This window comes from Microbispora hainanensis (assembly GCF_036186745.1).
Taxonomy (GTDB): Bacteria; Actinomycetota; Actinomycetes; order Streptosporangiales; family Streptosporangiaceae; genus Microbispora.
In genome coordinates this window covers 5,398,432-5,454,387 of record NZ_CP108086.1, presented here as the reverse complement: position 1 = coordinate 5,454,387, position 55,956 = coordinate 5,398,432, and the positions used below count along the sequence as shown (strand labels likewise).

The 55,956-nt window shown below is 71.6% G+C and carries 54 protein-coding genes and 1 tRNA gene (2 of these 55 cut by a window edge); 24 read left to right on the top strand and 31 right to left on the bottom strand.

Translation table 11 applies throughout. The features are described from left to right. The 5 genes from OHB01_RS25490 to OHB01_RS25470 form a co-directional block, all read right to left on the bottom strand. Positions 1–1,619, bottom strand: partial view of a DEAD/DEAH box helicase gene (locus OHB01_RS25490; RefSeq protein WP_328854063.1) — the 5' portion only. It extends 643 nt beyond the left edge of the window; only the first 1,619 of its 2,262 coding nucleotides appear in the window; its start codon is at positions 1,617–1,619; the stop codon falls past the left edge of the window. Then, positions 1,588–2,940: an ATP-binding protein gene (locus tag OHB01_RS25485; protein WP_142651616.1), complete on the bottom strand. Its 1,353-nt coding sequence runs from the start codon at positions 2,938–2,940 to the stop codon at positions 1,588–1,590. The genes OHB01_RS25490 and OHB01_RS25485 overlap by 32 nt, the downstream gene beginning before the upstream one ends. Further along, entirely contained in the window at positions 2,937–5,009 is a 2,073-nt protein-coding gene (locus OHB01_RS25480) for a TerB N-terminal domain-containing protein (RefSeq protein ID WP_168066519.1), read from the bottom strand. The genes OHB01_RS25485 and OHB01_RS25480 overlap by 4 nt, the downstream gene beginning before the upstream one ends. 495 nt (positions 5,010–5,504) lie before the next feature. Beyond that, entirely contained in the window at positions 5,505–6,293 is a 789-nt protein-coding gene (locus OHB01_RS25475; RefSeq protein ID WP_142651618.1) for a DUF6461 domain-containing protein, read from the bottom strand. Positions 6,294–6,705: 412 nt separating this feature from the next. Further along, a tRNA-Pro gene (locus OHB01_RS25470) sits at positions 6,706–6,779 on the bottom strand. Between the two features lie 92 nt (positions 6,780–6,871). Here OHB01_RS25470 and OHB01_RS25465 point away from each other — a divergent pair. Further along, positions 6,872–7,306 (top strand): hypothetical protein, encoded by a 435-nt coding sequence (locus OHB01_RS25465; RefSeq protein ID WP_142651619.1) that lies wholly within the window; start codon positions 6,872–6,874, stop codon positions 7,304–7,306. Positions 7,307–7,316: 10 nt separating this feature from the next. Here OHB01_RS25465 and OHB01_RS25460 read toward each other — a convergent pair whose 3' ends face one another. Next, the gene (locus tag OHB01_RS25460) at positions 7,317–7,652 is read right to left on the bottom strand and encodes a DUF6458 family protein (protein ID WP_142651620.1); all 336 of its coding nucleotides are present in this window, start codon (positions 7,650–7,652) and stop codon (positions 7,317–7,319) included. A gap of 119 nt (positions 7,653–7,771) precedes the next feature. Here OHB01_RS25460 and OHB01_RS25455 point away from each other — a divergent pair, with 119 nt between their 5' ends. From OHB01_RS25455 to OHB01_RS25435, 5 genes are all read left to right on the top strand, one after another. Then, positions 7,772–8,413: a hypothetical protein gene (locus OHB01_RS25455; protein WP_240972105.1), complete on the top strand. Its 642-nt coding sequence runs from the start codon at positions 7,772–7,774 to the stop codon at positions 8,411–8,413. Continuing rightward, positions 8,410–9,315: a hypothetical protein gene (locus OHB01_RS25450; protein ID WP_142651621.1), complete on the top strand. Its 906-nt coding sequence runs from the start codon at positions 8,410–8,412 to the stop codon at positions 9,313–9,315. Before OHB01_RS25455 ends, OHB01_RS25450 begins: the two co-directional genes overlap by 4 nt. A gap of 7 nt (positions 9,316–9,322) precedes the next feature. Then, entirely contained in the window at positions 9,323–9,517 is a 195-nt protein-coding gene (locus tag OHB01_RS25445; protein WP_142651622.1) for a hypothetical protein, read from the top strand. A gap of 392 nt (positions 9,518–9,909) precedes the next feature. Further along, positions 9,910–11,643 carry an ABC transporter ATP-binding protein gene (locus tag OHB01_RS25440; RefSeq protein ID WP_142651623.1) on the top strand — a complete coding sequence of 578 codons (1,734 nt, stop codon included), beginning with the start codon at positions 9,910–9,912 and terminating at the stop codon, positions 11,641–11,643. Next, the gene (locus OHB01_RS25435; RefSeq protein WP_142651624.1) at positions 11,640–13,625 is read left to right on the top strand and encodes an ABC transporter ATP-binding protein; all 1,986 of its coding nucleotides are present in this window, start codon (positions 11,640–11,642) and stop codon (positions 13,623–13,625) included. Before OHB01_RS25440 ends, OHB01_RS25435 begins: the two co-directional genes overlap by 4 nt. A 193-nt stretch (positions 13,626–13,818) precedes the next feature. On the opposite strand, the gene OHB01_RS25430 is transcribed toward OHB01_RS25435, so the two are convergent. The 3 genes from OHB01_RS25430 to OHB01_RS25420 form a co-directional block, all read right to left on the bottom strand. Beyond that, positions 13,819–15,117, bottom strand: a complete 1,299-nt coding sequence (locus OHB01_RS25430) for an NAD(P)/FAD-dependent oxidoreductase (RefSeq protein WP_142651625.1) — start codon at positions 15,115–15,117, stop codon at positions 13,819–13,821. 15 nt (positions 15,118–15,132) lie between these two features. Then, positions 15,133–15,549 carry an ATP-binding protein gene (locus OHB01_RS25425; RefSeq protein ID WP_168066521.1) on the bottom strand — a complete coding sequence of 139 codons (417 nt, stop codon included), beginning with the start codon at positions 15,547–15,549 and terminating at the stop codon, positions 15,133–15,135. A 159-nt stretch (positions 15,550–15,708) separates the two neighbouring features. Further along, positions 15,709–16,488 carry a SigB/SigF/SigG family RNA polymerase sigma factor gene (locus tag OHB01_RS25420; RefSeq protein ID WP_142651627.1) on the bottom strand — a complete coding sequence of 260 codons (780 nt, stop codon included), beginning with the start codon at positions 16,486–16,488 and terminating at the stop codon, positions 15,709–15,711. Between the two features lie 184 nt (positions 16,489–16,672). Between OHB01_RS25420 and OHB01_RS25415 the strand changes: the two genes are divergently transcribed. Further along, a complete protein-coding gene (locus OHB01_RS25415) occupies positions 16,673–17,029 on the top strand; it encodes an STAS domain-containing protein (RefSeq protein WP_260617518.1) in 357 nt (118 codons plus the stop codon). Between the two features lie 46 nt (positions 17,030–17,075). On the opposite strand, the gene OHB01_RS25410 is transcribed toward OHB01_RS25415, so the two are convergent. Next, the gene (locus OHB01_RS25410) at positions 17,076–17,786 is read right to left on the bottom strand and encodes a GAF and ANTAR domain-containing protein (protein ID WP_142651629.1); all 711 of its coding nucleotides are present in this window, start codon (positions 17,784–17,786) and stop codon (positions 17,076–17,078) included. 97 nt (positions 17,787–17,883) lie between these two features. Between OHB01_RS25410 and OHB01_RS25405 the strand changes: the two genes are divergently transcribed. The 5 genes from OHB01_RS25405 (at position 17,884) to OHB01_RS25385 (ending at position 24,127) form a co-directional block, all read left to right on the top strand. Then, the gene (locus OHB01_RS25405; RefSeq protein ID WP_240972106.1) at positions 17,884–19,689 is read left to right on the top strand and encodes a SpoIIE family protein phosphatase; all 1,806 of its coding nucleotides are present in this window, start codon (positions 17,884–17,886) and stop codon (positions 19,687–19,689) included. Positions 19,690–19,993: 304 nt separating this feature from the next. Next, positions 19,994–21,046 (top strand): glycosyltransferase, encoded by a 1,053-nt coding sequence (locus tag OHB01_RS25400; protein ID WP_142651630.1) that lies wholly within the window; start codon positions 19,994–19,996, stop codon positions 21,044–21,046. 92 nt (positions 21,047–21,138) lie between these two features. Further along, positions 21,139–22,494: a glycoside hydrolase family 16 protein gene (locus OHB01_RS25395; RefSeq protein WP_142651631.1), complete on the top strand. Its 1,356-nt coding sequence runs from the start codon at positions 21,139–21,141 to the stop codon at positions 22,492–22,494. A 43-nt stretch (positions 22,495–22,537) separates the two neighbouring features. Continuing rightward, entirely contained in the window at positions 22,538–23,602 is a 1,065-nt protein-coding gene (locus OHB01_RS25390; RefSeq protein ID WP_260617519.1) for an RNA polymerase subunit sigma-70, read from the top strand. Positions 23,603–23,689: 87 nt separating this feature from the next. Then, positions 23,690–24,127: a hypothetical protein gene (locus OHB01_RS25385; RefSeq protein ID WP_142651632.1), complete on the top strand. Its 438-nt coding sequence runs from the start codon at positions 23,690–23,692 to the stop codon at positions 24,125–24,127. A gap of 3 nt (positions 24,128–24,130) precedes the next feature. Here the strand turns inward: OHB01_RS25385 and OHB01_RS25380 are convergent, their stop codons facing one another. After that, complete coding sequence (locus tag OHB01_RS25380; RefSeq protein WP_240972107.1) at positions 24,131–25,180, bottom strand: PucR family transcriptional regulator; 1,050 nt, start codon at positions 25,178–25,180, stop codon at positions 24,131–24,133. A gap of 83 nt (positions 25,181–25,263) precedes the next feature. Here OHB01_RS25380 and OHB01_RS25375 point away from each other — a divergent pair, with 83 nt between their 5' ends. Together OHB01_RS25375 and pruA are read left to right on the top strand one after the other, a co-directional pair. Further along, positions 25,264–26,175: a proline dehydrogenase family protein gene (locus tag OHB01_RS25375; protein ID WP_142651634.1), complete on the top strand. Its 912-nt coding sequence runs from the start codon at positions 25,264–25,266 to the stop codon at positions 26,173–26,175. After that, complete coding sequence (pruA, locus tag OHB01_RS25370) at positions 26,175–27,848, top strand: L-glutamate gamma-semialdehyde dehydrogenase (protein WP_142651652.1); 1,674 nt, start codon at positions 26,175–26,177, stop codon at positions 27,846–27,848. The genes OHB01_RS25375 and pruA overlap by 1 nt, the downstream gene beginning before the upstream one ends. 86 nt (positions 27,849–27,934) lie before the next feature. Here pruA and OHB01_RS25365 read toward each other — a convergent pair whose 3' ends face one another. The 3 genes from OHB01_RS25365 to OHB01_RS25355 are packed head-to-tail and all read right to left on the bottom strand — an operon-like array spanning position 27,935 to position 29,069. Continuing rightward, positions 27,935–28,267 carry a putative quinol monooxygenase gene (locus OHB01_RS25365; RefSeq protein WP_142651635.1) on the bottom strand — a complete coding sequence of 111 codons (333 nt, stop codon included), beginning with the start codon at positions 28,265–28,267 and terminating at the stop codon, positions 27,935–27,937. Then, complete coding sequence (locus OHB01_RS25360; protein WP_205831102.1) at positions 28,264–28,626, bottom strand: hypothetical protein; 363 nt, start codon at positions 28,624–28,626, stop codon at positions 28,264–28,266. Before OHB01_RS25360 ends, OHB01_RS25365 begins: the two co-directional genes overlap by 4 nt. Further along, positions 28,578–29,069 (bottom strand): serine hydrolase, encoded by a 492-nt coding sequence (locus tag OHB01_RS25355; RefSeq protein ID WP_205831103.1) that lies wholly within the window; start codon positions 29,067–29,069, stop codon positions 28,578–28,580. The genes OHB01_RS25360 and OHB01_RS25355 overlap by 49 nt, the downstream gene beginning before the upstream one ends. 126 nt (positions 29,070–29,195) lie before the next feature. On the opposite strand from OHB01_RS25355, the gene OHB01_RS25350 reads away from it, so the two are divergent. Further along, a complete protein-coding gene (locus OHB01_RS25350; protein WP_142651636.1) occupies positions 29,196–29,804 on the top strand; it encodes a copper chaperone PCu(A)C in 609 nt (202 codons plus the stop codon). A gap of 134 nt (positions 29,805–29,938) precedes the next feature. On the opposite strand, the gene OHB01_RS25345 is transcribed toward OHB01_RS25350, so the two are convergent. The 3 genes from OHB01_RS25345 to OHB01_RS25335 form a co-directional block, all read right to left on the bottom strand. Continuing rightward, complete coding sequence (locus OHB01_RS25345; protein WP_142651637.1) at positions 29,939–30,604, bottom strand: esterase/lipase family protein; 666 nt, start codon at positions 30,602–30,604, stop codon at positions 29,939–29,941. A gap of 193 nt (positions 30,605–30,797) precedes the next feature. Next, entirely contained in the window at positions 30,798–31,097 is a 300-nt protein-coding gene (locus OHB01_RS25340) for a PP2C family protein-serine/threonine phosphatase (RefSeq protein ID WP_142651638.1), read from the bottom strand. After that, positions 31,037–31,699 carry an alpha/beta hydrolase gene (locus OHB01_RS25335; RefSeq protein WP_328854062.1) on the bottom strand — a complete coding sequence of 221 codons (663 nt, stop codon included), beginning with the start codon at positions 31,697–31,699 and terminating at the stop codon, positions 31,037–31,039. Before OHB01_RS25335 ends, OHB01_RS25340 begins: the two co-directional genes overlap by 61 nt. Positions 31,700–32,004: 305 nt before the next feature. Here OHB01_RS25335 and OHB01_RS25330 point away from each other — a divergent pair, with 305 nt between their 5' ends. Genes OHB01_RS25330 through OHB01_RS25320 form a run of 3 tightly spaced genes read left to right on the top strand, consistent with a single transcriptional unit; the run spans position 32,005 to position 34,266 of the window. Beyond that, entirely contained in the window at positions 32,005–33,330 is a 1,326-nt protein-coding gene (locus OHB01_RS25330) for an ISL3 family transposase (RefSeq protein WP_328709300.1), read from the top strand. Positions 33,331–33,379: 49 nt separating this feature from the next. Then, positions 33,380–33,790, top strand: coding sequence for a hypothetical protein (locus OHB01_RS25325; RefSeq protein WP_328854061.1), 411 nt, complete (start codon positions 33,380–33,382; stop codon positions 33,788–33,790). 20 nt (positions 33,791–33,810) lie between these two features. Beyond that, complete coding sequence (locus OHB01_RS25320) at positions 33,811–34,266, top strand: DUF6789 family protein (protein WP_142651641.1); 456 nt, start codon at positions 33,811–33,813, stop codon at positions 34,264–34,266. Positions 34,267–34,310: 44 nt separating this feature from the next. Here the strand turns inward: OHB01_RS25320 and OHB01_RS25315 are convergent, their stop codons facing one another. Together OHB01_RS25315 and OHB01_RS25310 are read right to left on the bottom strand one after the other, a co-directional pair. Further along, positions 34,311–35,153, bottom strand: a complete 843-nt coding sequence (locus tag OHB01_RS25315) for an MBL fold metallo-hydrolase (protein ID WP_328854060.1) — start codon at positions 35,151–35,153, stop codon at positions 34,311–34,313. Between the two features lie 134 nt (positions 35,154–35,287). Next, positions 35,288–35,713: a PPOX class F420-dependent oxidoreductase gene (locus OHB01_RS25310; protein ID WP_142651643.1), complete on the bottom strand. Its 426-nt coding sequence runs from the start codon at positions 35,711–35,713 to the stop codon at positions 35,288–35,290. Positions 35,714–36,017: 304 nt separating this feature from the next. Here OHB01_RS25310 and OHB01_RS25305 point away from each other — a divergent pair, with 304 nt between their 5' ends. Then, positions 36,018–38,246 (top strand): M4 family metallopeptidase, encoded by a 2,229-nt coding sequence (locus OHB01_RS25305; RefSeq protein WP_147942117.1) that lies wholly within the window; start codon positions 36,018–36,020, stop codon positions 38,244–38,246. A 96-nt stretch (positions 38,247–38,342) separates the two neighbouring features. Here the strand turns inward: OHB01_RS25305 and OHB01_RS25300 are convergent, their stop codons facing one another. The 10 genes from OHB01_RS25300 to OHB01_RS25255 all read right to left on the bottom strand — a co-directional run bounded on the left by OHB01_RS25300 (position 38,343) and on the right by OHB01_RS25255 (position 50,133). After that, on the bottom strand, positions 38,343–41,372 hold the full coding sequence (locus OHB01_RS25300; RefSeq protein WP_328854059.1) for a helix-turn-helix transcriptional regulator: 3,030 nt from the start codon (positions 41,370–41,372) through the stop codon (positions 38,343–38,345). Between the two features lie 129 nt (positions 41,373–41,501). Beyond that, entirely contained in the window at positions 41,502–42,239 is a 738-nt protein-coding gene (locus OHB01_RS25295; RefSeq protein ID WP_328854058.1) for a lysophospholipid acyltransferase family protein, read from the bottom strand. 177 nt (positions 42,240–42,416) lie between these two features. Next, on the bottom strand, positions 42,417–44,171 hold the full coding sequence (locus tag OHB01_RS25290; protein WP_142651647.1) for a thiamine pyrophosphate-binding protein: 1,755 nt from the start codon (positions 44,169–44,171) through the stop codon (positions 42,417–42,419). Further along, the gene (locus OHB01_RS25285) at positions 44,168–44,953 is read right to left on the bottom strand and encodes a cyclase family protein (protein WP_328854057.1); all 786 of its coding nucleotides are present in this window, start codon (positions 44,951–44,953) and stop codon (positions 44,168–44,170) included. Before OHB01_RS25285 ends, OHB01_RS25290 begins: the two co-directional genes overlap by 4 nt. 234 nt (positions 44,954–45,187) lie before the next feature. Beyond that, the gene (locus OHB01_RS25280) at positions 45,188–45,727 is read right to left on the bottom strand and encodes a DUF1062 domain-containing protein (protein WP_260617520.1); all 540 of its coding nucleotides are present in this window, start codon (positions 45,725–45,727) and stop codon (positions 45,188–45,190) included. Between the two features lie 572 nt (positions 45,728–46,299). Continuing rightward, positions 46,300–46,467 (bottom strand): DoxX family protein, encoded by a 168-nt coding sequence (locus OHB01_RS25275; protein WP_328854056.1) that lies wholly within the window; start codon positions 46,465–46,467, stop codon positions 46,300–46,302. Positions 46,468–46,507: 40 nt separating this feature from the next. After that, the gene (locus OHB01_RS25270; RefSeq protein WP_328854055.1) at positions 46,508–47,764 is read right to left on the bottom strand and encodes an IS110 family transposase; all 1,257 of its coding nucleotides are present in this window, start codon (positions 47,762–47,764) and stop codon (positions 46,508–46,510) included. Positions 47,765–47,795: 31 nt separating this feature from the next. Next, on the bottom strand, positions 47,796–48,131 hold the full coding sequence (locus OHB01_RS25265) for a DoxX family protein (protein WP_328854054.1): 336 nt from the start codon (positions 48,129–48,131) through the stop codon (positions 47,796–47,798). 376 nt (positions 48,132–48,507) lie between these two features. Further along, the gene (locus OHB01_RS25260; RefSeq protein ID WP_328709719.1) at positions 48,508–49,434 is read right to left on the bottom strand and encodes an RNA polymerase sigma-70 factor; all 927 of its coding nucleotides are present in this window, start codon (positions 49,432–49,434) and stop codon (positions 48,508–48,510) included. Between the two features lie 6 nt (positions 49,435–49,440). Then, complete coding sequence (locus tag OHB01_RS25255) at positions 49,441–50,133, bottom strand: NAD-dependent epimerase/dehydratase family protein (RefSeq protein WP_328854053.1); 693 nt, start codon at positions 50,131–50,133, stop codon at positions 49,441–49,443. Between the two features lie 217 nt (positions 50,134–50,350). Here OHB01_RS25255 and OHB01_RS25250 point away from each other — a divergent pair, with 217 nt between their 5' ends. The 3 genes from OHB01_RS25250 to dhaL are packed head-to-tail and all read left to right on the top strand — an operon-like array spanning position 50,351 to position 52,765. Beyond that, complete coding sequence (locus OHB01_RS25250; protein ID WP_142645189.1) at positions 50,351–51,121, top strand: MIP/aquaporin family protein; 771 nt, start codon at positions 50,351–50,353, stop codon at positions 51,119–51,121. Next, positions 51,118–52,110 carry a dihydroxyacetone kinase subunit DhaK gene (gene dhaK / locus OHB01_RS25245; RefSeq protein WP_142645188.1) on the top strand — a complete coding sequence of 331 codons (993 nt, stop codon included), beginning with the start codon at positions 51,118–51,120 and terminating at the stop codon, positions 52,108–52,110. Before OHB01_RS25250 ends, dhaK begins: the two co-directional genes overlap by 4 nt. Positions 52,111–52,138: 28 nt before the next feature. Beyond that, positions 52,139–52,765: a dihydroxyacetone kinase subunit DhaL gene (dhaL, locus tag OHB01_RS25240; protein WP_142645187.1), complete on the top strand. Its 627-nt coding sequence runs from the start codon at positions 52,139–52,141 to the stop codon at positions 52,763–52,765. A gap of 149 nt (positions 52,766–52,914) precedes the next feature. On the opposite strand, the gene OHB01_RS25235 is transcribed toward dhaL, so the two are convergent. After that, entirely contained in the window at positions 52,915–53,679 is a 765-nt protein-coding gene (locus tag OHB01_RS25235; RefSeq protein WP_142645186.1) for an IclR family transcriptional regulator, read from the bottom strand. Positions 53,680–53,715: 36 nt separating this feature from the next. Here OHB01_RS25235 and dhaM point away from each other — a divergent pair, with 36 nt between their 5' ends. Both dhaM and OHB01_RS25225 read left to right on the top strand, forming a co-directional pair. Beyond that, positions 53,716–54,090, top strand: a complete 375-nt coding sequence (gene dhaM, locus OHB01_RS25230; protein ID WP_142645185.1) for a dihydroxyacetone kinase phosphoryl donor subunit DhaM — start codon at positions 53,716–53,718, stop codon at positions 54,088–54,090. 169 nt (positions 54,091–54,259) lie between these two features. Further along, complete coding sequence (locus OHB01_RS25225; RefSeq protein ID WP_205829688.1) at positions 54,260–54,523, top strand: HPr family phosphocarrier protein; 264 nt, start codon at positions 54,260–54,262, stop codon at positions 54,521–54,523. 55 nt (positions 54,524–54,578) lie between these two features. Here the strand turns inward: OHB01_RS25225 and OHB01_RS25220 are convergent, their stop codons facing one another. Next, a protein-coding gene (locus OHB01_RS25220) for an ATP-binding protein (RefSeq protein WP_328854052.1) crosses the window boundary here: on the bottom strand, positions 54,579–55,956 show its 3' portion. It continues 1,079 nt past the right edge of the window; the window shows 1,378 of its 2,457 coding nt (coding positions 1,080–2,457); its start codon lies beyond the right edge, outside the window — the gene reads right to left on this strand; the stop codon is at positions 54,579–54,581.

Below are 55,956 nucleotides of genomic sequence, written 5' to 3'. Positions count from 1 at the left end.
TCGATGGGCAGGCTTCCGAGAGCCCGTCCCCCATGCACGATGCGGTATTCGGTGGGAGCCGCGAAGGCGGCGTAGAAGGTGTAATGGTTGACCAGCTTCTCCCCCGCGTCACCGTGCAGAAGGAGGCCATCGGTCTCCTGCCGGATGATCGTCGCTTCGCCGAGGTCGCGCAGCAGGGCGGCGAAGGTCGCGGCGTCGACCAGCCGAAAAGGGCCCTGGCCGCAGAGCGTTCGGTAGGCGTCGTTCGGGGTGATGCCGCCGTGTTGGGCGATCAGCGAGAGAGTCTGCTGCACCAGGGTGGACAGATGCAGCGCCGTTCCGTGTGGGGGTTCGTACCAGCGCTGTAGCAGAAGCTCGATCGTCGCGATGGTCTGCACGAGCTGAGCGCGAAGTTCCTCGGCTGGGTGCAGCGTTGGTGACAGCTCACGCTCGCGGATGTAGACCCGCAGGATCGCCGGCCCTCCGCGTCGCCCGGAACGTCCGAGGCGCTGACGCAGGGCGGCGACCCCGGGGGGCGCTCCGACCTGCGCGACCGACGAGACCGATCCGATGTCGATCCCCATTTCCAAGGTGGAGGTGCAGACGGCGGTGACCGGCCGGGCACGGTCCTTGAGGCGGGACTCGGCATGCTCGCGGATGTCCTTGGAGAGGTTTCCGTGGTGCGGGACGAACTCGTTCGGCACGCCCGCCTGGTCGCATCGACGGCTGAGCAGGTCGGTGTACTCCTCCACAGCGCCCCGGGAATTCGCGAAGATCAGGTTGTGGGAGCCGCGCAGGGTCGTGAACAGGTGATCGGCGATGGCGGACCGCTCCCCTGAGTCCTCCTCGCCCGTCTGTTGCTCCGCGTCCTCATCGGCGGTTCTGTCCAGGGCAGAGAGGTTGGGCTGCGTTTCGACGTAGCCGCGCACCTGCAACTGAAGCTCTTGACCGTCGGCGTCCGACACGATCACGGTGACCTTGTCCCCGCTGCCGGGCCGGAGGAAATCCGCCGCCGCGCGCATGTCGCCGAGTGTGGCCGATAGTCCGATCCGTGGGACGCGGCGGCGGGCGGCCAGGTCGAGCCGGTGCATGAGGGACTGCAGTTGTGCTCCGCGCTCGGTGCCCATGAACGAGTGCATCTCGTCGATGACGACGTAGCGCAGGGCACCGGCCAGGTCGCGCATCTTCCACCCGCGCAGGACGAACATCGCCTCCAGCGATTCGGGGGTGATCAGGAGGATGCCCCGGGGCCGGTCGAGGAGCTTGCTCTTGACGCCGGCGCCGACGTCGCCGTGCCAGCGGGCCACCGGGATGTCCAGGTGTTCGCACAGCTCGTCGAGCCTGCCGTACTGGTCGTTGATCAACGCCTTAAGCGGGCTGATGTATATCGCAGCGAACCCGCCGGTTTGCGGCGGATCCGCGGTCAGCGCCGAGCAGACGGGAAGGAACGCGGCCTCGGTCTTCCCCGAGGCGGTTGCCGCGGCGATGAGCACGTCTGTCTCACCCGCGAGAACGGGAGCGGCGGCCGCCTCCTGGGCCGGGCGCAGCTCGGGCCAGTCCTGCTGCCAGATCCACCGTTGCACCTTGGGGTGGAGCAGCTGGAAGGCGTCAGAGCCGGAAGGAGGCGAGGTCGTCGTCACCGAAAGCTCCGGGCTGGGTCACCGATGCCTGCGTGGCGAGACCCTCGTCTTCTTCGAGCGGGGCCAGATCGGGGTTGCTCTCCTGGTCCAGCTCGACCGAGGGGAGAATCCGCCGCCAGTCCGCTCCGGGATTCTGCTCCAGTACGGCCAGCAGGTCGCAGAAGGCTTTGATCGTCGTTCGTGGCGTGCGGAAGTAGGCGTCACCGACCCGGCTGGAGCAGTGGTGCATGAACGCGGGCAGCGCGTCGTCGGCGACGAGATAGCGGGACGGGTCGCCGAAGGCGTAGACGTGCCGGATCTTCGTGAGTAGGACGTAGAGGTCCTCCGGGGTCAAGGCGGTAAGACGGAGCACTGGCCCGGAGTAGTCCACCAGCCCGTCCCTGGCGAAGGAGTTCTCCGCCAGCCGCGACTGCAGTGCGGCGTAGCTGTAGAGCCCGCGACGGGAATCGGTGAGGAACTCGGGGGTGCCGCCGAACAAGAAGCCCAGGTGCGCGGCCGTGCCCTGCAGTGTGTCGTTGAAGATACGCAGGATCTGCTCGTAGTTGGCGTTGCGGGCCTGGGTGGAGGCCAGCTTGTAGAGGTTGACCATCTCATCCAGGCACACCAGCATGCCGTCGTATCCGGCCAGGCGGACGAACCGGCTCATCAGCTTGAGGTGGTCGTGGAAGGTCGCGTCGTCGATGATCGTCCGGACGCCGAGCGCGGACCTGGCTTCGGTCTTGGTGGAGTATTCGGCCCGCAGCCAGCGCACCGCGGCGGCCTTCAGTTGCTCGTCACCGCTGTCGTGCCCGCGCCAGTAGGCGCCGACGACCTCGGCGAAGTCGTATCCTCCGGTCATCTCGGCCAGGTGGGCAAGGCGCGTACGGATGACCTGCCCGGGGTCGGCGCCGACCTGCTGGGCCTCGGCAAGTGCCGTGGAGACGAACCTCTCGACGACTGCGGAAAGTGCCCCGCCGTCGGGCTTGGCTCTGGTGGCCATGTTGCGCATCAGTTCGGCGTAGAGGCTGCGTGCCTGGCCGCCGGTGGAGTGCAGGCGGCGGTCGGGGTTGAGATCGGCGTGAACGGTGACCAGTTTCTTCTCCAGAGCGATGGATCGCACCAGGTGCAGGAAGAAGGTCTTGCCCGCGCCGAAGTCACCGATGACGAAACGCACGGCTGACCCACCACCGGCGATTCGATCGATGTCGGTCACCAGGGCCTGGACCTCGGGGGCCCGGCCCACCTGCACATGCCGCTGGCCGGCCCGAGGGACTACGCCCGCCCGCAGCGACTGGAGGAGGGCGTCACGCTCGCGGGGGCGGATCGGGATCGTCGTGGTCACGTCAGCATCTCTCCCAGCAGGTATCGATTGACCCAGATCGGGTCGTCTCCCTCGAGTAACGGCTCACCGCCCACCTCGTAGGCGGCTTCGTTGATGCGATCGAGTGCGCCATCGGGGAGCAGGTTCCATTTCGCCGCGAGGTCCTCGAACTCCCCCCGAGACAACTGCTCCACCTGCGGGAGGCCGCGTACGAGGCCGGAGTGCGGGCCGTCCAGCCCGGCGACCGGATCAGCGGCCGGAGGCGGCGAGGGCGCGTGTGTCGGCTCCTCTTCAGTGAAGATCGAGCCCAGCAACGCCCCCACCCTGGCCGTCTCCTCAAGCTTGGCGGCGATGGCACCGTGGTCGAGGTGCACGGCGGCCGGGGCCGTTCGAACGTCGACAGGGCGGGGAATCGCAAAGCCCGGCTCCGGCTCAGCATGGCGAACGACCACTGGACCGGCCGCTGGAGCGGGGTGAGCGGCGGCAGGCAGCACGGCCTTCACCATGGCGGGATCGAGTCCGAGCAGCCGATAGATACGGCTGAGGGTCTTGACCTCTTCAGGAGAAATATGACCGTCGGCTGCGGCCACCCCGGTGAGGAACTCCGCCACGTAGGCCCGCTGTCTCTCGTCGATCTCGGCCAGGCGCCGGGTCAGGCCGGTGAGCTTCACCTCGGTGGCGATGAGCCAGCGCAGGTGCGCGTGCAGGCGCCGGCGTTCGTCCTGTGTCAGGTGCAGGGCCCGTTCGAGGTGATCGCTGAGATGACCCTGCTCCGCCTCCGAGGTCTCCCCGTCGGCGGCGCTCACGGCCGCCGCCAGATGGAGCAGGATCGTCGCGGCGCGGTAGGCGTCCGAGGATGCCGCGGTGGGACCGCCCGGAGCGGCGAAAAGCACCATGGGACCGCTCGACAGGACCGGACCGCCCAGCCGCGGATCGGGTTCGACTCCGATCCCCACGCTGCCCAGCAGTTGCGCCAAAGCGACGACGTCTTTCTTCGCCGGCTTGGCCTCAGACGCGTCCAGCAGCGCGGCGAACTCCTCCGTCGGCACGAGAGCGGTCTCCTGCGCGCCAAGACGGTTCCGCGCCCACGTCACGGCGCGGCTCGCGCCTCCCGACTCGAGGTCCAGCAACTCTGCCGGAAGCAGTGCTTGCGCCTGCACACTCGCCTGCCGGTCCGGGAAGCGTCCGACGAAACGGCTGTAGGCGTCCAAGTCGGTGGTGCACTCGTCAGCCAACGCCACGAGCTTGCGTGTCGGCGCGGCCAGCGTCAGCACGTCGGGGATGCCGTGGAGTGTCAGCCGGGGGTACCCGCCGAAGCCGGCACTGGCGGGCCGGTAATCAAGGGAGACTTCCTTGCGTCCAGGCCGGACCACCAGCCCGGCACGATGACGCGCGGCGTACCGCGCGCGGAACAGCGCATCGAACTGAGCGGCGCAACGCGTCGCCGGAGTACGCGGGTAGTAGTCGGGGTGGGAGCGGATCCAGGCCAACGCCCACTCGGCGGGGACTGGTCGTCCCTCCGCCGCGAACTCCCCCAATCCCACCGTCAGCCGAAGCGGCGTCACCTCGCGAGAAGGCTCAGGGGGATGCCCAGCGCTGGGCTGCGTGTCCTGGCCCGCCAGGATCAGCAGGTCGAGGACTTGGTCGAACTCACCGGCATAGCTCCGGAAGGAGGAGTTCTCACCGTAGATCCGGAGAAGCCGGCGAACCTCGGCCTGGATGATCGACAACTCGCGCCCCACAGTGGAACGATCCAGGCGTAGATCGTGCAGAGCCCGTCGTTCCAGGCCATAGAAGTAGAGGAACACATAGCCAATGGGCACATGCGGGTAGCGCCGTCCGTCGGCGAGCCAGGACAGATAGGCGGCACGCGAATCCGGCGGAATCGACGCATAGGACGGCCAGTAGCGCAGGCCCTGTCCCGTCCAATCCGGACGGCGCAGGTCGACGGGCAGTCGCGGGTCGATCAACGCCGGTTCGACCGTCTGCCCCGATACCGACGGTAAACCGGCGCCCACATACAGCAGGCCGCCGACGATGTTGAGCCCCGCGACGCCGACCCCGACGCCTGGCGGCAGCCAAGGTCCCACGGGAGGCGGCGGAGGCGGGGGCGACTGCGGCTGCTGCGGATATCCCGTTCCTGCAGGGACTACCGCGCGGCGGGGAGCTGCAGCCTGCCTACCGTCGTGCCCGGACGGATGATGCCCCTCGGCCGCTCGACGCCGGCCCGGCTCACCCCGAAAACGGTCCAAGAATCCCACGCGCTCACCTCTTCCGATCACACGCACGATCAGCAGACCGAGAAGCCGTGTGGATGCGATCAAGAAGCACGAGTGAACACTAGCCCCGAACGCCTTTGCCCTACCGTTCGAGCAATCACCTCGTTATCAACTTGAACCACAATTACGGGCAGGAATAAAACCACGATAAGGGACAATTCGACGCCTTCCGTAACCGTCCCATGACCCCAGTGGAAGAACCTCCGACTATCGTCCGGCTGCAAGTCGGCCCGGAGAACTCGCAGTTGACCATCCGGCCTCTACGCCGGTTTGGATCAGCCGGACACCGAGGCGGCAGAGCCGGCTTCAACGGAAGAATGCAGCACCGAGAACGGGACGCTCGATGTGCGCGGGTGTGACCACGACGCCGGAGATTCGGCCGGCAAGCGCGAGGACGGCCTGGATGGCGTTGTCGATCCAGTCGTCGGTGGCCGGGTCGATGCCGAGCTGGCGAAGATGCCGGTTGAGCCGGTCGGGTGCGGTGCCCCAGCGGGTTCCGGGTTGGCTCGGATCGAAACCGGTGACGAGCTCACCGTCGAGGGCGTAGGCGAAGTCGTGCCTGGCGGCGTAATCGTGTCGCATCACGGCGACAGCCTCCTCGCCATCGCGGGACAGCTTACCGATGACCTCGCGTTGCACGCCGAGCCAGCCGCACTCCTCGATCACGATGGTCCAATCTCCCGCCCGCCGTACCGTGACGATCTCTGTGCGGCTGGAGTCGGGGTACTCATCCACGTCGATCAGGCGGATGTGTTCCGGGGCGGCGCCCAACCGCCGCAGCACCTCGTACTCCTCCACTCCCCTGACGAGGGTGATCGTGTAGATCGGTCCCAGCGGGCCCTCGTCCTGCCACGCATAGTCCTCCGGCGAGGCACCGGGCATGCGGGCGGCGGCATGCACCGCCTCGGTCTTCTCAGCCCGCTCATACACGTCAGGGTTGGCAGCGAAGAATGCCTCGACGAGCCCGTGACCGACCCGGCCGCAATCGCTGATCGGGTGTCCATTGGCCCGCGCCCACTCCCGGATCGCCAAGTCGATGTCACGCCCGTACGCCACCTGGGTGACACGGAGCGGAGTGAAGTCGGCGTCGGACATGATCGGAACCTACCGATGCTCGCTACAGGTGACAACGCACTGCTCCCAGCCCCGGCTCGCAGCTCTCCACGTCCCCAGCGTCGGTGTGGCGAACGACGGTCACCAAGTCGTAGCCAGGAAGGTCGCCAGGGCAGCTACGGGCGTCTGCGATGGCTTCCCGCTGCGGATGCGTTGTCGATCAAGTTCCTACCGCTCAGAAGCAGGGTCCTTTACGGTGTAGATCTCCCAGTCCGTTTGAACACGAGGCGCTCCCCCGGCCAGAGGACCGGCGAATGCGGTGACACGCTGGACAGACATCTGTCACCGGGCGGCACGGTCCGGGAGGGCGACTCTTGATGACACCTGGGTGACACAACAGAAAAGCCACAATCCCCGATCTTGGGAACTGTGGCTCTGACCTGCTAGAACAGTGTCGGGACGGCGGGATTTGAACCCACGACCCCTTGACCCCCAGTCAAGTGCGCTGCCAAACTGCGCTACGTCCCGTTGCCCTGGTCTCCCTGGGCACACCCAAACCTTAGCGCAGATTCCGCCCTCGTGCGTACACGAACCGCGCCGGTGGGCCTAGGCTGGCGATCATGGGGCGGAAGGCGCGCATCGACCAGGAAGAACTCGTCCGGCTGGCGGCCGAAGGGTGGACCAACGCCCGTCTGGCCGAGCACTTCGGTGTCACGGAGTCGGGCGTCCTCCAGGCGAAGCGGGCCGCCGGCCTGTCCAAGCCGATGACGGACCACAGCCGTGCCCTGCCGTGGAAGCTCCGGCGCGAGCACAGCCAGAGCGGCCCCGCCACCAATCTGCGGAACCTCTCCGCCGCGGCCCAGGGGCGCCGAGTCCCGAAGGAAAGGCTCAACACCGCCTTGCGGTGGGCGAACCGGCTGGTCGACAACAGGCTCGACATCGCCTATGACCCGGAGATGGGCTTCCACGAGGTGCCCGCCGGGGACGACTCGCACATCGCCCGGGTCCTCGCCGAGGCCCGCGAAGCCACGGACGCGGCGGGCACCACGTCCTGACCCGTACGGCTCACGCGCCGTCGCGGGGCAGGTGCGTGGTTTCCTCGCGTACGTGCACATGGCGCTCGCCCGGGTGGACGGCGGTGTGCGGCTGGGTCTCCTGGACGTGGACGTGCGGCTCGGCCGCCGGGTCCACGGTGTACATCGTGTCCGGCTCGATGGTCTCCACCGTCTCCTCCGTCCGCGGACGGCGGGTGTAACGGCCGGTCAGCACCATGCCGACGACCCCCACGGTCATGAGAATCCAGCCGATCATTTGCAGGTCGATTCCAGGAACGTCCCATTTGACGGCGAACGCGAGAACCGCGCCGACCGCGATGAAGGCGAGACTGGCCCCGAAGCCCATGGCTACCTCCTCTGCTGGTAGAACGCCCCTTTACCCCCAGAATTCGCGATTACGCGAGGCGTGAAGGCCGCATTCCAGGGCAGTGCGGGTGAACAACGCAATCACCCCTGGAGGCAGAAATGACCGCCGTAGCATGGGTGGCCGTCGTGATCGTCGCCGTGCTGGTGATCCTTGCAGTCGGTTACTTGGTGTCGGCCCGCAACCGCCGGCGCCACCTGCAGGACCGTTTCGGGCCCGAGTACGAACGGGCGGTGCGGGAGAGCGACAGCCGTAAAGAGGCCGAGCAGGAACTGCTCGCCCGCGAGGAGCGCCACGCCACGCTGGACATCCGCCCGCTCGACCCGCAGACCCGGGAACAGTACGCGAGGAAGTGGGCCGAGGTGCAGGAGCGGTTCGTGGACGCTCCCGGCTTCGCCGTGACCGAGGCGGACGCGCTGGTCACCGCGGTGATGGCCGAGCGCGGCTATCCCACGGACGAGTTCGAGCAGCGTCTGAGCGACCTGTCGGTGGCCCACGCCACCACGCTCGACCACTACCGCAAGGCCCACGACGTCAGCAGCCGCGCCGCCCGGCAGGAGGCCACCACCGAGGAGCTCCGCCAGGCGATGGTCCACTATCGCGCGCTGTTCCAGGAGCTTCTCGGCGACGGCGCCGACGCTCCCCGGCACGACCACACCGACGACGCCACGTACGCCACCGACGGCTACGACGGCACTTCGACGAACGGCCACCACGCGGACGTACGGAAGGCGCAGCGATGACCATGCGGACGAACAGGCACGACGAGCGCGACGACATCACCGAGCGACCGACTCCCGAGACGCCCGAACCCCTTGAGGAGGAGGCGCGCAGGGAGCAGGCCGTCGCGGACGCCGGACGCGACGAGCACGAGGGCCCCGGCCCGGTCTACTCCCCCGGCGCCGCGTACGCCCCCGACCACACGGACGGCACAGCGCAGACGAAGGGCACGGCGGACACGGACGGCACTGCGGAGACGGACGGCACAGCGCACTCGAACGGCACCGTGCACACGGACGGCGCGGCGGACACGGACGGCGCCGCGTACGCGGATGGCACTGCGCACGCGGACGGCACGGTTCCCGACGCCGGCGACCGCGCGTACTCCGATGCCCCGGAGACCCGCGATGACGCGGACGACGAGCCGTACGGCCAGGCGGGCGACGACGTCCTCACGTCGCCCAAGACCGGCGGCGGGCACACGGCGGAGGACGACCCCCTCGTCGCGGGCGACCACGCCGGATCCCTCGCCGAGGCATCCGGCGACGTCGCGACCGGCGCGTACGGCACCCACGACGCCGCCACGGACCTCGACCCCGGCACGGACGGCAACGCCATCACCGGCACGACCACCGGCGCCATGGTGGACGGTCCGGTGGCCTACCCCACCACCACCGCCGCCGCCCCCGGAGACGACGAGGCGTTCGACAGCCGGTGGCGGGAGATCAAGACGGGCTTCGTCGACGATCCCCGTCACTCGGTCGAGCAGGCGGACGCGCTGGTGGAGGAGGCCCTGTCGGCCCTCACCAGCCGCCGTCAGGAGCTGCTCGACCAGTGGAAGGACGACGAGCGGGGCGACACCGAGGCGCTGCGCCTGGCCCTGCACGAGTACCACACGTTACTTGCCCATCTGAACCGGAAGTGAGGTAACAATGCTCGCCATCGCCGCGGCGGTCGTCTTCGGGATCGCCTTTCTCCTCGATCTACTCAACGCGAGCATCGGCATCGGCCTGACCGCGCTGCTCGCCCTCGGCCTGTGCCTGCTGGCCCTGCACCAGGCCGGCGTCGGCACCGCCGGGGTGAACTCCTGGCGTGGCGGCTGGCGCGGTGGACGCGTCCGCCGCTGACCCCGCGACGTCTCCCCGCACCACGCCGAAAGCACCACGCCGACAGCACAACGCCGACAGCACAACGCCGACAGCACAACGCCGAAAACGCGCTGAGGGTCTCGCGGGTGCCCACCCGCGAGACCTCATCGCTGTGTGTCACGAGAAACCCGCGAGAAGTACGCCCCATTGACCCCTGAGCCCGGCACGTGGGAAAAGGCCGACCCGCACGATCGGCCGCGTGCCCGACGCCCCCTGACGCCCCCTGACGCCCCCTGGACGTCCTCGATTCCGTCCACGACCAGCGAACGCCGTTCGCTCGTGCCGAAAACCACGAGTGAGTGAGTTAGCTGCTCATATAGCGTGTTCGGCATGATTTTCCCCTCCCCGCGACGCTTCCCTGGACCACCGCCGTGCTGAGCCGTCTGCTCCGCACGTTCCTGCGGCCCTACTCCCCCGCGCTCGCGGCGGTGGTGCTGTTCCAGCTCGTCGGCACCATCGCCTCCCTCTACCTGCCGAGCCTGAACGCCGACATCATCGACCAGGGGGTGGCCACGGGCGACACCGGCTACATCCTGGCCACCGGCGGCTGGATGCTGACCGTGTCCCTCGTGCAGATCGCCTGCTCGATCGCGGCGGTCTACTACGGCGCCCGGGTCGCGGCGGGGTTCGGCCGGGATGTCCGGTCGGCGGTCTTCCACCGCGTGAGCGGCTTCTCCCAGCGGGAGGTCGCCCAGTTCGGGGCTCCCTCGTTGATCACCCGCAACACCAACGACGTGCAGCAGATCCAGATGCTCGTGGTGATGACCTGCACGATGCTGGTCGCCGCGCCCATCATGGGGGTCGGCGGCATCATCATGGCCCTGCGTCAGGACGTCGGGCTGTCGTGGCTCATGCTGGTCTGCGTCCCGGTGCTGCTGGTCTCGATCGGGCTGATCGTCTTCCGCATGGTCCCGCAGTTCCGCGCCATGCAGACCCGCATCGACGTGGTGAACCAGGTGCTGCGCGAGCAGCTTTCCGGCATCCGGGTGGTGCGGGCGTTCGTGCGGGAGCGTGAGGAGACCCGCCGGTTCGCCACGGCCAACGACGAGCTGACCGGCACGGCGCTGCGCGTCGGGCGGCTGACCGCGCTCATCTTCCCCACCGTGATGCTGATCCTGAACGCCTCCAGCGTCGCCGTGCTGTGGTTCGGCGCCGCCCGGGTGGACAGCGGCGAGATGCAGGTGGGCGCCCTCACCGCGTTCCTCATGTATCTGATGCAGATCCTTATGTCGATGATGATGGCCACCTTCATCTCGATCATGATCCCGCGCGCCGCGGTCTGCGCGGAGCGCATCACGGAGGTGCTGGACACCGAGTCGTCCGTGCGCCCGTCCGATAACCCCGTACGCCACGTGGACCGCCGGGGCGAGCTGGAGCTGCGCGACGTCGAGTTCCGCTACCCGGGTGCGGAGGCGCCGGTGTTGTCCGGCATTTCCTTCCGCGTGACCGCGGGACAGACCACGGCCATCATCGGCAGCACCGGTTCGGGGAAGACGACGCTGGTCTCGCTGGTGCCCCGGCTGTTCGACGCGACGTCCGGCGCCGTGCTGATCGACGGCGTCGACGTACGCGACCTCGATCCCCAGATGCTCTGGACGCGCATCGGCCTGGTGCCGCAGAAGCCGTACCTGTTCTCCGGAACCATCGCGAGCAACCTGCGGTACGGCAACCCGGACGCGACCGACGAGGAGCTGTGGGAGGCGCTGGAGGTGGCCCAGGCCCGCGACTTCGTCGAGGCGATGCCCGAGGGCCTGCAGGCCCCGATCTCCCAGGGCGGCACGAACGTGTCGGGGGGGCAGCGCCAGCGCCTGTCCATCGCCCGCGCGCTGGTCGCCAAGCCGGAGATCTACCTGTTCGACGACTCGTTCTCGGCGCTCGACCTGGCCACCGACGCCCGGCTGCGCGCCGCGCTGCGCCCCCACACGGCCGGCGCCGCCGTGGTGATCGTCGCCCAGCGGGTCTCCACCATCGCCGACGCCGACCAGATCGTCGTGCTGGACGACGGTGTCGTCGCCGGCATCGGCACCCATGACGAACTGCTCGGCACCTGCCCGACGTACGTCGAGATCGTCGAGTCCCAACTGACCGCGGGGAGTGCGGTATGAGCAACCGGCCCACGGCACCCGTACGACCCCGGCCCGGGGGTGGCGGCTTCGGGCCCTTCGGCGGCGGGCAGATGCCGGCGGAGAAGTCGATGAACTTCGGCCCCTCCGTGCGGCGGCTGCTGCGCCGGTTGAGCCCCGAACGGCCGAGGCTCGTGGCCGTGATCGCCCTCGCCGTGATCAGCGTGGTGTTCTCCGTCATCGGGCCGAAGCTGCTCGGCCGCGCGACCGACGTGATCTTCAGCGGTGTGATCGGCGGACGGCTGCCCGCCGGGACGACCAAGGAGCAGGCCGTGGAGGGCCTGCGCGCCTCGGGTCACGGCGACTTCGCCGACATGCTGGCGGGGATGGACGTCGTTCCCGGTCAGGGCATCGACTTCGGCGCGCTGGGCACGGTCCTGGCGTGGGTGCTGGTGCTGTACGTCGCGGCGTCGCTGTTCATGTGGCTGCAGGGCCGGCTGCTCAACGACGTGACGCAGCGCACGGTGTTCCGCCTCAGGGCCGACGTCGAGGACAAACTGCACCGGCTGCCGCTGAAGTTCTTCGACGGCCAGCCGCGCGGCGAGCTGCTCAGCCGGGTCACCAACGACATCGACAACGTGTCGCAGACCCTGCAGCAGACGCTGAGCCAGCTGCTGAGCTCGCTGCTCACCGTGATCGGCGTGGTGGTCATGATGTTCGTGATCTCGCCGCTGCTCGCGGTGATCGCGCTGGTGACGATCCCGGTCACGATGATCGTCACGGGGCGGATCGCCAAGCGGTCGCAGAAGCAGTTCGTCGCCCAGTGGGCCCACACGGGCACGCTGAACGCCCACATCGAGGAGGCGTTCACCGGTCACGAGCTGGTGAAGGTCTTCGGGCGGGGCCCGGAGGTGGAGCAGGTGTTCCGGGAGCGCAACGAGGCCCTCTACAAGGCGAGCTTCGGCGCCCAGTTCATCTCCGGGATCATCATGCCGGCGATGATGTTCATCGGGAACCTCAACTACGTCGCCATCGCGGTCGTCGGCGCCGTACGGGTGGCGAACGGCTCGATGAGCCTGGGCGACGTGCAGGCGTTCATCCAGTACTCCCGGCAGTTCACCCAGCCGCTGACCCAGGTCGCCTCGATGGCCAACCTGCTGCAGTCGGGGGTGGCCTCCGCCGAGCGGGTCTTCGAGCTGCTGGACGCCGAGGAGCAGGAGCCCGACCCGGCCGAGCCGGCGCTGCCCGCGACCCGGCGGGGGCGCGTGGAGTTCGAGCACGTGTCCTTCAGGTACGACCCCGAGCAGCCCCTCATCGAGGACCTGTCGCTGGTTGCCGAGCCCGGGCACACGATCGCGATCGTCGGCCCGACCGGCGCGGGGAAGACCACGCTGGTCAACCTGATCATGCGCTTCTACGAGCTGGACGCGGGCCGCATCACCCTCGACGGCGTCGACATCACGGCGATGCGCCGCGAGGACCTGCGCTCCCAGATCGGCATGGTGCTGCAGGACACCTGGCTGTTCGGCGGGACGATCCGCGACAACATCGCCTACGGCAACCCGCGGGCGACCGACGAGGAGATCCAGGCGGCGGCACGCGCGACGTACGTCGACCGGTTCGTCCGCACCCTCCCCGACGGGTACGACACCGTGATCGACGAGGAGGGCGGCAACATCAGCGCCGGCGAGAAGCAGCTGCTGACCATCGCCCGCGCGTTCCTCGCCGACCCGTCGCTGCTGATCCTGGACGAGGCGACCAGCTCGGTCGACACCCGCACCGAGGTCCTGGTGCAGCACGCGATGGCCGCGCTGCGCAGCGACAGGACCAGCTTCGTCATCGCCCACCGGCTGTCCACCATCCGCGACGCCGACCTCATCCTGGTGATGGAGTCCGGAAGCATCGTCGAGCACGGCACCCACGACGAGCTGCTCGCCGCGCGGGGCGCCTATCACCGGCTCTATTCGGCGCAGTTCGCCGGGGCCCTGACCGATGAGGACGCCCCCGCCGCCGAAGTGGGGTGATCAGCGCGTTTCCCGCCGGGCCGCCGGTTCCCCCGGCCCGGCGGGGGTGCCCGGGCTCGGAGCCGCCCGGCGCAGCCGCCTCCGAGCCGCCTGCAGCCGCCTCCGAGCCCCCCGAGCCACGTAGCGTGACGCTCGTCGCAGGCACGACTCGGCGCCGGTGTGACGCCCCGGAAAGGCGGCCGCCGGAGTGCGCTCACGAGCGGGCGGACAGCGTGAACTCCTTGCGCGGCTCCTCGATGGCCCCCAGCGAGATGATCTCGCGAGGGAAGAACAGCCCGAGCGTCCAGTCCATGAGGATCCGGGTCTTCTTGTTGAACGTCGGCATCCGCGTCAGGTGATAGGTGCGGTGCATCAGCCAGGCGGGGAAGCCGCGAAGCTCCCGGCCGTAGATCTGCGCGACCCCCTTGTAGAGCCCCAGGCTCGCCACCGACCCGGCGTACTTGTGCCGGTAGGGCCGCTGGACCTCCCCCCGCAGCGCCGCGAGGAGGTTGCCGGCCAGCGTCCTGGCCTGCCGTACGGCGTGCTGGGCGTTGGGCGGGCAGAACTCGCCCGGCCGGGTCAGGTCGGGGACGGCGGCGGAGTCGCCCGCGGCGAAGGCGAAGTCGGTGCCGTGCACGCGCAGGCAGGCGTCGACCTTGATCCTGCCCCTCTTGTCCAGGGGCAGGTCGCCCGCGGCGACCAGCGGGTTGGGCTTGACGCCGGCCGTCCAGACCAGGGTGTCGGCGTCGAACTCCTCGCCGTCGCTCAGCACGATGTGGCCGCCCTCCGCGGACTTCAGCAGCGTGTTCATGCGGATCTCGATGCCCCGCTCGCGCAGCTGGAGGGCAGTCCACTTGCCCATGTCGGGGCCGACCTCGGGCAGGATGCGGTCGGTGGCCTCCACCAGCACCCAGCGCATGTCCTCGCGGCGCAGCCCGGTGAAGTATTCGAGCGCGTCCGACGCCATGTCCTCCAGCTCGGCCAGCGCCTCCACGCCGGCGTAGCCGCCGCCGACGAAGACGAAGGTGAGGGCCCTGCGGCGGACCTCCGGGTCCGGCGTGGACGCGGCGATGTCGAGGCGGCCGAGCACGTGGTTGCGCAGGGCGATGGCCTCTTCGATGGTCTTGAAGCCGATGCCGTGCTCGGCGAGGCCGGGCACCGGCAGCAGCCGGGAGATCGAGCCCGGCGCGATGACGAGATAGTCGTAGTCGATGGTGAGGTCGGGCCCCTCGTGCGGGGTGAACTCCGCCTTGCGGTCGCCCAGCCGCACCTGGGTGATCCGGCCGCTGAGGATCTGGCACCGGTTCAGCACCCGCCTGAGCGGGACGACGACGTGCCGCGCCTCGATGTTCCCCGCGGCCGCCTCCGGCAGGAAGGGCTGGTAGGTCATGTAGGAGTCGAGGTCCGCGACGGTCACGAGCGCCTCGCCGCGGCGGAGCCTGCGCTGCAGGCGCAGTGCCGTGTACATGCCGACGTATCCGCCGCCGACGATCAGAATCCGTGGGACAGCCATGGCTGTCCCCTACCCCTACGCGAGGAGGAAACGCATCGTCACCGTGGTTCCCCTGGGACCGGTGGTGACCTGGAGCTCGTTGCTCAGCATGCGCGCGACCCACAGCCCCATGCCGCTGGTCGCGTTCTCCGGAGGCGGGTCGTGGCCGGGCTCGCCCTCTGGACGCCAGGCCCGGCCGTCGTCGTGCACGGCGACCACCAGGGCGGTCCCGTCGCTCCGGATGCCCAGCCGCGCCTTCGTCGACCCGTGGGTGACCGCGTTGGTGGCGACCTCGTTGAGCGCGACCAGGAAGTCGCCGATCGCGTCCTCCGGCATGCCGCGACGCAGCGCCTCGGCGGCGGCGAACTCCCGCAGGTCGGGCAGATCGGCTAAGGAGAAGGCACGCTCCTTGGCCGCTCCGGTGACGTGCGCGGGAACGCCGTCATCTTTCACCCGGTACACGCCTCCCGCCGGAAATCTGGCCGTCTCAGGGTCTTTGGGCTATGGGCAGGACGAAGATACCCCGGGACACCGCCGTGGCACAGCCGCCGTGGCACAGCCGCCGTGGCACGACGGTGTCCCGGGCATCGTCCCGGCCATCGCCGCATCCTCTCATCCCGCGACGAGCTCCGCCCGGAGCTGGTCGAGGGTCTTGCGGAGGATCCGTGAGACGTGCATCTGCGATATGCCGAACTCAGCCGCGATCTCGGCCTGCGTCATGTTGCCGTAGAAGCGCAGCAGGAGGATGTTCTTCTCCCGCTCGGGGAGAAGGTCGATGAGCGGCTTCAGCGCCTCGCTGTCCACGAGGGTGTCGAGCGCGTCGTCCTCTTCGGGGATCACGTCGCCGAGCGCGGCGGCGTCGTCGTCCGCGCCGATCGGCGCGTCGAGGGAGAGCGTGCTGTACGCCGCGGAGGCGTCCATGGTGAGGAGCATGTCCTCCTCGGACAGCCCCATCTTCTTGGCGAGCTCGGCGACGGTGGGGAACCGGCCCAGCTCCTGGGTCATGTCGGCGACGTGCCGGTTGAGCTCGGCCCGGCGCTCCTGGTAGAGGCGGGGCACCCGGACGGCCCAGGTGCGGTCGCGGAAGTGCCGCTTGACCTCGCCCGTCATGGTGACCATGGCGTACCCGCGGAAGCTGTGGCCGAGGGTGGGGTCGAAGCCGTTGATGGCCTTCATGAGGCCGACGTACGCGGCCTGGAGGAGGTCCTCCATGGGCTCGCCGCGGTTGAGGTACCGCCGGGCGATGTCCCTCGCCATCGGACGGTGCATTTCGACGATCTTCTCGCGGAGGCGTTCCCGCCGCTCCTCGGACAGACCGTCCATGACCAGTTCGGCCAGGAGCTCTTCGGCGGTCGGATTGCTGGCGGTCTCTGCACGGACCTCGGCAGCCATCTGCGCAGTCCCCTCGTATTTCTCGCGAGGGCGCCTACGCCTGGGTTGACCACGCAGAAGGCACGCCTCGCTACAGTATCGAGACGAGGCCCTCTGCTGGACCTCTGCATCAGTATATTGCCGGAAAATCGGGAGTATCACCACCCCCTCGGCACCAGTAATGTTGCCGCAGAGGAGGCGCGAGGTGTCTGACAACGGGCTGCTGTCCCTGACGTCCAGCATGGCGGGGGACATCGTGGTGATCCATGTGAACGGCGTCCTCGACGCCACGACTCGTGAGCAGTTCTCGGACTACCTGGACGCCGCGGCCGACGACCACGGCCCCGGCATGGTGCTCGACCTGGGCGGCGTGACGTTCATGGACTCGCGCGCGCTGGGCCTGATCGTGCACCACTGGCAGCGCTCGACCACGGCCGGCGGCAACTTCGCGCTGATCTCCGTGCAATACCCGAACTCCAAGGTGATGTGGGTGACCGGCCTGTCGGAGCGGCTTCCCCTGTTCGACACCCTCGACGAGGCCCTCGCCGCGTTCGCCGCCTGAGCCCGCCCGCCGGCCGCCACGTGCCCGCCGGCGCGTACGGCTCCGCTCAGTCCGGGGCGGCTCCCCCGTGCTTCTGCTGGTGCTCGGTCACCAGGAGCCTGGCCAGGTCGGCCACCTTGACCTGGTGGTGCTGCGACACCCGTCTGAGCTCGTCGAACGCCTCCTCGGCCGAGCAGCCGCTCTTCGACATGATGATGCCCTTGGCCTGGTCGATCACCGACCGGCCGGCCAGCGCCTCCTGCATCTGCGCCGCGCCGGTCAGGACGTCGTCGAACTCCCAGATGTTGGCCAGCGCCACGGTGACCTGCTCGCGCAGCAGGGCCATGAGCGGGCCGCCGGAGCTGAACACGCCGGGGCGCACGCCGTACAGGCCGATGATCACGACGGCGCCTTCCACGGCGATCGGCACGACGAGCACCGAGCGCACCCCGTGCCGTACGGCGGTGGCGGCGTAGCGGGACCATCGGGTCTCGCGCATGACGTCGGGGATCGTCATCGGCCGCCCGGTGGACAGCGCCTCCCGCGACGGGCCCTCGCGCAGGTCGCGTTCGCGGTCGATGAGCAGGGTGAGCTCGCTGTGGGAGGCGGCCAGCAGCACCCGCCCCTCCATCCACAGCTCGGCGGTGCCGCCCGCGCAGCCGGGGACGCCCCGGGCGACCGCCTCGGTGATGCCACGCAGAACGCTCTCGGCCGACGTGCCCTCTGTCACGCGGCCCAAAGCCGCGAGGTCACGCGCGAGAATGGATGTCGTCTCCATGGTAGAAAGACCATTCCCATAGTTTTCGGGTTAATCCAGGCTGGATCGATTAGACCTGGGGTTTGGCGTAGCGTCTACGTCGAGAGAGGGGGGCAGCTTGCCCGACACCGCCGAGCTCGAGCGCGCGTTGAGCGGGCTCGCCGACCGCATCGCCACCCTACGGGAAGATCCTGACCCGGGCGCGATGCTACGAGAGCTGGACGCCGCCGAGGAACTGGTCCGCAAGGCCCTGAGCGAGCTGGCGCGCAGCCGCAGGCGCAGGGACGGCGGCGGTCAGCGCGAGCAGAAGCTGCTGCGCCAGGTGTTCCGGGCGCTGCCGATCCCCGTGGTCATCATGGACACGGGCGGCACGGTGCGCCGCATCAACAACGAGACCACGCGCCTGCTCGGCAGCCCCGCCGGCTATCTGATCGGCCGCGCGTTCCCCCTGCTCGTCGACGTGACCGCCCGCGCGGCGTTCCGGCAGCGTTTCGCCGCCGTCCTCCACGGCGACGACAGCGCCTCGTTCCTGACCCGGCTGGCCCACCAGGGCCGCGCCCACACCGTACGGCTGGTGCTGAGCCGCCTGCACATGCCGGGCGAGCCGCAGGAGATGATCGCCGGGGTCGTGCTGCCCACCGAGGTCCAGCTGCCCGAGCCCGCCGTACAGGGAGGCGTGCCCGACGACGCGGCCGTGCTGGCGGCGGCCAGGCGGCACGAGCTGCTGTCGCGGCTGACCACGCTGCTGCTCGACGAGGAGAGCCTGCGCGAGCCCGTCGCCCTGCTGCGGGCGGCCCGCCTGCTCGCGGCGGAGACGGCCGACTGGGTGATCGCGGACGTCGCCAGGGACGGCGGCCTGGTGCGCACGGTCGTCATCGGGCCGAGCGACCAGCCGGTCGGGCGGCTGCAGCGGGCCGTCGAGGAGGCTCCGCCCGCGCTCGCGCCGGTCGTGGAGCAGGTGATGACCACGCAGAGCGGCGTCGTCCACGAGATGCTGACCGACGACTCCCTGCTCGGCGGCGACGTGCTCCAGGCGATGCGCGCGGGCTCGCTGCTCAGCGTGCCGATCCGCGCCGACGGCGAGGCACGCGGCGTGCTCACGCTGGTGCGGCTGCGCGACCGCCCGCCGTTCGGCCTCGCCGACCTGGGTCTGCTGGAGGAGATCGGGCTGCATCTCGGCCTCGCGATGCGGGCCCAGCAGGGGTTCCAGCGCCGGGCCCACGCCGCCGACACCCTGCAGACCGGCGTGCTCCCCCGGACGCTCCCCGAGATCCCCGGCTTCGAGATCGCCGCCGCCTATCATCCCGGCTCCGGCATGCGCGCCATCGGCGGCGAGTTCTACGACGTGTTCACCGTCAAGAACGGGTGGGGCTTCGTGATCGGCAGCGCGGCAGGGCGCGGCGAGGAGGCGGCCGCCGTGACCGCCATGGTCCGCAACGGCCTGCGCGTGCTGAGCGTGTGGGAGGACGACCCGGGGCAGGCCCTGCGCAAGGTCAGCGATGCCCTCGTCGTGCAGAAGACGGGCATGTTCGTGATGGCCGCCGCGGGCTTCGTACGGGGCCGAAAGGTGCGGCTCGCCTCCGCGGGGCATCATCCCGCGGCGCTGATCCAGCCGGGCGGCGGCGTCCGGTTCTCCGAGGGCGGCGGTGTCCCGCTGGGCTTCGAGGAGGGCTCCGTGCCCGCGACGGAGGAGATCACGCTCTCGGCCGGGGAGACGCTCGTCCTCTACAGCGACGGCCTGGTGGGCTCGCAGAGCCCGGCCGGGGACAACTACGGCGAGCAGCGGCTCACCGAGGCGCTCGCCCGCTGCTCCGGGCAGCCCCCTGGCGCGGTCGTCAAGGCCATCGAGGAGGACCACCGGGCCTTCTGCGGCACCCACGCGGTCGACGAGATCACCGTCCTCACGCTGCGCCGGGCCCGCTGACGGGATCCTCCCCCGCCGGGCCGAGAGGGCGGTCGAGACGGGCGGGCGGAGGCGGATGCGGCGCATGGCGGCGAGCGGCCCGATGAGGATGGTCCGTGAGGGTCGGATCGGCGGCTACCTGGGCATATGTCAGGAGAAGGGCGGCTGCCGTCAGGGGGCCGGCCGCCGCGCCGGGCCTGCGGACATGCGCATGATTTTTCCCGATTAGGCGTTTAGCGCGAATCAGAGTAAGGTAAACATCATCTACATCGTGCCTAGGACGCAGGCACACCCTTTCAGACGCCTTCCTGTCTTGAGGTGTGCCATGGATATCGCCATCGTCTCCGCGCACGAACTGACTCCCGACACTCCCGCCATCGCCCGCGAGCTGGGCCGGGGCCACCGGGTCACCGTCTACACCCGTTCGAAGGTGCAGGGGGACGGCGTCGAGCACGTGCCCGCCGGGCCCGACATGGAGCTGTCGGAAAACGACCTCCTCCCCTACATCCCGGACTTCAGCGACGGCCTGCGGCGCCGGTGGCGGGAGCACCGCCCGGACATCATCCACGCCTACTCGTGGTCGAGCGGCCTGGCCGCCATCGCCGGGTCCGAGGGCCTGGGCGTGCCGGTCACCCAGACCTTCCACAGCCACTACGACGACAGCCGCAGCGCCGCGCCCGTACGGCGGCTGGAGTGCGCGATCGGCCGCAGGGCCAGGGCCGTCATCGCCGCCTGCGCCGACGAGGAGTCCGAGCTGATCCGGATGGGCGTGCCGCGCCGCAACATCTCGGTCGTCCCGCACGGCGTGGACATCGAGCGCTTCCGCCGCCAGGGCCCCGCCTTCCCGAGGGGCGAGCGGCCCCGCCTCCTCCACGTGGGGCACGTGGGCGCCGACTGGGCCGTGCACGCCCTGCGTGCCGTTCCGGAGGCCGAGCTCGTGATCGCCGGCGGCGACGACCTGAGCGTCGAGCGGCTGCGCGCCCTCGCCACGGAGCACGGCGTGGCCGACCGCGTGGAGATGCTCGGCATGGTGCCGCACACCGCGATGCCCAAGCTCATGCGCAGCGCCGATCTGGTGCTGTCGCTGCCGTCGACCGTCCCCACGGGCACGGCCGCGCTGGAGGCCATGGCCTGCGGCATCCCGGTCATCGCCTCGGCCACCGGCGCGCATCTCGACTCGGTCGTGGACGGCGTGACCGGCTTCCTGACCCGGCCCGACCGCCCGCTGGAGATCGCCCATCGGATCCGCCGCCTGCTCGGCGACCCCACCCTGCGCACGGCCATCGGCTACGCGGCCGCCGACCGCGCGCGTTCCCGCTATTCGGTCGAACGAATCAGCATGGAACTGCTCCGCGTTTACGAGAAGACGTGCGCGTAAAAAGGCAAGAGATATTACCGGATTAAGGCAGTTATCTGAGTGAAATGATGTGATTAACTCGGCTCATGTCACGTCATGGGCCTGGTTTAGCGGTGGCGGCGGCGATGCTCATCGCCGCCGCCACGGCCTGTTCGAACGCGGACTCCGTGAAGGTGTTCACCGCCGGAGACGAGTCCGCCGCACAGGGATCGGCGTCCTCCCCCGACTCGTCCGGCGCGCGGCCGGGCAACGCGAACGCGGCGGGGCTGAGCGCGACGCAGATCGCCACCCCGGCCGCCGCACCCGCCGAGGACGCCGGGCAGGAGGGCGAGAAGGCCGCGGACACGACCGGCGACGCCACGATCGCGGAGAAGATCGGCGACATCCCCGCGGTCGCGCCGCGTCCCTCCCCCAGCCCGTCCCCCCTTCCGTCTCCCGGCCTTTCGCCCGGCGCGCGGGCGTCGGCCGGAACCGGAACCGAGCCGCCGATGCGGCTGGCGGAGCCCGTTCGCCCCGCGGACGGGCCGGTCGTGGTTCACGCCATCGAACCGGAGGACGTGCCCCGGGCCGCCGCCCAGGCGACCCCCGGGGCCGCACCGGCGTCCTCTCCGCCGCCGAGCACAGCGCAGAGCAAGGCGCCGAGCGCGCCGGCGAGCCCGCCGTCCGGCACACCGGCTCCCCGCGCGTCCGGAGCCTCCGCGTCCGGCGCCTCCGCGACCGGCTGGGGCGCGCCGGCCCTGGCCGAGGACTTCGGCGGGCAGGCGCTGCGCGTCACCGCGAACGGCGGCGGCGTGGACCTTTCCGGGGCCGCGCTCCAACGGTACGGCCGCTGGGAGGTCCGCCTGCAGGCCGACGAGGGGGCGCTTCCCGCCGTGCTGCTGCAGTCGCCCCGGTCGGACGCCGCCGAGTATGGAAACGCGCGGCGCGGCGGCTCCCGGTCCGGCCGATCCTCCGCCGAGGCACCCCGCTACGACGACCCCTCGTACGACTCCCTCGACGGTGCCCGATACGACAACCCGTACGGCGACTCGTACGACGACGTGTACGACGACGTGTACGGCGACTCCGCGTACGGCTCGCAGTACGGTGGCTCGCGGCGCGGCGGCTCGCGGGACGACGTCCCGGGATCCGCGCGGTTCCCGGGGACGCGTGGCACGGGGGCCGGGGACGCCGGGGCCGAGGACGCGGCGATCGGCGTGGCGGCGACCGCGGGCGGGCGCGCGGAGCTCTCCGTCCGGCAGGGCCGGGAGCTGGCCCGGGCCGAGCTGGCGACCGCCTTCACCCAGGGGCACACGGTCACCGTCGACTGGCTGCCCGGCCGGGTGACCTTCTGGCTGGACGGCAGGCAGGTGTGGAACTACACCGGCCCGTACGTCCCCCGGTCTCCGCTGGGCCTGGTGCTGCGCAACGACGCCTCCGGCGGCACGGTGTACGTCGAGTGGGTGCGGGTCTACCGGGCCCCGCAGTAGGCTCCGGCTGATCACGTACGGGTGACGGAGACGCGGGGCGGGCGTGAGCGAACAGCACGTCACGGCCGGGGACTCCCCGGCCGCCGACGCCATGGCGGAGGCCGTCCGGTCGGGCGACCAGGCCGTCTTCGGCGAGCTCGCCGCGCGTCACCAGCACGAGCTGCGGGTGCACTGCTACCGGATGCTCGGGTCGTTCACCGACGCCGAAGACATGGTGCAGGAGACGCTGCTGCGGGCCTGGCGGGCGCGGGAGAGCTTCGAGGGACGCTCGACGTTCCGGGCGTGGCTCTACCGGATCGCCACGAACGCCTGCCTCGACGCACTGTCCGGCCCGGCCCGCGCCCGCGAGACGGTGGCGGCGGACGTCGCGGAGAGCCCGGGGCGTCCGGCCGCGGCCGACGTCGCCTGGCTCCAGCCCTATCCGGACGACCTGCTCGACCTGGCGGCGCCGGACGAGGGCGCGCCCGACGCGGCGGCCATCGCCAGGGAGACCGTCGAGCTGGCGTTCCTGGCGGCGATCCAGCACCTCCCGCCGCGGCAGCGGGCCGTGCTGATCCTGCGCGACGTCGCCGGCTGGCCGGTGACCGAGACCGCCGAGGCGCTGGAGATGAGCGTCGCCTCGGTCAAGAGCGCGTTGCAGCGCGCCCGCGCGACGCTGCGCGAACGGCTGCCCAGGCGGCGGGCGGACTGGGCCGCGGCCACCCGGCCCACCCGCGAGGAGCTCGACCTGCTGCAGCGCTATGTCACCGCATCCAGGAACGCCGACCTGCCGGCGCTGGCGGCGCTGCTGCGCGAGGACGTCCTGCAGGCCATGCCGCCCGCCGCCCTGGTGTACGTGGGGCGGGCGGCCGTGCTCGACATGTGGCGTCCGGTGCTGGAGGGCGAGGAGCGCTGGGGCGAGTGGCACTGCGTCCCGCTCGCGGTGAACCGGCAGCCCGCGGTGGCGAACTACGTGCGGCGGCCCGGCGAGACCTCCTACGCCGCCGTCAACATCGACGTGCTGTGCGCCGAGGACGGCCTCATCACGGAGATCACCACGTTCGGCCCCGAGCTGCTGCCGCTGTTCGGCCTGCCGCTCTCGATCGAATCCGCCGTTATCGAGTCGTGATCTATTTCTTCCGTCCGGACCGATTCCCTTTCCCCGCCCGCGCCGTCGTACGAGCGGCATCACACGAACGGAAGGAAGGGAGACACCATGCCGGACATCACCACGACGCAGCCGGACGAACAGCTCCGGGCGCTGAACCGGCTCGTCGGCACCTGGCGCGTGACCGGCGGCTCGGAGGGCACGGTCACCTACCGCTGGATGGAGGGGGGCTTCTTCCTCATCCAGGACATCCGGCTGGAGCAGGACGGTCAGCCGATCACCGGCCTGGAGATCATCGGCAGGGAGAGGTCATACGGGGCCGACGGGCCGAGCGAGGACATCAAGTCCCGCTATTACAGCAGCTCAGGCGACACCCTCGACTACGTCTACGAACTCGACGGCGACACGCTGACCATCTGGTTCGGCGCGAAGGGGTCTCCGGCGTACTTCCGGGGCACCTTCACCCCGGACGGCGACGCCATGACCGGACGATGGAACTACCCGGGCGGCGGGGGCTACGAGTCGAACATGACCAGGATCGGATAGCCGTCACGAGGGGAGCAGGGCCGCCGCCTTCAGCGACAGGTGGAGCAGCAGGCGGTCCTCCCCGTCGGCGAGGTCGAGCCCGGTGAGGCGCCCGGCCTTGCCCAGGCGGTAGTACAGCGTCTGCCGGTGCACGCCCAGCACCGCAGCCGTCTCCTGGACCTGCCCGGCGTGGTCGAGGTAGGTCTCCACGCTCGCCGCGATCCCGGGCGTGAGGGCGGCCGACTCGGCGGCGAGATCGGCCAGGTCGCGCGGCGACAGCCGGGCCAGCAGCCGATAGACGCCGAGCGTGCTCCAGTCGGCCACCGGGGCGTGCCGCCCGACGTGCTCGGCCACCCGCAGCGCCAGCAGCGCCTCCCGCCAGCTCTGCCACGCCTCCCCCGGATCGTCGCGCGGACCCCCGATCCCGGCGGCCATGCCGTACAGCTTGTGCAGGAGGCGCGCGACGTGCGCGGCCTGCCCGGCGGGCGCCAGCACGGCGAGCAGCGGCGCGTCCACGGCCGTGTCGGTCACGTCCGGGTCGGCCAGCACGCCGCGCGGCAGCGTGCGCGGCGGCCCGGAGACCGCCGTGGGCGTCCGCACGGCCAGCGCCGTCACCGGTCCCTCGACGTCCACCCGGGCGGTGGCGCGGACCGCGGGGTCGGCCGAGAAGAACTGGCGCAGCGGGGCGTGCCGGCCGCGGGCCTGCCTGGCCAGCAGCGCGGCCGCCTGAGCGACCAGCGGCGCGATCTCGGCCAGCCGCTCGTCGGTGAGCTCCCCGGATTCGAGCGCCCACAGGTAGCCGTAGGTCACCCCCTCGTGCCGCAGCGGCACGCACACGCGGCCGAGCAGGCCGGACAGCCCGGGGATGCGCACCGGGCCCGTCGCGGTGGCGATGCCGTACGCCTCGAAGTGGGCCCTCACCTCGTCGGACGCGTGGCGGCGCAGGATCGACTCCTGCCGCACGCGGTCGATGTCCCCGCTCTGCGCGCCGTACGCCAGCAGGTTGAAGGAGCGGTCCTCCAGGGTCACGGAGGCGTCCAGCAGCCGGGAGATCTCATCGACGATGTCTTGCATGCTGACATTCTTGTACATTTGTCGAAAAATGCTGTGGCGGATGTCCGTGGAACTTCCGTGACGTGCGGATTTAGCCTGAGGCCATGCTCGGTTCCCTGCTTCTCGCGTGCTCACGAAGCCCGCTCGCCCGCCGGGCCGTGTCGGGGCTCCCGCTCACGCGCAAGGTCGTCGACCGCTTCGTGGCCGGAGAGTCCACCGCGGACGCCGTCGCCGCGACGCGCCGCCTGACCGGCTCGGGGCTGTCCGTCACCATCGACCATCTGGGCGAGGAGGTCCGGGACCCCGGCGCCGCCGTCGCCACCGCCAAGGCGTACGTCTCCCTGCTCGAGGAGCTGCGGCCGCTCGGCCTCGGCGACCGGGCCGAGGTGTCGGTCAAGCTGTCGGCCGTCGGCCAGGCCCTCGACCCGGGCATGGCGCTGGAGAACGCACGGCAGATCTGCGCGGCGGCGCGCGAGTGCGGCTCCACCGTCACCCTGGACATGGAGGACCACACCACCGTCGACGCGACGCTCGGCACGCTGCGCGCGCTGCGGGAGGACTTCCCGGAGACGGGCGTGGCGATCCAGGCCTACCTGTTCCGCAGCGAGGCCGACTGCCGCGATCTCGCGGGGTCGCGGGTGCGGCTGGTCAAGGGCGCCTACGCCGAGCCCGCCTCGGTGGCCTGGCAGAGCAAGGCCGAGGTCGACCGCGCGTACGTGCGGTGCCTGCGGACCCTCATGTCGGGCACGGGCTATCCCATGGTGGCCACGCACGACGACCGGCTGATCGCGATCGCCGAGTCGCTCGCGGTGAGCGCCGGGCGCGGCCCGGACGACTACGAGTTCCAGATGCTCTACGGCATCCGGGCCGACAGGCAGGCGGCGCTGGCCGCGGCCGGGTCCCGGGTGCGGGTCTACGTCCCCTACGGCGACGACTGGTACGGCTACTTCATGCGCCGCCTCGCCGAGCGCCCGGCCAACGTCGCCTTCTTCCTTCGCGCTTTGAGGGGTAAATGATGGATGCGATCACCGAGGTCCCGGTGCCGGCGAACGAGCCGGTGCACGCGTACGGGCCGGGCAGCGCCGAGCGCGCGGCCCTGGAGACCCGGATCAAGGAGCTGTCGGGGACGTCCCTCGACCTGACGATGACGATCGGCGGCGAGCGGCGCATGGCCGGCGGCGCCCCGATCGACGTCGTGCAGCCGCACAACCACGCCGCCGTGCTCGGCCGTACGGCCGACGCCACCGCGGCCGATGTGCGGGCGGCGGTCGGCGCGGCGCTGGAGGCCGCGCCGCGCTGGCGGGCCCTGCCGTTCGAGGAGCGCGCCGCGGTGTTCCTGCGGGCCGCCGAGCTGCTCAGCGGCCCGTGGCGTAACACGCTCAACGCGGCCACCATCCTCGGCCAGTCGAAGTCGGCGCAGCAGGCCGAGATCGACGCCGCCTGCGAGCTGATCGACTTCTTCCGGTTCAACGTCGCCTACGCGCGGCGGCTGCTCGCCGAGCAGCCGGTGTCGTCGCCGGGTGTGTGGAACCGGATGGAGTATCGCCCGCTGGAGGGCTTCGTCCTGGCGATCACGCCGTTCAACTTCACCTCCATCGCGGCCAACCTGCCCGCGGCGGCGGCGCTGATGGGCAACGTCGTGGTGTGGAAGCCGTCGCCGACCCAGCAGTTCGCGGCGCACTTCACCATGCGCCTGCTGGAGGCGGCCGGGCTGCCGCCCGGTGTGATCAACATGGTCACCGGCAACGGCGCCGCCGTCTCCGAGGTCGCCCTGCCCCACCCCGAGCTGGCCGGGATCCACTTCACCGGCTCGACGGCGACGTTCCAGCACCTGTGGCGCGCCGTCGGGGAGAACATCTCCGGCTATAGGAGCTACCCGCGGCTCGTCGGCGAGACCGGCGGCAAGGACTTCATCCTGGCCCACCCGTCCGCGGACACCGGGGTGCTGTCGACCGCGCTGCTGCGGGGCGCGTTCGAATACCAGGGCCAGAAGTGCTCGGCGGCCTCCCGGGCGTACGTGCCGCGCTCGCTGTGGACGCGGATGCGCGACGACTTCGTCTCGGCGGCCGAGTCGCTCACCGTGGGCGACGTGTCGGGCGACCTGTCCACGTTCATGGGCGCGGTGATCGACGCGCGGGCCTTCGCCAAGCACAAGGAGGCCATCGACCGGGCGCGCTCGGCCGACTCGATCTCGGTGCTCACCGGCTCCTACGACGACTCGACCGGCTACTTCGTGCGGCCGACCGTGCTGGAGTGCGCCGACCCCGCAGACGAGGTCTTCGTGAAGGAGTACTTCGGCCCGATCCTCGCCGTCCACGTCTACGACGACGCCGCGTACGACTCCGTGCTCGACCAGATGGAGGGCATCGCGCCGTACGCGCTGACCGGGTCGATCATCGCGCAGGACCGGTACGTCATCGACGACGCCACCGAGCGGCTGCGCTTCGCGGCGGGCAACTTCTACGTCAACGACAAGCCGACCGGCGCGGTCGTCGGGCAGCAGCCGTTCGGCGGGGCCCGCGCCTCGGGCACCAACGACAAGGCCGGTTCGATCTTCAACCTGATCCGCTGGGTCAACGCCCGCACGATCAAGGAGACCTTCGTGCCGCCGGTCGTGAGCGGGCCGTACCGGGGCGACGTGCCGCAGGGCGGCTGGCAGCAGCCCGACCTCGGCGACCTCGGCTACTGACACACCACGATGCCCTCGGACCCCCTCACTGGGGGCTCCGAGGGCATCGTCGTCTCACACGGGGACCCGGCTCTTCTGGGTGCGTTTCAGTCCTCGGCGGGGACGGCCATCTCGCCGAGGAGGGACCAGTCGTCCTGCGGGACCTTGACGTTGACGATTCTCGGGGTCTCGGCGAGGTGGGGCGGCAGCGTCCGCTGGGCCGTACGGAAGTGCTCCGACCCGACGTGCGCGGCTCCGGCCTCGTCGTCCCGGAACGCCTCGACGAGCACGTACTCGGCGGGGTCGTCGAGGCTGCGCGACCAGTCGAACCACAGGCAGCCCGGCTCGGCGCGGGTCGCCTCGGTGAACTCACGGGTGATCTCCGGCCACTGGTCGGCGTACTGCGGCAGCACCCGGAACTTCGCGGTGATGAAAATCATCTGGCGTCTCCTCGTGTGATCGCGGCCAGCACCACATCTTCCAGGACCGCTCTCGGCGCCGTGTCCTGTCCGGCCTCATCGTAGGCGCCCGCCGGGACGACGACCACGAGATCGAGATCGGGCAGCAGGAACAGCCGCTGGCCGCCGTTGCCCATGGCCGTCGCCCGCCCCTCCTCGCCCACGTACCACAGGTGCCCGTAGGAGACGCCCTCCCAGGCGGGCACCCGCGGGCGCAGCATCTCCCCGATCCAGCCGGGGGCGATCTCCCGGTTCAGCAGGGCCTGGCCGATCCGGGCCAGGCCGCGCGGCGTCAGGTGGCGCTCCAGCACGTAGCGGCAGCGGTCCCGCGCCAACTCCATGGCGATCTCGCTGTTGGCCGGGCTGGTGTAGGCGCGCTCTCGTCCCACTCCAGGCCCATCGTCATCGTCAGCGCGTGCCCGATCGTCAGCCCGGCCCGGCGGGGATCGGCCGCGAGGTCGGCGTGCTCGGGGAAGACCGTCAGGAGCGGCTCGCCGGGCTCCGGCACCAGGCCGGACTCCAGCGCCATGCCGTACAGGAGCGCCACCAGGCTCTTGGTGACCGAGCGCAGGTCGTGCGGCGTGTCCGGCCCGAAGTCCACGTGGCCGAGCGGGGTGTTCAGCACGTGGTCCTCGCCGCCGCCGTACCACTCGAGGACGACGCGGCCGTGCCGGGCCACCACGACGCCGTGCAGGGCCGGGGCCCCGCCCCGCCGTACGAGGGCGTCCAGCCGGTGGGGCAGGTCCGCAGGGAACCCTGCCCTCTCCGGGGCGATCAGCCGCATGCGTCTCCTCCGCGTTCTCGGGGATTCCTCCGGGGTCCCGGCGCTCGCATGATTCCCCGGCGGTAAACAACCGGGTTAGAGGGGTACCCAGCCTCGAAAGACGCCTACGAGCGAGCCGAGGTCGACATGCGCGCAATCCTGGCGGCTCTCTGCGTCGCGGCCGCGACCGTCACCGCGGCCTGCGGCGACATGAAGCAGGACTTCTACACCGAGACGATCCCCCAGAACGACGGGGCGAACGCGGACCTGCCCGGCATGCTGCTCCGCAACGCCTTCATCATCGGCCCGCTGCAGCCCGCCCCGCCGGGGACCGACATGCCGATGTACATGATGCTGCTCAACCAGACGGGCCGCGCCGACCGCCTGGTGTCGGTGGACACCGGGGGCCTGTTCCGGGAGGCCCGCCTGCCCGCCCCGGACGGCCTGGAGATCCCCGCCGGGAAGTACGTCGGCGGGACGCCCTTCCCGCAGGTGCTGCTCGTCGGCCTCACCCGCCCGCTGCGCAGCGGCGGCACGATCCCCGTGACGTTCCGGTTCCAGAACGCGGGGACGACCCGGGTGGACGTGCCGGTCCTGCCGCCGGGAACGTGGCGGAGCACCTACTCCCCCTGGCCGGGCATGTCGCCGTTCGCCTCACCCACTCCGTCGCCCGCCCTTTCGCCCAGTCCGACGCCTGCCCTTTCACCCGGCTCCTCGCCGGCCGTCTCGCCCAGTCCGTCGCCGACCGGGAGCTGACCCGTCCCGGATCCCGGGGTTCGCGGCGATGATCCCGCCGCCCGCGCGTCCCGCACCCGTGTCACCGATGGCGTCACTCCTCCATCGTGACGCGGCCGGGCGGCGGTGGGCCGCCCGGCCGGAAACAGAGGCGATCAGCTGTTGAGCAGATCGCGGATGCCGGACATCGCCTGGATGTTGCTCAGGATCGACAGGTGGTCGACACAGGCGAGGGTGTGGTTGTCCGCCCCGGACAGCCGGGTGCTGGTGTAGGGGATGATGATGCCGTCGCAGGGCGACACCCAGGTGCCGTATTTCGCCGACCCGGGCGTCTCGTCGCCGCTCAGCGAGGTGATGTACGCCGAGCCGGGCAGCATCTCGATGCACGAGACATAGATGGTGCAGGCGGCGGCGTACGTCGTGCCGTGGTTGGCGCCGGCCAGCGAGGCGACGTGGCCGACGTTGGCGGCGCCGCCGAGCTTCTGCAGGTAGTACCGCGTCACCAGGCCGCCCATCGAGTGGTTGACGATGTCGACCTGGGACGCGCCCGTGCTCGCCTTGATCTGGTTGACGAGGGCGGCCAGGCCCTGGGCGCTGACCACGTTCGAGCCGGCCCAGTTGTAGTTGTAGCCGTACAGCCGGCTGGCGGACCAGCCGTTGGCCACCAGGTACGCCTGCAGGGTGGCGAAGTTGGTGCTGTTTCCGGTGTAGCCGTGGACGAATACGACGGGGTTGTGCGTGGCCGCCTGCGCGGGGGCAGTGGGGGCGAGGAAGCCGAGCAGGGCCAGGATGCCGAGGAGGGGGCCGACGATCCTACGCATGAGATCTCCTTGCCGTGGGGGATGACAGGAGTCTCGTGATCTGAACCGGTCACGGCATCGGGGAAATCACCAGTCGCCGTCCCCTGTTTCCGCCCGGGAGGACGGCACGGGAGGACGGCACGGGCGGGCGGAGCGGGCAGACAGCGCGGGCGGAGCGGGCGGGCGGCGCGGGCGGCGCGGGGAGACTGCGCGATCAGGCGGGGATCTTGAGCACGAGGACGGCGATGTCGTCGCGCGGCAGCCCGGACTGGAAGGCGACGGCCTCGTCCACGACCGCCTCGGCGATCCCCGCGGCGTCCATGGCGCGGGAGGCGCCGAGCAGGCGCCGCAGCCGGTCCTCGCCGTACAGGTCCTCGCCCCTGCGCGCCTCGACGACGCCGTCGGTGTAGAAGAGGACCACGTCGCCGGGGGCGAGATCGACGTCGACGTCGGTCAGCCTGATCTTGGGCAGCAGGCCGAGGACGCTGCCGGGTCGCCCGATCTCGCCGACCATGTCTCCGGCGGCCCGCACAGGAACGTCACCGTCGCGAACCGCTTGGCGATGTCCGGATCGGTGCGGCAGAAGCTGTTGGTCAGCTCGGCCCCCAGCTCGGGGCGCTCCGGATTGCCCATGATCACCGGGGCCATGGCGCTGGACCAGCCGAGGTAGTTGCTGTCGAGAGACTCCAGCAGTTCCTCGATGTCGGCCGCGCTGAAGCCGCCGGTGTAGCCCTCGTCGTCGATGTAGCAAGGCGACGGCCCGACCATCACCAGCGCCCCGAAGCGCGCCGGCTCCCTGATGGCCGCCAGCGCGCCGATCATCGCGCTCACCGAATGGCCCACGAAGACCGCGCCGGTCAGGTCGAGCTCGGCGCAGACGTCCAGGACGTCCTGCGCGTACCCCTGGAGCGAGGAGTAGCGCTCGGGCGAGTAGGCCGACAGGTCGGAGTCGCCGGAGCCCACGTAGTCGAACAGGACGACCCGGTGGTCGTCCTCGAACGCGGGCGCGACCAGCCGCCACATGTTCTGGTCGCATCCGAACCCGTGGGCGAAGACCATGGGGCGGCCGTCCGCCCGGCCGGTGACTCCCACGTTGTTGCGCACCTGCACGCTCATGACGCGCAAGCGTACAAAGCGAACGGGCGCCCGGGTACGCCGGGCCGCCGGGGGTGGACGGCCGTCCGTCCGCGCCGTACGGAGGGCGGTCGCCGGAACCACGGCCCTCCCCGGGCCGGGGCTTCGCGGGAGGCCCTGTTTGATCTGGGCCGAGGGGGTATGGCGGCTCATCGAACTTGATCGGGGTTGAGGCGAGGCTGCGCCTGCTCGCGCGGCTGCGGGATGGATTGCCTCTTGAGGGAGCTCGCGGCTCCCGTTGATCATTTCTGTTATCTACGCAGAAGATCAACAGAAGAGCCGCGAGCATGGTCAACGATACGACCCGGCTGCTGGGCCTGGAGGGCCTGGCCGTCGTCGACGTCGTCGCAGCAGGTGAAGACAGCAGGCAGGGGCCGATCGTGCATCTGGTCACCGCCGACGAGAGCGCTCGGGCCTGCCCCGAGTGCGGGGTGTTCGCGGCCCGGGTCAAGGAGTGGGTGACCACCCGCCCGCGTGACCTACCGGTCGCGGGCCGCCGCTGTGACCTGCGCTGGCGTAAACGCCGGTGGTACTGCGACGAGCCGGCCTGCCCGAGAGGGACGTTCACCGAGCACGTCGCACAGGTCCCGGCCCGGGCCCGGCTGACGGTGCGATTACGCCAGGCCGCCGGGGAAGCCGTCGCCGACCGTGGGAGGACGATCGTGCAGTCGGCTCGCGACCACGGCGTGTCCTGGCCGGTGGCCTGTGCGGCGTTCACCGCGCACGCCCAGCGGGTGCTGCCCGGTCAGCCCGCCCCCGTCACGGTGCTGGGGATCGATGAGATCCGCCGAGGCCGGCCCCGCTGGACCTGGGATGAGACCACCGGCACCTGGCAGACCGTCGTGGACCGATGGCATGTCGGCTTCGTCGACCTGTCCGGCGGGCAAGGCCTGCTCGGCCAGGTCGAAGGCCGTACCAGCACTGCTGTCACCGGCTGGCTCGGCCAGCGTACTCAGGCCTGGCGTGATGGCGTGACCTTCGTCGCGATCGACATGTGCACCATCTTCAAATCCGCCGTCCGGGTGGCGTTACCGCAGGCCAGGCTGGTGGTCGACCACTTCCACATCGTGCAGCTGGCCAACGCCGCCGTCACCGAGGTCCGCCGCCGCGTCACCGTCCAGGTGCGGGGCAGGCGCGGGCGCAAGGGCAACCGCGAATGGGAACTACGTAACCGGCTGACCCGCTCGGCCGCCCGGATGCACGGCTCGCAACTCGACCCGATGGTCGATGACCTGATGGCGCTACCGAGGCGGATCGGAGTGCCGATCCTGGCCGCGTGGAACGCCAAGGAAGACCTGCTCGACCTGCTCGCCTTGGCGCGCACCCACCCCGATCGCTCCGTCGTCGCCGGCCGGCTGTTCCGCTTCTATGACCGCTGCGCCGCCTCCGGCCTGCCTGAACTGGAACGCCTGGCGAGCACGGTCGAGACCTGGTGGCCCGAGATCCTCGCGTTCATCCACACCGGCATCACCAACGCCGGCTCCGAGGGCACCAACCGCGTGATCAAGACCGTCGCCCGCGACGCGTACGGCTTCCGCAACCCCGAAAACCAGCGGTTACGCACCCGCTGCGCCACCACCCGACGAAGCCGCGGATTCCTCAACCCCGCTTAACTTCGAAGAGCCGGTATGGCGGCATGTGCGCGCGCCGGAAGGGGGAGCGATGACCGACGACACCATGGCGAGCACACCGGAACGCTTCGCGTTCGACTTCGACTCCCGCTTCGCCGCCCTGCTGTCCGTGCTGGGCATCCGCCAGGACACCGCCGGGGTCCTGGTCGGCCCTGGCACGCTGCGGGTCCGCTTCGGGCCCTGGGTGATCGAGACCCCGCTGGCCAACGTCTCGGGCGTCGAGACGACCGGCCCCTACTCCCCATGGCGGGCGATCGGGGTGCACGTGTCGCTCGCCGACCGCGGCCTGACGTTCGCCACCAACGCCCGCAAGGGGCTGTGCGTACGGTTCCAGGAGCCGATCCGGGGCGGCGAGCCGCTCGGGCTGCTGCGCCATCCCGGCCTGACCGTGACGGTCGCCGACCCCGCGGGACTCGCCGAGAAGCTGTCCCGCCGTCTGTAGAAGCTCCAGGAGGAAGACCCTTGATCCGCCGACTCGTACGCGGCGCCGCCGCCGGAGCGCTGTCCACCCTCGCGATGAGCGGGGTGATGCTCGCCGGGCAGAAGAGCGGCCTCATGCCGGGCCAGCCGCCCAAGCACATCGTGAGGGCCGCTCTGCCGGGCCACCGGCACCGGCCCAAGCCCGGCGAACGCGTGCTCGGCGCCGCCGCGCACCTGGGATTCGGCGCCACCTGCGGCGCGGCGTTCGCGCTGCTCACCCGCGGGCGCGGGGCCGGCGTTCCCCTCGGGGTGGGCTACGCCCTGCTGATCTGGCTCGGCGCCTACGAGGGCTGGGTGCCCGCGCTGAACATCCTGCCGCCCGCCTCGCGCGACCCCGCGCGCGGACGCCCGGTCGTCATGGCCGCGGCGCATGTGGCGTACGGCGCCACGCTGGCGCTCGTGGTGCGTGCCATGGCGGACGGACGACACGACGCATAGGCGCGCCCCTCTCGTCCTGTTCGCGTGCCACGGCGCGAGACGGCTCAGGACGTGACGGCCCTCGCGGAGTTCCACAGCACCCCGCGGTTGATCCGGTCGGGATAGAGGGCGACGACGGCCTCGTACAGGTCGGCGTGGTCTCCGGCCTTGTCCGCCGCGGCAGCGAAGTCCTCGATGTAGCGGCGGGTCCTGGCGATGTCGCCGGGGCTGTCGGGATCGCCGTCGCGCTTGTGGCCGGAGACGACGGCGCTGGGCCGGAGGCTCTCGATGGTGTCCAGTGCGTCGAGCCACTGCCGCGTGCCGTCGCCCTTCGACTCGGCCATGTAGAGGTGGACGTCTCCGTACACGGCGTCGCCCGCCACGACCAGCCCGATGGACGGGACGTGCAGTGCGCTGGTGGCGTCGGTGTCGGTGTGTCCCAGCTCGATCGCGTGGAGCCGCTCCCCTTCCAGCTCGATGTCGCCGGTCAGCGGTCGCGCGACCACGCGCCGATCCGAGATCTGGCCGGGGAAGCGCGGGTCCCAGAACCCGTCGAACCAGCGCGGCCCCCATTGGGCGCCCATCTGCGCCGCCACGGCCGGCGTGGCGACGAGCGTGGCCTCCGGGAAGCGCTCGAGGAGCGCGGGGGCACCGAAGAAGTGGTCGCCGTGGGCGTGCGTGACGAAGACGGTGGTCACGTTCTTGCCGGTGGCCGCCACCCAGTCGGCCAGGGCACGTGATTCGTCGATGGTCATGAGCGGGTCCACCAGGACCGCGTCGTTCGCGCCGTAGATGAGGGTCGACGCGGTCGGCGACCACATCCGCCGCGCCTCGCCGGGGGGCAGGTCGTCGGAGACCACGAACTTCGACGGTGCGACATACACGGAGTAGTCCAGCAGGCGTGCCATGGGGGTGTTTCCTTCGGGAAGCCGGTCCGGCTCTCAGCCGGGTTGACTGAGGCGTAATTGTTTTGCCTCTGTCATCATGCTCGCGCCCCACAACAGAAGTCAACACGCTTTGCCTATGTCGCCGGGCGGCGTCCTCAGCCGGCGACGTCCTTGAACGCGATGACCTTGCCGACGCGCAGCCGCACGAGGAGCTCTCCCGGCACGCCGTTGCGCCTGCCGTACTCCTCGGCCCGCTCCTGGCCCATGTAACGGCCGCCGAGCACCGTCGCCCAGTGGCGCACCTCGGCGAGGTCGTCCGACAGGGTCGTCTCCCCCTCGATCAGCACGTACGAGTACGGCGGGGCCTGGTCGTCGACGCACATGGCCGCCCGGGGATCGCGGCGCAGCGCGCCGGCCTTCACCCCGCTCTCGTGGGTGGTGAACACCACGTCGTCCCCGTCGAGGGCGAACCAGATCGGCGTCACGTGCGGCCGCCCGTCCGCCCGGGTGACGGCGAGCTTCCCGGTCCTGGTGCCGCTCATCGCGAACTCGCGCCACTCCGCCTCGGTCATCCTCTCCATGGTGTCGAAGCTATCGCCCCGCATCTTTCGTCTTCCCCACGTGGCGGCCGTTTTCTTACGACCTACGCACAAAGCCAGTCGCTTTTCCGTAGATGTACGGATATCGCTACGGATGTTCGCGTCGGGACCGTGGTTCTAACGTCGCGCACGGGCCGGATTCCCCGGCCGGAAGCCCCCATCCATTTCTCTCATCACCCCCCGAATCCCACCGTGTCCGCCGCCCGGGTTCGTCTCCCGGAGGCGGGCCGCCGGTGCCCGCCCACAAGGCGGACGCCCCGTGGGAGGCAGAGAAAGGAAGACGCCCATGAGGCGCACAGCACTGCTCGCGGCCGCCGCCGCGCTGGCCGTGACCGGTGTGGTGGCACCCGCCACCGCCGCTGCCGCCAAGCCCACGCCCGGCAGCGAGACCGCGGTCAGGTCCCTCGCCGACGACCCCGCGCAGCGGGCCGCGGCCGCCGCGGACCAGGCCGTCGCGAGCGGCCTGGACGACCTGCGCGTGTCCCCGAACGAGACCTACCGGCGCACCGCCGTCACACCGGGCGGCGGCATGTTCTACGTCACCTACGAGCGCACGTACAAGGGCCTGCCCATCGTGGGCGGCGACGCGGTCGTGGTCACCGACTCCAACGGGCGGGTGCGCGACACCGAGTCGGCGTCCGGCGCCCTCCCCCTGGGCGTGCCGACCTCGCCGACGGTCAGCGCCGAGGCCGCCACCGAGACGGCGAAGACCGTGCTGTCCCGCGTCGACGACACCGCGGCCCCGCGCCTGGTCGTCCTGGCCTGGGGCGAGAAGCCGCGGCTGACCTGGGAGGCGGTGGTCTCCGGCATCGCCGGCGGCAGGCCGAGCATCCAGCACGTGTTCGTGGACGCGGTCTCCGGGGAGATCGCCGACTCCTACGACCAGGTGAAGGCCGGCACCGGCAACGGCTACTACTACGGCACGGTCACCATCAACACGAGCGGCTCGGGCAGCTCCTACTCGATGACCGACTCCACGCGCAGCGGCATCCGGTGCGGCGGGCAGAACGGCTCCGCGTACACCGGCTCGGACGACTCCTGGGGCAACGGCAGCGGCACCAACCTGGAGACCGCCTGCGTGGACGCGCTCTACAGCGTGCAGCGCGAGTGGGACATGCTGCGCGACTGGCTCGGCCGCAACGGCATCAACGGCAGCGGCGGTGGCTTCCCCGCCCGCGTGGGCCTGAACGACGTCAACGCCTACTGGAACGGCAGCTACACCAACTTCGGGCACTCGCAGGACAACGCCCGCCAGGCCACGCCGATCGACGTCGTGGCGCACGAGTTCGGCCACGCCATCTTCCAGACGACCGCCGGCGGCGCCGGCTCGGGCAACGAGAACGGCGGCCTGAACGAGGCCACCGGCGACATCTTCGGCTCGCTCACCGAGGCGTACGCCAACAACCCGAACGACCCGCCGGACTACCAGGTGGGCGAGAAGGTCAACCTCGTCGGTTCCGGGCCGATCCGCTACATGTACAACCCGTCCCTCGCCGGCGACCCCAACTGCTACTCCAGCTCGATCCCGAGCACCGAGGTGCACGCCGCGGCCGGCCCGCTGAACCACTGGTTCTACCTGCTCGCCGAGGGCTCCTCGCCCGGCGGCGGCAAGCCGAACAGCCCGATCTGCTCGGGCGGCCCGTCCTCGGTGACCGGCGTCGGCATCCAGAAGGCCGGCAAGATCTACATGGGCGCGCTGCAGCGCAAGACCTCGACCTGGAAGTACGTCAACGTCAGGACCGCCTCGCTGGCGGCGGCGGTCGAGCTGTACGGCGCGAGCAGCGCCGAGTGCGCGGCCACCAAGGCGGCCTGGAACGCGGTCGGCGTGCCGGCGCAGTCGGGCGAGGCGAGCTGCACCTCGTCGGGCGGCGACTTCTCGCTGTCGCTCAGCCCCACCTCGGGCAGCGTGACGCCGGGCCAGTCGGCCACCGCCACGGTCGCGACGTCGACCACCTCGGGTAGCGCGCAGACGGTGAGCTTCAGCGCCTCCGGGCTTCCCTCCGGCGCCACCGCGAGCTTCAGCCCGTCGTCGGTGAGCTCGGGCGGCTCCTCCACCCTGACGATCGCCACCAGCGCGTCCACGCCCTCCGGGACGTACACGGTGACGGTCACCGGAAGCGGCTCGTCCGGCTCGCACACCGCTTCCTACACGCTGACGGTGTCGGGCACCTCCGGCGGGCGTACGTTCACCAACGGCACCAACTACACGATCAACGACCTGACCACGATCAACAGCCCGATCACCTCGACCGCCACGGGAGCGGCGATCTCCCCGGTGCAGCTCAGCATCACGATCTCGCACACCTGCGCCGAGGACCTGCGGATCAGGCTCCGGGGCCCGAGCGGCACCTACTACACGGTCAAGTCCAGCGGCGGATCGAGCTGCACCTCCTTCGGCACCAGGACCTACTCCGTCCCGGTCACCCAGACGGCGGCGGGCACCTGGACGCTTGAGATCCGCGACCAGTACTACCTCGACACCGGCTACCTCGACTCGTGGAGCATCACGCTCTGAGCGACGCGGCACCGGCCCCCGGGATCGCACGGTCCCGGGGGTTTCCGCGCGTCCGGGGGTTTCCGCAGGTCCAGGGTGCCGCGTGCCCGGTGCTCGTCAGGCGGGCGGCGCGATCTGGGTCCGCGACCGCACGCCGAGCTTGCGCAGCACGGTCGCGACGTGGGTCTCGACGGTGCGCGTGGACAGGAAGAGCACGTCGGCGATCTCACGGTTGGTACGGCCGAGCGCGACGAGCCGGGCCACCTCCCGCTCCCGCTGCGACAGCGTCCCGGCGCCGCGCCGCCCGCCGCGCGGGAGCGGGACGTCAACCCCGATGTCGCGCAGCACCCGCCTGCACCGGGCGGCGTCGTGGGTGGCGCCGAGCATGCCGTACGTCTCCGCGGCCTCCCGGAAGCCCGTCGCCGCGGCACGGTCCCCGAGCGCGAGCCGGGCTCCCGCCTCTCCTTCGGCCGCCCGCGCCGCCGCGTACGGCTGGGGCAGGGCGGCGTACGCCTCCCGGGCCCGGGCGAAGAACGCGGCGGCGTCGGCGTGCCGGAGCCGCGCGGCGGCGAGCGCGCCCTGGGCGGCGTCGAGCGCGGCGTGCGCGGCGGGCGCCACCCGGCCCGCGATCCCGGCGGCGTACTCGTCCACCAGCTCCGCCGCCGTCTCCATGCGGCCCACCCGGGCGAACGCGGCCACGGCCGGCGGGACGAGGCCCGCGCCCCACACCCACACGCCCTTGCGGCGCAGCCGGGCGACCGCCGCCTCGGCCTCCGCGGCCGCCTCGTTCACCGCCCCACGGGCGAGATGCAGATCGACGAGCCCACCGGCGGCGGCCGTCACGACCGGGACGTTGCGGGCCTCCGGCGCGTCCAGCCCCGCGCGGTGGAACTGCCTGACCGCCTCCTCCCATTCGCCCGTCGCGAGGGCGAGCAGCCCGAGCACCAGCCACAGGTCCACCGCGACCAGCGGCGTCTCCGTGGCCGACTCGCTCAGGGACGCCGCCCGGTCGCGCAGCCCGTCCCATCGCCCGGTGAGCCACTCCCTGCGGATCGTGGAGGCGTCGAGGAGGAAGGCGGGATACTGCGCGCCGGTCTCCAGGGCGAGCCGCCGCCCCTCCCGGCCGAATCGCTCGGCCGCCGCGTAGAGGCCCACGGTCGTCGCCGAGTCGTGGAGGTTGCAGTAGGCGCGGGCGACCTCCCGCCGGACCCCCGTACGCGGGTCGTCGGCCGGCAGCCGGGCGGCGACGTCGAACGCGCCGGGAGAGCCGGTCGTCATCTCGAAGGAAGCACGGTTGGCCAGGACCGCGGCCGACAGCTCCGGGTTGTCTGCGGTGGCGACGAGCGCCTCGGCCCTCGCCATCCATTCCGCGTGCTCCGCCAGCGACTCGGCGCCCCACTCGGGCATCGCCATGCTGGCCCAGCCGCGGGCGGCGAGCGTCGGCCGGTCGGTCAGCTCGGCGAGGGCGGCCATGATCTCCGGCCGTCCCGCGGCGGCGTCGCCCGCCTGGTTGGACAGGACCACCCCGAGGTTGAGCCGCACCTCGCCGCGGACGCCGCGGGACAGGAAATCGCCCCGCAGCACCTGGCGCAGCAGCCGCACCACCCGCTGGTGCGACAGGCCCGTCGCCGCGAAGCGGCTCAGCATCAGCACCAGCGGACCTCTGTTGCGCACCGGGAGATCGGGGTCGTCGAGCATGCCCTCGACCACCTCGACGGCGAGGGCGGTGTCGCCCAGCGCGGCGGCCTGCTGGGCGGCGGCGGCCCCGTGGCGCACCCAGGCGTCGGTGTCCCCGGCCTGCCGGGCGTGGAAGGCCAGTTGCACCAGTGGCGGCGCGTCCGTCGCCGCGAGCGCGGCCATCGCCCGGACGTGCGCGGCACGGCGTTCCGGGCCGGGGATGGCGTCGTAGACGGCCTGCTGGGCCAGCGCGTGGCGGAAGCCGTACCGGCCGCCGGGGTGCTCGTGCAGGACTCCGGCGCGCAGCGCCTCGGCCAGCCCCGCAGCGCCCGATGCGACAGGACCCGGTCCGGTGGAGTCCGGCCCGGCGAGGCCCTGCCCGGCAGGGTCAAGGGCGGCGGGGCTCACGACAGCAGGGCCCAGCGCAGAAGGGCCCAGCGCAGAAGGGCCCAGCGCAGAAGGGCCCAGCGCAGAAGGGCCGAACGCAGAAGAGCTCAGGACAGCAGAGCTCAGCGCGGCGGGGTCGGCGCCGACCGCGGTGATGAGCCGCTCGTCCGCGGGGAGCCGCAGCACCGCCGCCGCCCGGACCGCCGCGGCCGCCGCCGGGGAAAGACCGGCCATCCGCTCGGCCATCGCCTCGCGCAGCAGCAGCGGGACGCCCGCCCGGTCGACGGCGCGGTCGAGCGCGTCCGGGTCGTCCGTGCCGGGCGGCGAGGCGGGCAGGGATCGGACCAGCTCCTCCACCACGAACGGGATGCCCGCCGTGCGCTCGTGCAGCCGCGTGACGAACCCCGGTGACAGATCGGACCGCTCCAGAAGCGCGCCGGCCAGGCTGGCCACGCCTGACGCGTCCAGCGGCGTGAGCCGTACGACCACGCTGGTCGTGTCGGGCTGGTGCCGGTAGGCCCGGCCGAGCGGCGGGCCGGTGACGCCGTCGCGGCGGCACGTCGCGACCACCGCCAGCCCCTGCGGCGGCTGCCCGGCCAGGAAGCGCAGCAGGTCGAGCGTGCCGTCGTCGGCCCAGTGCAGGTCCTCCACGACGAGCACGGCCGGTCCCACCGCCGCCAGCAGGGCGCGTATCGCGCGGAACACCCGGTGGCGTTCGGCCCGCGGGTCGTCCAGGGGCTGTGGCGACGGCGGCAGCGCGCCGTCCAGCTCGGGGAGGTGGTCGCGGAGCGCGCCGATGACCGGGTTGAGCCGGTGCGCCGCCGGGAGCCGTCCCCTGATGTCCCGCAGCGCCTCGAAGACCGGCCCGTACGGGAAGGGCTCGCGGATCTGGTGGCAGTAGCCGAGGAGGACGGCCCGGTCGCCGGACGGCAGGCGGTCGAGCGCGGCGCGGACGAGCCGGGTTTTTCCGATGCCCGCCTCGCCCTCCACCAGCACGACCGCCGGGGGGCGGGTCACCGCGTCGATGAGAGTCCGCAGCTCAGTGGCGCGTCCGACCAGCGGGGGCGGGGGCACGATGCTCATCCACGGCTCCAGGGTCAGGGTTGCGAGTCCCCCAGGCTCGGCTACGGCTCAGTTATCCCCGCCTCTTGACCGCCGGTCAACCCTCCGGAGTAACGGCCGTGTTGCGGAACCGGACAGATCTCCGGAGCCCTACGCGCGGCGGGGCCGGGCGGCGGCGTCGAGCGCGGCGGCCTCCTCCGGGGTGGGCGCCGTGCCGCCCAGGTGGGCCGGCTGCCACCACACGCCTTGCCGCTGGTCGGGGTAGGTCCGCTGGGCCGCGTCGAGCAGGTCCGCCATCCGCCGCCGCAGGTCGCCGGTGAGCGCGGCGATGTCGTCGCCCACGCCGGGAAGCACGGGCTCGCCGACCAGGATCGTGATCGGGACATGCCGCTGCAGCAGCCTGCGGGGCCGGCCCTTGGTCCACAGCCGCTGGCCGCCCCACAGGGCGACCGGGATCACGGGCACCCCGGCCTCGGCGGCCATCCGGATCGGGCCGCTCTTGATCTCCTTGATGGTGAACGACCTGCTGATCGTCGCCTCGGCGAAGTTGCCGACGATCTCGCCGTCCTTGAGCGCCTGTACGGCGGCGTCGTAGGCGCCCGCCCCGGCCGACCGGTCCACCGGGATGTGGTGCATGCCGCGCATCAGCGGGCCCGACACGGGGTGGTCGAAGACCTCCTTCTTCGCCATGAACCGGACCAGCCGCCCGGCCGGGTGGGCGGCGAAGCCGGCGAAGATGAAGTCGAGGTAGCTGACGTGGTTGCTCACCAGGACCGCGCCGCCGCTCCGCGGAATCCGCTCCGTGCCCTCCATCCGGAACCTGATGTCGAGCAGCTTGAAGGCGGTCAGCGCGGTCCACAGGACCGGTGGGTACACGATCTCGGCCATGCCTGAAACCGTAACCTACTCGCCCGTAACTTTTGTGGGCCGAAAGTCCTCTTTCCGGCCGCTACACGTCGGCGCCCCGCGTCGGTCCCGCGTTCGGCACCGCCCCGGACCGGCTCCGGTGCGGCGCCGTGCCCGGTGCGGCGCTGTGCCGTACCCGGTGCGCGGCGCCGTGTCCGGTCAGTGACCGCGGAAGGCCTCCTCCAGCCACCACGAGGGGCGGTCGGCGGTGACCTTCGCGTGGACGAGCAGGGGCTTGTCGCGCGGCCCTTTCAGCCACGCGGCGACCCCCGACAGGTCCTCCTCACGCCGTACGGTCACCGCTTCGAAGCCGAAGCCCCGCGCGATCGCCGCGATGTCGGCGGGCGGGAACGTGACCGCGCCGAGCGGGAACCCGTGCGGGCCGAAATGGTGGACCTCCGCGCCGTATCCCTCGTCGTCGTAGACCACGACCACCATCGGCAGGCCGAGCCGTACGACCGTCTCCAGTTCGGCGACGCCCATCAGCGCCCCGCCGTCCCCGAGGGCGGCGACCGCGAGCCGGTCGGGCCGCGCGACGGCCGCGCCGATGGCGGTCGCCAGGCCGAGCCCGATCGACTGGTACGCCTGGGTGAAGCAGAACGCGCTGCCGTCCGGGACCGTGAGGAACATCGACGGATATCCCATGAAGTTCCCCGAGTCGACCGACACCAGCCGCTCCTGCGGGAGCAGGTCGTCGAGCCCGATGGTCAGCGTGCGGGGGTCGATGCGCCCGCCGGTGCTCAGGTCGTCGTAGGGCACGTCGCGCCAGCGGCCCTCGCGGGCGATGCGCTCGGCGATCTCCGGGGAGCGGTAGCCGCGCGTCCCCGTCTCCCCCTCCGTCGCGGGCTCGGCCTCGCCGAGCAGGGCGACGACCGCCCGCGCGGTCTCGCGTACGTCGCCGACCACGCCGAGGTCGATCTCGCGGTGCACGCCGAGCGCGTCGGGGTCGAGGTCCACCTGGACGACCTTCGTGTCCGGCCCGATCAGCGCGCCGTGCCGCGTGGTCCACATGGTGAACGTGCAGCCCCAGCCGACGACGAGGTCGGCGCTCCGGATCAGCTCGGCCGCGAGCGGGGTGGCGAAACCGCCGCTCACGTCGAGGTCCCACGGGCTGCCGTGGAAGTGGCCCTTGGCGACCGCCGAGGTGGCGAACAGCGCCCCCACCCGCTCGCCGAGCGCCTCCAGCTCCCGCCGCGAGCCGCGGGCTCCCCGGCCGGCCACGAAGACCGGCCGCTCGGCCTCCGCCAGCATCCGCGCGAGCCGCGTCAGCGCGTCGGACGGCTCCGCCGGGATGCCCTGCGTCTCCTCGTCGTCCCTGGCCTCGATGGGGAACGTCAGCCCCCACGCCGCCGGCACGCGGCTCGCCACGTCGCGGTGCGCGCCGCCCCGGCCGGCCAGCAGTTCGCGTACGGCCTCGGCGGCCTCGTCGGGCAGCTCCTCGGCCTGCACATCGAGAGGCAGGTTGAGCACCACGGTCCGGCGCCCGAGCAGCGCGGCGAGGAAGGCCATCACGGTGTCGTCCACGACCGTGGCGGCCGAGCCGACCCTGGCGCAGTGCGCGCCCACGGCCTCGGCGAGCGCGGTCTGGTCGATGCGGAAGTTGGAGGTGGGCGAGGTCACCTCCGGGGCTAGCACGAGCAGCGGGGTGCGGCTCTTGGCCGCCTCGGTGACACCGGTCAGCGCGTTGGTCAGGCCGGGCCCCTGGTGGACGGTGAGCACGGCGACCGTGCCGCTCATCCGGGCGTAGGCGTCGGCCATCGTGGCGGCCCCGCCCTCGTGCCGCGCCGCGACGTAGCGCACGCCGTGCTCGATGAGGGCGTTGGTGACGTGGAAGTTGCCGCTGCCGACGACGCCGAAGGCCGCCCTCACGCCGAGGGCGGCGAGGGCCGCGCCGACGGCCTCCGCGACGTTCACCGCTCCACCAGCGCGAGCACGCGGACCGGGCTGCCCGAGCCGCCGACGATCGGCAGCGGCCCGGCGACCACCACCGCTCCGGTGGGCGGCAGCCGGTCGAGATTGCGCAACTGCGTCAGGCCGTACTTCCCGGCGCCGAGCAGGAAGGAGTGGCAGGGGAAGGGGGGGTCGAAGGAGTGGGCCGCGCCCGCGTCGGTGCCGACGGTCTCCACGCCGATGCCCGTGATCGGGGTCTCCTCGGCAAGGTAGCGGGCGCAGTCGATGGACATGCCCGGCGTGTGCGGCCCGGTCTCGTCGGCGTTCAGAAACTCCGCCTGGTCTTGGGCGCGGGCGTCCCACCCGGTGCGGTAGAGCAGCCAGCCGCCGTCGGGCAGCGGCCCGTGCTCGGCCTCCCATGCCTTGACGTGGTCGACCTCCAGCAGGAAGTCGGGGTCGGCGGCCGACTGGGCGCTGAAGTCGAGCACCACGGCGGGCGCGATCAGCTTGGCGGGGGCCACCTGCGACACGTCCTCGCCGTCGCGTCCGGTCACCCAGTGGACCGGCGCGTCGAAGTGCGTGCCGGTGTGCTCGCCCGTGGTGAAGTTGTTCCAATACCAGGCCGGGCCGCGGTCGTCGTATCGGCTGATCTCCTGCATCGAGAACGGCACCGTCTGCCCGAAGGGCTCCGGCAGCAACAGGATCGGCGTCTTGTCGCTCAGCGGCGCGGTGAGGTCGAGCACCTCGATCCCCCCGCTCCGGATGCCGTCCACCAGATCACGCAACACCGACACAACGCCTCCCATGACTCAGGCCCCTGCGATACTCCTACACCCGCCCCCCGGAACGCCATATCAGACGCGGGTGAACGTACGCGACGATGATCGTCCAAATCATGCGTGCGACGCCAGACACGGCGGGCACTCCGAGCCCCGGAACCACCGCGCGGCCGGGCCGGGCCTCGCTCCGTACGCGTCCGGGGGCGGCTCCGGGCCTCCGGAACCGCCCCCGTCCGGCTCACGCGCCGCGGCTACATCCGGTCAGTCCCCGGGCAGCACGGTGAAGGCGAACCCGGTGCTCGTCGTACGGCGCGGCGGAACGTCGCACTTGACCCGGCGCAGCATCTCGTTCCTGCTGAGGCCGAGCCCCTGCGCGATGAGCCGCTCCGGGCGCACCGGCACCGGATCGTCGAAGACGACCTCCACCCGGACGGGCCACCCCTCGTCGAGCCATGCCGACGGGGTGTCCAGCCGCCAGGCCCCCGTCCAATCGAGAGCGACGCGGTTGCGCCGGGCGAACAGCGGATCGAGCAGCGTGGACGCCACCAGCTCCGGATCGTTGGCGTGGTAGCGCTCCAGCTCGGCCGGGTCGAACGAGGCGACCGGCGCCCGTTCGTGCACGTTGAGCTTGCTCGTGCGGTCGCAGGACACGCAGCGGACCAGCAGCCACACGTCCAGCAGCTTGCCGTTGGCGTTGACGCGGAACCTGCCCTCGCCGGTGGTGGCGGACTCCGACCGGCAGTCCACGCACCGCGACGACAGCAGAGGCAGCCTGGTCCGGCGGACGACCCAGGGCAGCACGATATGAGGTTGTGAAGACATGATCTCTCTAGACCTGACACGAGGCCGATTGCGCGCGGCCCCAAACGCTGCATGACCGGGCGCACGCGGGCAGCCCGGCAGAGCCGACGGAACGGTCGGCGTGAAGGTGAGCGGAAGAAGGTGTCAGGTCTACAGAGCGGGCGGGGTCACGCGGTTATGTCCTCTGTCCTCACTGCGATGGGCCGCAGGCACCCTACGAGAGCGCGTACGGCAGGCTCAAACGGTTTTCCCGCCGGCGACAGCGCGGCGCTCGAACGTTTTCCTCCGGCGTTGGCCGCGGCCTCGGCACCGGCAGCGGGAGTAGACGCCGGCGCGCGGGGAGCACACGCCCACGAACGGCAGGGGCGTGCGGTCGGCAGAGGCGTGCGGTTGACAGGGGCGTGCGGTTGGCAGAGGCGTGCGGTCAGCAGGGACATGTGGTCCGGCGGCGGGCCGACCGTGGTCCGACCGTGGTCCGACCGTGGTCCGGCAAGCGTCGCGCCGGGGGCCGCGCCGGGGGCAGGACCGAGCCCGCCGGTCCGGCCCCCCGGCATCGCCCTGGAAGCCGGCGGTCAGCCGGTGAAGGCGCCGGGGCCGAAGCGGCCCCAGGCGACGAAAACGGCGAGCGCGAGGTAGGCCAGGTTCAGCGCCGCGAACCGGAGCTCGCCGCGACGGCCGTGCGTGATCATCGCGCCGACCATCAGCGCGATCCAGCAGAGCGCGGTCACCGGCACCAGCACCGGTGCGATGCCGGTCGCGGGGGGCTGCCTAATGCTTTTGTCAAGCCACCGCAGCCCGGACATGGCTAGGGTCGTACGGCCTCCTGTGCCGCAGAATCGCGTGCAGGACGTTGACACGGCGGCGGGCCAGGGCGATGAGGGCCTGGTGATGCCGTTTGCCTGCGGCGCGTTTGCGGTCGTAGAAGGCCCGGCTGGCCGGGTCGCAGCTGATAGCGATGAAGGCCGACTGGTAGAAGACCCGCTTGAGGGCCTTGTTGCCTGCCGTGGCGCGCTGCAAGTAGCGGACCTTGCCCGACTGCTTGAGCACCGGGGCCAGGCCCGCGGCCGAGGCGAGCTGGTCGGGGCTGGCGAATCGGGCAATGCCGCCGGTTTCGGCGAGGAACTCCGCAGTCAGGGTCGCCCCCATCCCCGGCAGGCTGAGGATGAGGGCCGCATCAGGGTGGCGCGCCAGCACCTCCTGGATGCGCGCATCGAGCTGGGCCAGCCGTTCACGTCCGGCCAGCGCTTCGGCCGCCAGGTCGCGGATGATGTCCGCAGCCACCGTCTGCCCGGGGACGGCGATGTGCTGGGCTGCCGCGGCGTCGATCGCCGCCTCGGCCAGCGCTCGGACCATCGACGCCTTCACATGCCGCACCTGGCGCAGATGGGCCAGTACGTCCTCCAGCCCGGCGTCGCGGATCTCGGCCGGAGTGACAAAGCGGGTCAGCAGGTGGAGACCGAGCTTGCCGGTGACATCGACCACTCGCTCCAGGCCGGGGTGGATCGAGGTGAGCAGATCCCGCAGGCGGGCGGCCCGCCGGGTGGCGTCGGTGACCAGCTCCGCACGCCGGCCGACCAGCAGCCGCAGTTCGGCGTCCAGTTCCCGGCCCGGCTGCACTGGTCGCAGGTCATCGCGCATGCGCACCTGATCGGCGATCACGCGGGCGTCCTTGGGGTCGCTCTTGCGCTCCCCGCCCACGGTGGCGCGCCGTGCCCGGTTGACCGCCATCCCCGGCACATGGACCACGGCAAGGCCCGCGTGCAGCAGCATCGCCTCCAGCAGGCCGGCGATACCACCCAGCACGTCGATCCCGACAGTGGCCGGGCCGTGCTCGGCCTGCGCGACGGTGATGTGCTCGATCAGCTCGCCAATGGCACCGGGGGCGTTGTCGAAGCGGCGGCTGAGCAGCACCTTCCCGGTCTCAGCGACCTTGATCTCGGCCCAGTGGAACTCCTTGGAAACGTCGATACCTACAGCGACGGCCATGCCACTCCTTCCTCTCCCGTCACTGCCATGCAGCCTCTCCTCGCCGTCCATGCCCTACATAGCGATCAATCGCAGTGCCTAATCAGCGGTCAAGGAGAAGCGACGAGGCAGGGGGCCGAGCCTCCCTTGCCATCGAGGGCAGCCAGCGTGAGAGCCATCCCTGCCTCGTTCGCACACCCCGATCTTCTACACCAACCGGAGCGCGCTCGCACTCAAGAAGGTAGGGCAGTGTGAAGCCGGCCGCGGCGAGGATCTCCAGGACGCCGAGGGTCTTGACTCCCCCGGCGCTGACGCTTCGCGTCCATGCTCCACCTGGGGTCGCGGCGAGCTTCTCCTTCGGCGTGAATGCCTTGATGGCACCACCGGCCAGGGCCACCACGGCCAGCAGTCCGGCAACGATCCACAGTGCGAGGTTCATCGAGTCGTCCAGTCGTGATCAAGGGTACGAACGTCGTGGAAGGGCCCAGGGGCGCGGATGGAACAGAGGCCGCCGGGCGTCCGGCGGCGGTTGAACCGGTGGTTTCCGGCGGCTGCCGGACGGTGCCGGGTCCGGCGACGGCACCGCTCGGCCGCATCAGCGATGCAGGCGCCTGGCTCGGCCGGTTCGGGGACGGCGCCGCTCGATCGCATCAGCAATGCAGGGCACCTGGCTCAGCCGGTTCGGGGACAGCGCCGCTCGCTCGCATCGCGCGATGCGAGCGCCATGCTCGGCCGGTTCCGACGGCGGGCCGCTCGTCGCCGGGGGCCGGCGCTGGGGACCGCCGGGGGTCGTCAGCCCCGTGTGCCCGGCGAGATCAGCCCTTCCAGGTGCCCCCGTGGCTTGCGCGGACCAGGGCGCCGAGGTCGCCGACCCGGTCGAAATGCTGGAGCTTGTCGGGGTTGACGATGGAGTGGATGGTCTGGATCCGGCCGTCGGCGATGTCCAGTCCCATCACCCCGACCAGCAGGTCGCGGGCGTCGTAGACCAGGGCCCCCGGCTGGCCGTTGACCTGCGTGAGATGGAAGCGCACACCGCCGGCACGGGCCAGCAGGGGCGCCATCGCCGCCAGGACGCGCGCCACGCGCAGGCGTCCGTTGAGCGGACGTCCCAGCGCCGGCACCTTGCCGCCGCCGTCGCCGTGCATCGCCACGTCCTGCGCCAGCAGCTCTTCCAGCGCGCGCAGGTCGCCGTGCTCGACGGCGGCGAAGAAGCGCCCGGCGAGCTCCTGCCGCTGCTGCCGGGAGGCGTGATAGCGCGGGCGGCGCTGCCGGAGGTGGCCGCGGGCGCGGGCGACCAGGTGCCGCGTGCTGTCCACGTCGGTGCCGACGATCTCGGCGACCTCCGCGTACGGATAGTCGAAGACCTCGCGAAGCAGGAACGCGGCCCGCTGCTGTGGCGTCAGGCTTTCCAGCAGCACCAGGACGGCCAGCGACAGCGAGTCGGCGGTCTCGGCGTGCTCGCCCGGCGTGGGATCGGTGGCGAGCGGTTCCGGCAGCCACTCGCCGATGTAGCGCTCCCGCCGTACGCGTGCCGAGCGCAACTGGTCGATGGCCAGCCGGGTGACCAGGGTGGCGATGTAGGCCCGTGGTGAGGCGATCGTCTCGCCTCCGCTCTGGGTCTGGTGCAGCCGCAGGAACGCCTCCTGCACCACGTCTTCGGCTTCGCCGACGCTGCCGAGCATCTGGTAGGCGATGGCGAAGGCGCGCGGCCGCAGCTCGCCGTACAGGTCAGAGGTGGACATGCCGGGTCAGCTCAATCCGTCGACGAACCCGGTGCGCCAGCTCGGGTGCCGCGGCGCCCACCCGAGTTCGCGCTTGGTCTTCTCGCTTGAGATCCCGCGGGCCCGTGTCATCATGTCGACCGCCCCCTCGCCGGCCAGCGGGCGGGCGAGCCAGGCCGGCACCCGGCGCGGCGGTCCGGCGCCGAGCGTACGGGCCAGGTAGGGCAGCCAGACGCGCACCGGAGCCGGGTCGTCGTCGGCGACGTGGTAGATCCCGGTCTCGCCTTTCTCGACGGCCGCGACGGTGGCCGCCGCGGCATCGGCGATGTGCACCAGCGACCACACGCCGTCGCCGCTGCCGATGATGGGGAACCTCCGCTTGCGGATCTGCCCGGTCATGACCGCGTCCGGCGCGGCGCTGAGGCCCGTCCCGGGGCCGTAGAAGGAACCGTAACGGAGCACGATGCCGTCGGCCCAGGTGATGCCGGTCACAGCATCCTCCACGTGGCGCAGCGCGGCCACGGCCTCCGCGGCGTCGCCGGGCGGGTCCGGCTCGATCCGGCCGTTCTCGTCGGCGACCGGTTCGGCGCCCAGTGCACGCAGCGGCCCGGTCTTGGCCTGCGAGCGGGTCGTGCCGACCACCTGATGGCCGCGTGCCACCAACCGGGTGACGAGGTGGGTGCCGATCGCCCCGGACGCCCCGGCGATGAAGATCTTCATGTCGTCTCTGTTCGTCGCGCTGATGAAGTCGCGCTCGGCACTAGAGACGAGACAGCCCGCCTGCCCATGAACGGCAGTGACGCACCTCACACGGATGCCGTGGACGGCTCCCGCGCGGGAAGCGCCGACGACCCCTTGACGTGGATGGCCTCCAGATTTAACTTCTATGAAATCGCGTTCGACATTATCGAACGATGTTCACGATCTGGACGGTCTCATGAACGACTCACCCCCCTCCACGTTCCAGAAGCTCCTGTCAGAACTGCTCGGCACCGCCTTCCTCGTGTACGTCGGCGCCGGCTCGGCCGCCGCCACCGGGGTCATCGCCGCCGGATCCCAGGCACCCTTCTCCATGGCCCAGCTCGGCATGATCAGCTTCGCGTTCATGCTGGTCATCGTGGGCACGGTCTATGCCATCGGGCACATCTCCGGCGCCCACATCAATCCGGCGGTCACGGTCGCCCTCGCCGCGACCGGCCGCTTCCCCTGGCGTGAGGTGCCCGGCTACGTAGCGGCGCAGGCCGCCGGGGCGGTCGCCGGCGCGCTCGGGATCTTCGCGACGCTCGGCGCGGACGCCGCCAAGGCCGCCGGAGGCGGCGTCACCGCGTACGCCGCCGAGGTCGGCTTCGCCCGCGGCACGCTGGTCGAGGCGATCGGCACGTTCATCCTGGTCTTCGTCATCTTCGGGGTGCTCGACCGGCGGGCCATACCCGGATGGGCGCCGATGGCGATCGGCTCGATCGTCTTCGCGATCATCGTCATCGTGGGCCCGGTGACCGGAGCCGCGATCAACCCGGCCCGCTACCTCGGCCCGTTCCTCGTGGACGCCGCCTGGGGCGGCTCGGCGAGCTGGGCCCAGGTGCCGGCGTACTTCATCGGGGAGTTCGCGGGCGGCCTGATCGGGGCACTCGCCTACACGGCGCTTGCGGCCTCGCGAGGAAGGACGAAGCTGGAGAGCACGACCACGGCAGTAGGGACCGCATCATGAAGAAGCTCATCAACAGCGTCGACTCCGTCGTCACCGACGCGCTTCGCGGCATCGCCGCGGCGCACCCCTCGCTCCGCGTCGACATCGAGAACAAGGTGGTCTTCCGCGCCGACGCCCCACGGCAGGGCAAGGTCGGCCTGGTCTCCGGCGGCGGTTCCGGTCACGAGCCGCTGCACGGCGGGTTCGTCGGCTACGGCATGCTCGACGCGGCCTGTCCCGGCGAGATCTTCACCTCCCCCGTCCCCGACCAGCTCATCGAGGCGACCAAGGGCGTGGACGGCGGCGCGGGCGTGCTGCACATCGTGAAGAACTACACGGGCGACGTGCTGAACTTCGAGATGGCCGCCGAGCTGAGCGGCGACGAAGGCGTCGAGGTCGCGACCGTGCTCGTCAACGACGACGTGGCGGTGCAGGACTCCCTCTACACGGCGGGCCGCAGGGGCACCGGGGCCACGCTGTTCGTGGAGAAGATCGCCGGGGCGCTGGCCGAGACCGGGGCGCCCCTGGCCGAGGTGGCACGGGTCGCCCGGGAGGTCAACGAGCGCAGCCGCTCGTTCGGGGTGGCGCTGACGCCCTGCACGGTCCCGGCCGCGGGCAAGCCCACGTTCGAGCTGGGCGACACGGAGATCGAGCTCGGCATCGGCATCCACGGCGAGCCCGGCCGCACCCGGGCCCCGATGCGCGAGGCCCGGGAGATCGTCCGTACGGCCATGGACGCGATCGACGCCGACCTGCCGCTGTCCGGCGAGACGCTCGTCATGGTCAACGGCATGGGCGGCACGCCGCTCATCGAGCTGTACATCGTCTTCGCCGAGGTGGAGGCCTACCTTCGGGAGAAGGGCGCGACGGCCGTACGCAGCCTGGTCGGCAACTACGTGACCAGCCTCGACATGCAAGGCTTCTCGGTGACGACGTGCTCGCTGACCGGCGAGCTCACCCGGCTCTGGGACGCGCCGGTGGAGACACCCGCGCTGCGCTGGGGCCGCTGACCGCCATCCGAACCTCTGGAGTCCGCTCGTGAACACCCAGTTCTTCGCCGCCTGGATCGAGGAGATCGCCGCCGCCGTACGGGCACAGCGCGACCACCTCACCCAACTGGACGCCGCGATCGGCGACGCCGACCACGGCGCCAACCTCGACCGCGGGTTCACCGCCGCGCAGGAGGCGCTGGCCGGCGCCTCCCCGCAGACCCCGGGCGCGCTCCTCGTGCTCGTCGGGTCCACGCTGATCCGCAAGGTCGGCGGGGCCTCGGGTCCCCTGTACGGCACCGCCTTCCGGGAGATGGGCAAGGCGTTCGGCGAGGCCGCGGAGATCACGCCGGCCGAGCTGAGCACGGGCCTGAACGCGGCCCTGTCCGGCGTACAGCGCCTCGGCGCGGCGGCCGAGGGCGACAAGACCATGGTCGACGCCCTCGCCCCGGCCGCCAAGGCGCTGGGCCAGGCCGTACAGGACGGGCTGAAGCCGGAGGAGGCGCTGGAGGCGGCGGCCGCCGCGGCCGAGCAGGGCGCCAGGGCGACGGTCCCGTTACAGGCGCGCAAGGGGCGGGCCAGCTACCTGGGACCGCGCAGCGTCGGGCACGAGGATCCCGGCGCCGCCTCCACGGCTCTGCTGTTCGGCGCGCTGAAGGCGGCCGCCTCCCGATGACCGCGAGCCGCGGCCGGGCCGCGACGAGCCGGGTCCCGGCGCCGGCCCACCCGTCCAGCGCCTGGGAGCAGGGGCACGCGAACCGGCTGGACGGCCGGGTCGTGAGCCGCCGGGGCCGGGCGGGCTCGGGCCGGGTGGACGTGGGCCGGTCAGACGGCCGGGCCGCCGTAGCGGGGCGCGCCGAGATCGCGCGAGACCGCCCGTGCGGTCTCGCGCACGGCCAGCGCGATCTCCTCCCGCCGCGCCGGGTCCAGCACCCGCTCGACCGGCCCGACCACGGCGACGGCGCCGGCCACCGAGCCGTCCCGGGAGAAAACGGGCGCGGCGACGCCCGCGTCTCCCAGCGCCGCCTCCTGGTCCTCGACGGCGTACCCCCGGCGGCGCACCTCCGCGAGCACCCGCTCAAGGTCGTCGCGGACGGTCCTGGTGAGCCCGGTCAGCGGGGCGAGGTCGCCCGACAGCAGCTCGTCCCGGCGCGGGTCGTGGGCGGCGATGGCGTGGCCGAGGGCGCAGGCGTGCCACGGGATCGCCGCGCCGACCTCCAGGATCTGCACGACGTCGTCGGGCCGGAACACGTGGTGCAGCACGATCACCCGGCTCCCCGACAGCGTGCCGACCCAGACGGCCTCGTTGACCCGCTGGGCCAGAGAGTCGGCCCACAACAGGCTCCTGGCCCGCAGTTCGGACCCCTCCAGATAGGCGTTGCCGAGTTGCAGCACGGCGGGCCCGAGCGCGTACTTGCCGGTGTCGGGGTCCTGCACGACCAGCTCGCAGGCGGCGAGCGTGCGCAGCAGCCCGTGCACGGTCGGCTTGGCCAGGCCCACCCGCTCGGCGATCTCGGTGACCCCGAGCCGGGGGGTGCCTGACCCGAGGACCTTCAGGATGAGCGCCGCGCGCTCCACCGACTGGATCACTTTTCGATTATGCCGAACGATCTTCAGGAATAACGAATGGTTGGCATCGTACTCATTTCACACAGCAGCAGCCTGGCCGCGGAAGTGGCCGCACTGGCAAGGCAGATCGGCGGCGCACATGTGCCGCTGGCGGCGGCGGGAGGCACCGAGGACGGCGGTCTCGGCACCAGCCCCGACCTGGTGACCGCCGCCATCAAGGAGGTGGACCGGGGGGACGGGGTCGTGCTCATCCCCGACCTCGGCAGCTCGGTGCTCACCGCCAAGTTGCTGCAGACCCCGGATGACGTCGTGATCGCCGACGTGCCGTTCGTGGAGGGCGCCATCTCCGCGGTCGTGGCGGCGGGCGGCGGCGCCTCGCTGGACGGTGTGCTGGCGGCGGCCGAGGAGGCGTGGCATGTCCGTAAGCTCTGACCCCACGGCAACCCCAGCGCCGACGGCAAGCCCTGCCGGCGCGAGCCCTCCGCCTGCGACGCCCCCTGCGGTGGCGGCCCCTGCTGCGGCCGCGACGAGCCCCGCTGTGGCTGAACCCGCCGCAGCGACCGCTGCCATGATGCCCCCTGCTGGGGCGAGCCCTGCGGCTGTGCCTTCCAAGGCCGGCGCGGACGAGCGCACGATCGTCCTGAGCGAGGACCTGCACGCCCGCCCCGCGAGCGCGCTCGCGCAGACCGCCGCCGCCTTCACCTCGGCCGTCACCCTCTCGTACGGCTCTCGCACGGTCGACGTGCGCAGCGTGCTGTCGCTGATGGGCCTGGGCGCCACCAGTGGGCAGACCGTGACCCTGCGCGCCACCGGCGACGACGCCGCCGAGGCTCTGACCGCTCTCAGCGCGGTGCTCGGCGGCTGACGGACGCGCCGGGAGTCCGGTCCGAGGCGGCCGAAGCCGTGCTGCGGCGGAGCGGTTATGACCCCACGGACTGCGCGTGGCTCTGCCTCGCGGACTCTCCGGCGCTCTCCAGGAAGTCGCGGACCTTCTCGGCCTCCGGAACACCGAGCTCGCCGTAGAGGCCGAGAGCCAGCCGCCCATGCTCACACGCCTGCTCCGCGTGCCCGAGCGCGAGGTGGGCGCGCGCCAGCCCGTCGTGCGCACGCGCCCGCTCCGGCCGGTTGCGCGTCAGGTCGGCGAGCGCGAGCGCGGCCGTGTGCTCCTCGACGGCCCGAGCCGGGTCGCCCGCCGCCTCGGCCAGCCCGTTGAGCGCGGCCGCCTCGTCGGCGGTGTCGCCGAGGGCGCGGTAGACCGCCGCGGCCTGCTCGTGGCGGATGCGCGCCTGGGCGAGCTCGCCCTGGCGCCGCAGGACGACGCCGAGATGGTCGAGGATCGCCGCCTCTCCCGCCGGGTCGCCCACCTTGCGGTGGAGTGCCAGCGCCAGGTCGAGATGGCGCCGGGCCTCCTCGGGACGGCCGGCCCGGTCGAGGAGGAGGGCGAGGACGCCGAGCACGTTGGCCTCGCCCCAGGTGTCGGCGCCGATGCGGGTGAGGTCGAGCGCCTGCTTGAGGTGCTGCTCCGCCTGGGTGTCCCGGCCCCGGCGCAGGGCCACGTTTCCCAGGGTGAGCAGTGCCCGGGCCCGTTCGCCGGCCTCCTCGCACGCGTCGAGGGCCTGGTGAGCGTGCTCCTCCGCCCGCTCGTACTCGCCGAGCCGCCAGTAGGTCCGCGCCAGATCGGTGAGCGCTCGCGCCTGAACGTCGGGATCGCCGAGCGCGCGGCTGCGCCGCAGCGCCAGGGTGTGCAGCGTCAGCGCGTCGTCGTGATGCGCGTGCCGGTCGAGGTAGGGGCGCATCGCCAGGGCCAGCATGCCCAGGCAGATCTCGGGGCCGTGGACGGCGGTCGCGATGATGTTGGAGCGTTCGGCGTCGAGCCAGGCGATCGCCTCCGCGGCGTCGCGGATGGGCGCGATCGGGGCGGCCGGCTGGGGGATGCCCTCCCGCTGGCCGACGGTGTACGGGAAGAGCCGGTCCATCGCCGCGCGGGAGCGGTGCAGGTAGTAGGTGAGCAGCCGCATGACGGCGCCGTCGTCCTCGGCGAGCGAGCGGGCGTGCTCGCGGAGCAGATCGTGGAAGGTGTAGCGGCCCGGTTCGAGCTGCAGGAGCATGTGGGCGTCGAGGAGGCCCTCGAGCAGTTCCTCGGCCTCGTCTTCGCGGATCCCGGCCAGCGCGGCCGCGCCGCAGACGTCGATGTCGCGCCCCGGAACCAGTCCGAGCAGGCGGAACATGCGCTGCTTGTCCTCGTGGAGCTGCTCGTAGGAGAGCGCGAAGGCCGCCGACACCCCGTCCAGGAGCCGG

Excerpts from the sequence above, each read along its gene's own strand:
- pruA (WP_142651652.1), top strand. The coding sequence starts at position 26,175 with ATGGATGCGATCACCGAGGTCCCGGTGCCGGCGAACGAGCCGGTGCAC.
- OHB01_RS25410 (WP_142651629.1), bottom strand. The coding sequence starts at position 17,786 with ATGGAGACGACATCCATTCTCGCGCGTGACCTCGCGGCTTTGGGCCGC.
- OHB01_RS25340 (WP_142651638.1), bottom strand. The coding sequence starts at position 31,097 with ATGGTCGGCGAGATCGGGCGACCCGGCAGCGTCCTCGGCCTGCTGCCC.
- OHB01_RS25380 (WP_240972107.1), bottom strand. The coding sequence starts at position 25,180 with ATGCAAGACATCGTCGATGAGATCTCCCGGCTGCTGGACGCCTCCGTG.
- OHB01_RS25265 (WP_328854054.1), bottom strand. The coding sequence starts at position 48,131 with ATGAACCTCGCACTGTGGATCGTTGCCGGACTGCTGGCCGTGGTGGCC.
- dhaM (WP_142645185.1), top strand. The coding sequence starts at position 53,716 with ATGGTTGGCATCGTACTCATTTCACACAGCAGCAGCCTGGCCGCGGAA.
- OHB01_RS25445 (WP_142651622.1), top strand. The coding sequence starts at position 9,323 with ATGCTCGCCATCGCCGCGGCGGTCGTCTTCGGGATCGCCTTTCTCCTC.
- OHB01_RS25285 (WP_328854057.1), bottom strand. The coding sequence starts at position 44,953 with ATGGGAGGCGTTGTGTCGGTGTTGCGTGATCTGGTGGACGGCATCCGG.
- dhaK (WP_142645188.1), top strand. The coding sequence starts at position 51,118 with ATGAAGAAGCTCATCAACAGCGTCGACTCCGTCGTCACCGACGCGCTT.
- OHB01_RS25435 (WP_142651624.1), top strand. The coding sequence starts at position 11,640 with ATGAGCAACCGGCCCACGGCACCCGTACGACCCCGGCCCGGGGGTGGC.
- OHB01_RS25375 (WP_142651634.1), top strand. The coding sequence starts at position 25,264 with ATGCTCGGTTCCCTGCTTCTCGCGTGCTCACGAAGCCCGCTCGCCCGC.
- OHB01_RS25460 (WP_142651620.1), bottom strand. The coding sequence starts at position 7,652 with ATGGGCTTCGGGGCCAGTCTCGCCTTCATCGCGGTCGGCGCGGTTCTC.
- OHB01_RS25325 (WP_328854061.1), top strand. The coding sequence starts at position 33,380 with ATGACCGACGACACCATGGCGAGCACACCGGAACGCTTCGCGTTCGAC.
- OHB01_RS25305 (WP_147942117.1), top strand. The coding sequence starts at position 36,018 with ATGAGGCGCACAGCACTGCTCGCGGCCGCCGCCGCGCTGGCCGTGACC.
- OHB01_RS25350 (WP_142651636.1), top strand. The coding sequence starts at position 29,196 with ATGCGCGCAATCCTGGCGGCTCTCTGCGTCGCGGCCGCGACCGTCACC.
- OHB01_RS25420 (WP_142651627.1), bottom strand. The coding sequence starts at position 16,488 with ATGGCTGCCGAGGTCCGTGCAGAGACCGCCAGCAATCCGACCGCCGAA.
- OHB01_RS25475 (WP_142651618.1), bottom strand. The coding sequence starts at position 6,293 with ATGTCCGACGCCGACTTCACTCCGCTCCGTGTCACCCAGGTGGCGTAC.
- OHB01_RS25255 (WP_328854053.1), bottom strand. The coding sequence starts at position 50,133 with ATGAAGATCTTCATCGCCGGGGCGTCCGGGGCGATCGGCACCCACCTC.
- OHB01_RS25260 (WP_328709719.1), bottom strand. The coding sequence starts at position 49,434 with ATGTCCACCTCTGACCTGTACGGCGAGCTGCGGCCGCGCGCCTTCGCC.
- OHB01_RS25450 (WP_142651621.1), top strand. The coding sequence starts at position 8,410 with ATGACCATGCGGACGAACAGGCACGACGAGCGCGACGACATCACCGAG.
- OHB01_RS25270 (WP_328854055.1), bottom strand. The coding sequence starts at position 47,764 with ATGGACGGCGAGGAGAGGCTGCATGGCAGTGACGGGAGAGGAAGGAGT.
- OHB01_RS25360 (WP_205831102.1), bottom strand. The coding sequence starts at position 28,626 with ATGGAGTTGGCGCGGGACCGCTGCCGCTACGTGCTGGAGCGCCACCTG.
- OHB01_RS25250 (WP_142645189.1), top strand. The coding sequence starts at position 50,351 with ATGAACGACTCACCCCCCTCCACGTTCCAGAAGCTCCTGTCAGAACTG.
- OHB01_RS25365 (WP_142651635.1), bottom strand. The coding sequence starts at position 28,267 with ATGATTTTCATCACCGCGAAGTTCCGGGTGCTGCCGCAGTACGCCGAC.
- OHB01_RS25345 (WP_142651637.1), bottom strand. The coding sequence starts at position 30,604 with ATGCGTAGGATCGTCGGCCCCCTCCTCGGCATCCTGGCCCTGCTCGGC.
- OHB01_RS25455 (WP_240972105.1), top strand. The coding sequence starts at position 7,772 with ATGACCGCCGTAGCATGGGTGGCCGTCGTGATCGTCGCCGTGCTGGTG.
- OHB01_RS25295 (WP_328854058.1), bottom strand. The coding sequence starts at position 42,239 with ATGGCCGAGATCGTGTACCCACCGGTCCTGTGGACCGCGCTGACCGCC.
- OHB01_RS25330 (WP_328709300.1), top strand. The coding sequence starts at position 32,005 with ATGGTCAACGATACGACCCGGCTGCTGGGCCTGGAGGGCCTGGCCGTC.
- OHB01_RS25355 (WP_205831103.1), bottom strand. The coding sequence starts at position 29,069 with ATGCGGCTGATCGCCCCGGAGAGGGCAGGGTTCCCTGCGGACCTGCCC.
- OHB01_RS25400 (WP_142651630.1), top strand. The coding sequence starts at position 19,994 with ATGGATATCGCCATCGTCTCCGCGCACGAACTGACTCCCGACACTCCC.
- OHB01_RS25465 (WP_142651619.1), top strand. The coding sequence starts at position 6,872 with ATGGGGCGGAAGGCGCGCATCGACCAGGAAGAACTCGTCCGGCTGGCG.
- OHB01_RS25385 (WP_142651632.1), top strand. The coding sequence starts at position 23,690 with ATGCCGGACATCACCACGACGCAGCCGGACGAACAGCTCCGGGCGCTG.
- OHB01_RS25335 (WP_328854062.1), bottom strand. The coding sequence starts at position 31,699 with ATGAGCGTGCAGGTGCGCAACAACGTGGGAGTCACCGGCCGGGCGGAC.
- OHB01_RS25310 (WP_142651643.1), bottom strand. The coding sequence starts at position 35,713 with ATGGAGAGGATGACCGAGGCGGAGTGGCGCGAGTTCGCGATGAGCGGC.
- OHB01_RS25300 (WP_328854059.1), bottom strand. The coding sequence starts at position 41,372 with ATGAGCATCGTGCCCCCGCCCCCGCTGGTCGGACGCGCCACTGAGCTG.
- OHB01_RS25315 (WP_328854060.1), bottom strand. The coding sequence starts at position 35,153 with ATGGCACGCCTGCTGGACTACTCCGTGTATGTCGCACCGTCGAAGTTC.
- OHB01_RS25430 (WP_142651625.1), bottom strand. The coding sequence starts at position 15,117 with ATGGCTGTCCCACGGATTCTGATCGTCGGCGGCGGATACGTCGGCATG.